This is a genomic window from Egicoccus sp. AB-alg2, assembly GCF_041821065.1.
Taxonomy (GTDB): Bacteria; Actinomycetota; Nitriliruptoria; order Nitriliruptorales; family Nitriliruptoraceae; genus Egicoccus.
The window spans coordinates 1-48,606 of the sequence record NZ_JBGUAX010000016.1; the positions used below are offsets into that span (position 1 = coordinate 1).

Here is a 48,606-nt window from a genome sequence, read left to right on the forward strand (position 1 = left end):
GCGCGTCCAACCCCGCGACACCCTGTGGGGCATCGCCGAGACCGTCCTCGGCGACGGCCTGCGCTGGCGAGAGATCCACGACCTCAACATCGGCCGGCCGCAACCCGACGGCGGCACGCTGCGCCGCGACGACGACCTCATCCGCCCCGGCTGGCTCCTCGCCCTCCCACCAGACGCCATGACCTCAGAGACACCTGACGGCAGCCCGCCCACCGACCGGCCGGAAGCGACCAACCCGGGAACGTCAACGTCCACGATCACGGTAGAACCCGGCGACACCCTTTGGGACCTGGCCGCCGCCCACCTCGGCGACCCGCACCGCTGGCCCGAGCTCTACGAGGAGAACCGACACCGATCACAGCCCGACGGCAGACACCTCACCGACCCCGACCTCATCCACCCCGGCTGGCAGCTCACGGTCCCAGCTACCGGCGACCACCGACTCGAACCGCCGGACGACGCCGACACGGAGACCGCCCCAGCCCAGGACGACACCCCGGTTGCACCGGCGACACCAGCTCCGGCCGAGCAGCGTCCCACCCCTTGGGCGACGCTCGAACCTGGCCCCACCCCATCGCCCGAGCCGAGCGCCGAAGCCCGCGCGGCCGACGACGACACCACCGCCCCACCCGACGCGGCACCGTCGACCAACCGCAGCACCACCCCGAAGCCACCAGCCGACGGTCCTGCCGAGGATCCAGACGGGCTACACGAGAACGCGGACAACAACCTGGTGCTGGTGGTCGGCGCCGGCCTGCTCACCGCCGGCGCGATCGCGACCCTCGACCGCATCCGTCGAGGCAAGCTCCGCCGCCGCCAGCCAGGCCAGCGCATCGTGCTCCCGAAGGGAAGCCTCGCACGCACCGAACAGCGCGTCCGCGGCCTCGCCGACGCCGAGACCGCCGACATGCTCGACGTGGTCCTGCGGTCGCTCGTCGCCGTCTGCAACGACGGCGGCCGCGACGTGCCCCAGATCGCCCTCGTCTCGGTCGGCCCCCACGACGTCGCCATCCACCTCACCGACCCCGACACCGAAGCGCCGGACGGCTGGCACCTCGAGGACGCCGGCATGACCTGGGTCACGCCACGGCCCGCGGACCTCGACGAGCTCCGCGACCTCGCCGCCAGCGCCCTCGCACCCGTCCCGCTCCTCGTGACCATCGGCACCCGCGCTCACGGGCAGCGACGGGTGCTCCTCAACCTCGGACACGCGCGTCTGCTCGACCTGGACGCCGACGCCGAGACCGCCAGAACCGTCATCCTCGGCCAGGCGCTCGAACTAGCGACCTCGGCCCGAGCTGACGCGCTCAGCGTCCTTCTCGCCGGCGCGGGCGACGTGCTGGCGACTCTCGAACGGGTCCGGTGCCTCCCCGAGGACGCAGCAGTCGAGCTGCTGCGCCGCGCCGCTGAGGACGCTGAGGCCGACGACCCCGAGGCGACCGCCGCGCTCTTCGTCACCCCGCCCCCACCCGGCATCGAGGAAGCGTTCTCTACCCGAGTCGACGGGCGGACGAACACGGTCGCGGCCGTCGCCCCACAACTGCCGGGAGCGACCTGGCGGCTCACCATCGAACCCACGATCATCCGGGTCGCTCCCTACGGCCTCGAACTGCAGCCACTCGAGCTCACCGGCGACGACCTCGACGCCATCGCCGACCTGCTCGAGGACGCCGCCATCCCCACCTTCGTCGAGGCCACACCAGACGAGCCAGACGAGCCCGACGAGCCCGACGGAGCCGGCGGGGCAGATGTGGCTCAGGACGCTGGCGAGCTCCCACTGGTCGCCCACTCGACCAACGGTCAAGAGGCATCGGATCCCGCACCTCGAGCTGCCGGAGACCAGGAGTGGCATGTCGAGGTGCGCGTCCTCGGCCCCGTCGAGGTCGCCGGTGCGGACGAGTTCGAGTCGGCCAAAGCCGAGGAACTCGTGGTCTACTTGGCGCTGCACCGAGACCCCGTCGACGCCGACACGCTGCAGGAAGCCCTGTGGCCGGGGCAGCCCCCGAACGTAGGGCGTTTCCACACCACCGTTTGGCGCGCCCGCCAGGCGCTCGGCGACGATCCCGAGGGTAGGCCGTACCTCCCCAAGGCGCATCAGGGCCGCTACCGCCTCTCCCCCAGCGTGACGTCGGACCTCGACCGGTTCTATACACACACCCGGCGGGCACGATCTGATCCTGCAACCGCGGTCGACGAGCTTCATTCTGCCCTCGAACTCGTCCGCGGACGACCCCTGTCTGCCACCAGCGGCGAATACGTATGGGCAATCAACAACGTCCACGCGATAGAGCAACTCGTGAGTGACGCTGCACACCGGCTCGCGCAGCCCTACCTCCAGCAAGCCCAGCATCACGAGGCGCGGTGGGCCGCTGAGCGCGGGCTGCTCGCAGACCCATACTGCGAACTTCTCTACCGCGACCTGTTGCTCGCCGCGAAGGCAGCTGGCAACACCATGGAGCTCCACGCGATAATGCGCCGCCTCAGACAGGTGCTCGACCTCGACGCTGAGTCGAACGATGCTGACGACTTCATCGATCAGGCTACCGCACGGCTCTTCAAGGAACTCACCGCCGACCGAACGACACTTTCTGATCATGCAGATGATGTCGGCCCCACAACTCGCTGATAGACGAGTCGGCGCAACTTCGACAAGCCAGCCAGCCGTTTGGTTCATACCATCTGGCTTCAGCGGGTACTGTCAAGTCATGAGAGGTGGGCTCTAGTCGTGACATCCGCAAACCCCCTGACGAGGCAGCAGGAGCGCGTTCTCCGAGCGATCCACGAACATGTGGCGCTTCGTGGCTACCAGCCCTCCATTCGCGAGATCGCTGACGCCTTGGGGCTCCGTTCAGCGGGTTCCGTCCACTTCCACCTGCGAAACCTAGAGGCGCAGGGCTATCTGACGCGATCCGCTCCGAGGGGACTTGAGCTTCAGAGAGACGTTGAAACACACCTGCAGCAGCAGCTGCTACCGGTTCGTGCTGTGCCGCTGGTGGGAGACGTTTCCGCAGGATTACCAATCGTCGCCGAGGAGCGAGTCGAGGCGGTCTACTCGCTCCCGGTCGACCTTGTCGGCGACGGCCCGCACTTCATGTTGAGTGTGCGCGGGGAGTCAATGGTCGACGCCGGGGTTCTCCCTGGGGATTACGTCGTCGTTCGGCAACAACCAATGGTCGAAAGTGGAGAGATGTGTGTGGCCCTCCTGGAGGGGGACGCGACCGTCAAGTATTTCCGGAGAACGGGGCAGGGCAGCTGGGCTCTAGAGGCGGCTAACGACGCCTTTGCTCCGATAACTCTAGATGATTCATCGCCGATGTCCATCATAGGCAAGGTTGTAGCCATCATTCGAACGCTGCCGTGAACAGGCCGGAGCCGGACAGTGACGTGACTCGGCGCCGCATGGAGAGCCAGCGGCGACGTGATACGCAGCCCGAGCTCCGATTGCGTCGAGAACTCTTCCGACGTGGCTACCGGTACCTGGTCGATGCCCAGCCGATCCCAGGAATGAGACGCCGGGCTGACCTCGTTTTTCGCGGCCCCAAGGTCGCCGTGTTCGTCGACGGCTGCTTCTGGCATGGATGCCCCGAACACGGCACACAACCGAAGACCAACGCGAGCTGGTGGTACAACAAGCTCAAGACGAACCGCCAGCGCGACACTGACACCAACCAGCGCCTTCACGACGCGGGCTGGGAGGTCGTGCGGATTTGGGAACATGATCCGTTGGACAACGCTGTAGCGCGCGTGCAGGAGATCGTGGATGCTCGGTCTGAGCGGAAGCGAGTCACCGTTGAGGCCGCCGAAGGTCGAGCTAGAAGAGCTCGGTAGGTACCAAGGATGCCGTCCAGGCGCCGCGTCGGCGTGGCCTGGATGGAAGAGACTCGCGACGCGCCGTCGAATGGGCGCCAGGCACGGCACCAGCGCATCACCTACCGTCGCCAGAACCCGACCAGCAGGACCTGACCGTCGTAGGGGTTTCGCCGCCGAGATGCCGCAGCATTAGCCCAGACGCACCTCATGACGAGGGTAATAGTCCGTCCTTCATGTCCTGCCCGGAGGATCGCTCTGCAGGTCTGACTGGACGTGCCGAGTCCGCAGCCACTCAGGAAACTATGGATGAGATGGCGACCGATGAACCCGCCCCGGGGGCCAGCCCTGTTACTTCGATCCGCGAGAGCGTCTGATCGAACATCGGTCCCCCACCAGCGGGGGCTGCGACAACTACCCGGTCGACAGCAACCGTAGCCACCGCTCCAGGCGAACTGCGGCGAAGACCCCACACGTACTTGCTCGCAGCCTCGGCCACATCACCGGCGTCCATCGCTGCCTGCCGCTTCTTCGCGTCGACGGCAACCACTCGCGGCGCGATGCCATCCTCCTCGACCACGACCACGCAGTCCGGCCGCAGAACGCTTGAGATCGAGAAGATGCCGAGGTGGGCTAGAGGCGCGCACGCATCAGGATTGGCGGAGAACCTCGCCTGAGCCACGACGTGGTACGTCACGTGTCCGTTGGTAGCCGACGCAACCCATTCACACCCCTTCGCCGGACGGGGGGGGACAAGGGCCGTGCACCCATTGTCAAGCAACCAGGTCCAGATCGTGACTGCTACCCATGCCTCGTATAGACGCCACAAGTAGCACAGCGGCGCTTCGACCGAACCAATTCTTGCTGACTCAACGTCGGCAGCTACCGCCAGCAATAGGCGATGAGCGCGAGCCGCTTTGGGTGGCCACGAGGAGAGCGGTGGTTCGGCACGGTGCCGTGCCTCGGGCTTCGCCAAGCGGTGTACTGTCCAGAATGGCGCACTGATCGTGGAACGGTCGGTGAGCCCCGCTTCAAGGCCGTCGAGACCCTCAAGTGCATCGCGGACAGCCAAGGCGGATGCGGACAATCGCACGGAGCTCCATCGACGGGTCGCGGCGAAACGTCTGGCCGTTCGCTCAGGTAGGGTTCGCCCCTCTTTTTCGATAGACGGCCAACGACCAGCTGCTCTCTCGGTCCAGGCGACGTCCTCTCTTCCCCCGGCCAGTTCGACCCGGCGCCAGTAGGTAACGGTCGACTCTTCCTCGGGCCACCGTGCAATCAGGGCGCGCGTCGCGGCGTGAGCCCGAGCGAGGAGATCCAAGTCGAGCTCGGCGGATCTCGCGTTGAGTGCGCGCCCGCGAAACATGCGGCCTTGTCCCCGGATGCTGGAGGGTATAGGCACCTCCGCGGCGGATATGGCCTTCCACATAGCTGCTGTGGCGCCTACGTCAAAGGGGGCTGGAGCGGGCAAGTTCAAGTCGACGCGCCGCAACTGGGGGCCATCCAAGCAGTGGACGGGGAGACGCCCCACCAGAACATCTGGTCCGCTCGTGTCGTCCGTGACCGCGGGTTCAACGACTATGAGACTTTCGTCCTGCTTCACAACCCGAACGGACGGCGGCAGAACCGCCAACTTGCCCGGCAACTGGATACTGACGATGCGCGTTCCGTCGCGGAACTCCAAAGTTGTCACGAGAGGGCGGCCCAGAAGTCCAGCGCTTCAGGGAAGGGATCGTCCTCTGCGATGGCTACGAGGCGACCGATCCTCGGCGCAAGCAGGCCACCCAACTGCCCGATGGGTGCCTCTTCAGCTAGTTCTGCGCCGTTCAACCGGTTCAGTGCCTCCGAGAAGCTTGCCTCGGCGAGATTCGGAAGAATGAAGTGGAGGTACGCGTTCTCAGCCGCGAGCCGGCGAGCCTCACCGTTGTCGGGCACCAGCCGACGGTAGTAGGCCATGTAGTTGGTAACCCGCTCCACGTCGCGTCGGCTGACGGGTGACGGCTTAGCTTCAGCGAGCGCCTTCACATCCAGGAACGCCTGGATGTCTTGCGCAACATCAGTCACATCGAGTTGGTGTCTTGCGAAGTCCGGTGCACCAAGAAACGCCATGCCCTGAGATGGGACCGGTCCAGGGTTAGGCTCGGGATCCGCAACGAGGCGTTGGGCTTCAATATCGGCACTCTGGAGGAGTTCGGGCTCAAGCAGTATCACGCAGCTACGGCTCGTCACTTTCCGCGCCGGCGCCTTGGCCGTCTCGTCAATGTTGGTGGTACCGAGAACCCGCGGGTACGGGCCGAGGAGAAGCGTTGGGGGCACCGAAAGGGTCTGTTCCTCGTTCTCGACGGCCCCCTCCCACGCGTGGAGCGGCCATCGTAATAGCGGCGAGGAAGGTCGGGACATGCCATGGACAACAGGTGAGAGATAGCCATCGATTGCGGACAGGTTTGCTTCCTCGACGAGCAGCATCGGCGTCGGCGGGGAGCTGCCCTCCAGCTCCATCGAGTTGACGCTCACATCTTGGAGCGCGAGCAAGCTCGCCGTATCGATGGTGAAAGCGAACTCGCCAGTGATGGAGCTGTAGAACCCTGCGACGTCTTCGGGCCCGATCATCTGACGTCGAGCCTCGATGATGTCCCAGGCGTCGACGCTCGTGAAGAACTCCATCAGCAGACGCGCCACCGTCGACTTACCCGAGCCACTAGCGCCGGCGAAAAGCAACAGCTGGTTAGACAGGGTTGAGGCTAAGAGGTCGACGGCAACACTACGGCTGAGCGTGACTCCCGATGCAATTGCGAAATCTAAGAACTGATCCGGCAACGCTTCCAAGCCATCAAGAGTCGGCTCTGAGTCGCGGCAGAAGTCGAAAAAAACGTCCTCGTCGACGCTAGGTACGACGGGACCATCTTCCTCTTCTTCGAACTCGTCGTCGACCCTCTTAACCCACTCATTCTTGATGGCTGGGAAGGCGTCACGGATTGCATCCACGGACTCAAAACCGTCTCGATACACAAACCCCCGTACGCGCCAAGTCTCTTCCACGAGGTCCGCGATGATCACCGCCCGGACGTTCGGGAACCGACTTACGCGGTCCGCTGCGGCAGGGACGAACTGCTTGATGGTGTAGGGGGCAACACAGAACACGAGGTAGAGGTCGATGTCCTTATCGTTGCTCTCCGTCAAGACGTTGGCTGCCCGCCCCGATCCGGCGGCCTTCTTGCAGCGAGTGTTATTGACTGGCAGCGCCTCGATGAGAAGCTTGTCGACCGCATTCCAAGCGTAACCCGTCTTCCCAGCAGCTAGAATTGGGTTGGCCTTCGCCGTGATGGCGACTTCGAGATCCGTGGCCTCTGGGGGGTCGCCGGCGGCCGGTTCGATGGCAGTCATGCCGGTGAGCCTAGGCTCCGCTGGCTGTGGCAGCAACCAGCTATGCCCCCGCGATGAAGGCGATGTCGTCCAGGAACTCTGAAGGGAAGTTGAGCGTGGTCGACCGACCGGCGCGGGAATAGAAGCCCGCTGCCGCTCTCGTCGAAAGCGGCTTCAACGGCATCGACAGGAACTTCTTCAGGTCGATTGGGTCCGCGCGCGGGTACATGGAGACCTGAACGGCCGAGCGCTCCCCCCGCCGTCCTTGCGCCGCGGAGGGCCAGCGAGCGCCATCGCGCAGCGGTCGGACGTCGCCGGCGGGGTCCCCCGGGGCGCTCAGCCGCGAGCCGATCCACTCGGCCATGTCAACGCACACTGCGTTGCCCACCAACCGCCAGCGAGCTCCCCGCTTGAAGCTGGCCTGCTCGGCTGCGGCGGTCCAGTCCGCGGCGAAACCCTGCAGCCTCTCCGCGTCTTCGATCTCAGGCGTCCCGATTTCTCCCGTCGTCGGATCCCACACCGCAGGCGGCGAGGGGATTCCGAGGGCAGATCCTCCCTTGATCGTAGGAACTGCATTCCGTGTCCAGCCGAGGCCGCGGAGGCCTTCGGTCCAGTAGAAGCCATAGACAGCATCGCGGTCGACGTTCGTAGTCGTGTCGTCGAACGTCGCTGTCGGTGCATCGTCCGCGAAGAGCACGCGACCCGGATCCTCGTTCAATGAGGCCAGAAGGACGACGCGCTGCCTCCGCTGCGGGACCCCAAACGCCCGAGCATCCACCACCCGGTAAGCCCATCGGTACCCGAACGATTCAAGGCGGCTGACCAAGAAGTCCATCGCCTGTCCCTTATCGAGACGCAACATGTAGGAGACGTTCTCAAAGAGAAGATACTCAGGCCGGGTCGCTCGCTTACGGACGAGGCGAAAGACCTCACTTACTAGGCTCGATTGAGAGCCGCGGATCCCAGCCTTGCCACCCGCTTGACTGAGATCCTGGCAAGGGAAGCCAGCGGCGAGGAGGTCCGCCTCGGGAAGGGACCGTAGAGCCCGAACATCGTTCTCTACCTCGCTCTCGAAGTGCCGATCCAAGACGGCGCGCGCCGCCGGATCGATCTCACACAGCAGCGTCGATGCGTGGCCCGAGGCCTCCAGCCCCTTCTCGATACCGCCGATACCAGCGAACAGACCCACCACTCGGAGACTCGTCATGACAGCAGCAAAGTCATGAAGGCGGCATAGGCGAGACGGGATGGCACAGCGTTTCCGATCATGCTATGGAGGCTGACACGGCGATTGCAGGACGAGAAATCGAAGTAGTCGGGGAAGCCTTGGATCCTGGCAGCCTCATGAGGCGTCAGTGTGCGCCGCTCATGTGGGTGGACGAACCGTCCCTGCCCGGTTGAGCCAAATCCCCTGGTAATCGTCGGTGCGGGTTGGTCCCCGCGCATCCGGCCGTAGACAGCCTTGTACGAGTGCTTGCGGAGGCGGTGACAGTCAGGACGCTCAGCGTCGGGAAGATCCCACAGACCATGATCGAACAGATAGTTGATTCGCCGCCGGTTCTCGGCGGAATGGTTCGAAGACGTGTCGAAGATGCCTGTACTGGCAACGGGAACATCGTGGAGCGCTTGGTCGACGGTAAGGGCAGCTTCTGTGAACTGGCCAGACACCGCGTCGATATCAATCATTGAGTCGCGAGAGGCAAGGAGAAGGTGGCGCCTCCTCGTCTGCGCGGCGCCAACACGGTCCGCCCTGATTACACCGCTGGAGACGAAGTAGCCGGCCCGCGCTAGAGCCTGCGTCGCCGCAGGAACGACCCCCCGTCGGTCATGAGCTACTCCAGGAACGTTCTCGACCAGCACGAAACGGGGGCGGACGATCTCCGCGAACCGTGCGACTCGAAGGTAGAGAGCGTTCTTCGGATCACGCCTTCTCGTGTGGTTGTTCAGATCGGAGTGGCCCTGGCATGGAGGCCCACCGATTACGAAATCCACGCCATCGAACTCATCTCGCAGACGTCTCTCTGCGAATGACGGCGCCTCTCCGAGGCCGCCATCCACGAGACGCGTCACGTCGCCGTCGAAGAGGGCGGACGGCGAGAAGTTCCGTTCAAAGACGGTCAGCGCGTCGACATCCGTGTCGACCGCCAAGATCGATTCCAGTCGGCGCCCAATCGCCTCGGCAGCCGCCTCAAGTCCGAGACTCAAGCCGCCACAACCCGCGAAGAGGTCGACCGAGGTCAACGGTCGGGCCGTCTCATCTCGCGGAGGGCGCACCGCCCGGGCCAGCCAGCCCTGGGAGAAGGCCGTGAAGGGCGCCTCGCCGACACCCGGGGGGGCAAGCACTCGCGTTACATGCCTGTTCCCATCCCTGTCGACAATCGTCCTGCGGACGTGTGCACCGTCGAAGGCGTAGGCCTCAGCGGCCCCGGCGAGGGGGCGGGGATCTGTGGTGACATCCATTGATAATGACATGGGTGGAACTCTACCTAGGGGTGTGACACAGCGGCGGCAGGCCGGGGCGGGGGCGTCGGCCAAGACCAGAGCGCAGGCCCCACGACGCCCGCCGGTGGGCACGAAGCAGCCGCTAGTCGGCGGTCATCGTGCCGCCCCGCACGACTCTCCGCGGGCGCTCGTTCTCGAGGAGGGGGTGTCCCTGGAGGTGTTGTAGACGCGGTGGCCGGCATCGATTGTTCGAAGGTGAACCGGGCCACACGCGCTTCGTCCGCCCACGCTGACACCTCGCGCGTGTAGCCGGCTCTTCGGAAGGTCACGGGGCGGCCAGGGGTGATGGCGGCGAGTTTGGACCAGTCGGGACGGCCGGCGTAGAGCAGAACAAGGACTTGCCCGTGGGTCCAGTTCGTGATGCCGAGATTGGTTGGGTCGCTCCAGCCGAGGTGCAGGTGTCGGGTGTGGGCGTCATCGGAGAAGAAGCCTGGAAGTCGTGCAAGCTCGGGCCAGGGTGTCCCGATTTCGCTGGGTCGGAGTGGCGGCCGCAGAGCGTGGAGTCGTTCGGCGAGCGCGCGAGCCGTCGGGTTGGTCACGTCTACTCGTCGCCCGTCCACCCCGGCGATGTCGACGGCACGGCCGTGCCAGTGGTGAGAAACGCGGCAGCCGGGGTAGTCGCCGCCGCCGATGCAGCGGGAGTGACCGGTCTTGAGGCTGACGACCGTGAGCGTGTGGTCCTGGCTAAGGCGCTGGAGCACGGTGAGGACTCGTGCGTCGATGCGTCCGGCGGCGATGTCGTCGCGACCAGCGGGGTAGATGTCGAGGCGCGGATTGGCGAGCACCATCGCGATCAGCGTGGGCGAGGCCAAGGTCGACTCGGTGCCGGCGGCCGCGTAGCTCGTGGCGATCTCGAGGACGCGGTCGCGGTACGCGGTCGACCGGTTGTAGGCGAGGATCGCCTGCGGGATCCGTGCCGGATCGCTGGCTCCGACCGCGCAGAGGTAGTGGGCGGCGGAGTGAATGGCGTCGACGGCGTTGTGCGGGTCGGCGCCCCCGCTGCCGGTCGCGTCGATTCCGTAGGCGGACCAGGTGCTCGGGATGAACTGCATCGGCCCGACGGCGCGGTCGTAGGTGGTGTCGCCGTCGTAGCGACCGCGGTCCGTGTCGAGGATCCGCGCGATGCCGGGTGAGCCGTCGAGGGCCACGCCGATGATGGGCGGCGCCACGGTTCCGTCTGGCTGGAGCCGTGCGCCGCCGAGGCGGCCGTGATCGGACTCGACCTTGCCGACGGCGGCGAGTACGGACCAAGGGAGGGTCGGGCAGCGGCGGTTGGTCGCGTCCTGGTAGAGCGCCAGATAGGCAGAAGGGATGTCAGCCCTCGCGCTATCGATCGGGGTGAGCCCGGCGCCGCCGGCGGCCGCGGCCAGGACGAGCACCGGGAGCGAGAGAACCGCGAGCAGGCCCAGGACCGCGACCACGCCCAAGGCCCGCAGCATCCTCTCCCCCCTCACTCCCAGGACCACGCCCGGGTGGTCTCACCGGCGGCTTGTCCACAGCCTCGACGAGGTCTCTCGTTGACCGGTTCCGGCTGCTGCCCACGATGGGGCTCGGACTGTCTGGATCGCATCGTCCGACGACGGCAGCAGCTGTCGAGGACGTCACCGCCGGGGGTTGTGGATGAACGAGGGCCTTGAGCGGGACGCACATGACGAGCCGGTGCCGCTCACGCTGGTCGAGCAGTCACTCGGCACGGCAGGCGCGCGGCCCGGGCCGACGGCGGCTTCGGGGCCGTGGCCGTTCATCGCGACGGTCGGGCTGCCGCCCGGTTCAGAGGGCAACGGACAGGTCGCGGTCGTGGATGACCGTCGCCGCTCGGATATGGAGGTGGATGGATGATGCTCGTGAGCGTGAAGCTGTTGGGGGCGGTCGGGGGGCGCCCCGATCCGAGCCAGCTCCCTGGGGGTCAGGTGCTGCAGAACTTGACGAACGGGGTGATGGGCTGGGCGCTGGTCCTGGCGCTGGTCGCGATGATCGTGTCGGCCGTGGCGTGGGCGCTCGGATCGAACTCGAACAACTACCAGTACTCGGTCGCCGGTCGGCGAGGTGTGGTGATCTCCGGGCTGGCGGCGCTACTGATCGGTGCCGCGCCCGCGATCATCAACTTCTTCTTCGACACCGGGACCACGGTGAGCTGACGTGGACCGCCGTCGCCTCCTGCGCATGACCGGTCTCGTCGTCGGTGTTGCGCTTCTCGTCCTGGCGGTCGGCCGGCTCGCCTCGTCGCCGGCCCGAGACACCGAGGAGATTGCTGCCGGTCCGGCCGACGGCATGAATACGGCGACGGACACACCTGCCGAGCCATCAGGTGGCGCTGACGCTGGCGAGTACCCGCGGTCGCGCGAGGGCGCGGTCGCGGCGGCGACGGCGTTCGCGCTGGCGCTCGACAACCGGGACGTCTTCGACGCGGGCTACCGGCGAGCGGTCCTCGAGGAGGTCGCCGCCGAGGCGGCGTGGGCCGAGCTCGTCGCGGCGTTCGACGAGGGGCTGGCGCTGATCGGCTCGCAGCTCCACCTCGACGCGGAGGTCGCGTCCGATCCGGGCTTCGTGTGGCGCGCGGTCCCGGGCGGGTGGCAGGTGTCTGAGTACGACCGCACCGACGCGACAGTGGAGCTGTGGACGGCGGTCATGGCCATCGCAGACGGGCGTCTGTTGGTGCAGCCGAGCTGGCGCACCACCGAGGTGACGCTGACGTGGGAACGCGGCGGGTGGCGGTTGGTCGGCTTCCACACGGGCGCGGGACCTGATCCGGCGGCAACACCCGGCGAAGCCGGGGTGTTGGCAAGGCAGATCAACGCCTTCGAGCCCTACTGGCACTGGCCGGACACCTCGGCGAGCGAGGTCGGGCGATGAGACGTCTGCTTCTCCTCGTTCCCATCATCGGGCTCTGGCTGGTGAGCACGGCAACCGCCGCGTCGGCGCAGGAGACCACGCTGCCTTCGGAGCCCGAGGCGGACACCGGGGTCACCGCGGAGGAGCCAGGCGGTGCTTGCCAGCGGTTGCCGGGGCTCATCGAGTCGGTGTGCAACGGCGTCGGCGGTGCGCTGGCTTGGGGAGTGCAGCCGGTCGTGGCCGGTGGCGCGCAGGCAGTTCTGCACGAGATGGTGTCGTTCGTGGTGGAGGGCGCAGGGTGGCTGCTGGAGCAGGTCGCGTCGTTCCTCGACACCTCGACACGACCGCAGCTGACCTCGTCGTGGTTCGAGCGGGCCTACCAGGACATGGCCGTGGTCGCCGTGTTCGGGCTGCTGCCGTTCCTGCTGCTGGCAATCGTCCAGGGCGTGGTCCGACAGGATCCTGGGATGCTGCTGCGGGCGACGTTCGGGTACGTGCCGCTGGCGGCGATCGGGACGGCGGCCGGCGTTGTGGTCGTCGATCTGCTGGTGCAGCTCACCGACGAGCTGACCGCGTGGGTGGGACGTTCGCTCGGATCCGACCTGGCCGGGTTCTCGACCGGGATGGGCGAGTCGTTGGCGTCGCTGCCCGCGGGGATGGGTGGGCCGGTGGCAGGGCTCGCGGCGCTGCTCGCGGCGGGGGTGGTGGCGTTCGCGGCGTTCGCCATCTGGCTCGAGCTGTTGTTGCGGCAGGCGGCGATCTACGTGGCCGTGCTGTTCCTGCCGCTGGGGTTCATGGCGATGGTGTGGCCGGCGACCGCGCACTGGCTACGGCGGCTGGTCCAGGGGCTGGTGGCGATCATCCTGTCGAAGTTCGTCATCGTCGCGGCGATGGCGCTCGCCGCGGTGGCGCTCGGTGAGCCCGCGTCGGAGGTGGCGGCCGACGGCGACAGCGGCGGGTTCGGAGTGGTGCTCGCCGGCGCGTCAATGCTCGCTCTGGCAGCTCTGGCGCCGTACGTGTTGCTGCGCCTCATTCCGGTGTTCGAGGCAGGTCTGTCGGGTGACCTCGAGGGGACCTACCGGCGTCCGACCGCGGCGGTTGCTTCCCCGACCGCTGGGCATCATGTGCTCCAGAGCGTGCGTGCCCATGCTGGAACGAGCCGTGCCAACGGCCACGGAGTGCCCGGTGCCGGCGGGCATGCCGGTGCTGCTGCTGGCGCGGTTACGCCGGAGACGGGTGGTGCTTCCACCCGACCGGGGACGGGATCGACGGGGTCCGGCTCGACGGGGCCCGGCGCGGGATCGCCAGCGGCGGGGTCGGGCGCGGGCGGAGCGCCCGCCGGCAGGACGGTCTCGTCCGGTGCTGCGGTCGGGACCGGCGTGGTCGCGGCAGGCGTCGGGACGGTGGCTGCCGGCGCGGCTGGCGCGAAGAAAGCCGGGCAGGCCTTGCAAGCGCATGGTGACGAGCAGCACGCGGCCGTGGGTGGGGTTCGGTCTGCGGACGGAGCGGGGACGGCTCACTCGGCTCCCGCACCTGCGCCATCGTCGCCCCGTCGAACACTCGGTCCGGCTGGGTCAACGTCGCCGCGCTCTGAACCGACGCCGCGCCGGCAGTCGCGGGAGGAGGGGTAATGGACGGGTCGGTTCGCCGCTACGAGTTCGGTGCTGCCGGTGAGGATCACACGGTGGTGCTCGGCCTGCGGGCCGGTCAGCTCGGGGTGCTGGCGGTGGCGCTGCTGATGGCGGTCGCGACGGTGCGAGTCGATGGCAGCGCGGTCGGGTTCAGTCTCGCGATCGGCGTCGTCGTGATCGCTGGGGTGGTGGCGTTCTGGCCGGTCGCCGGCCGAACGCTCGAGCAGTGGGTCCCGACCGTCGCGCGCTGGGCGACAGTCCGCGCCCTGCGTCGTGACCGCTACCTCTCCCCCATGCCGCTGCTCGGCCACGGCCCAGACGGCTCAGCCGTGCAGCATCCGCCACCGACGCTGACCGACGTGCGGCTGCTCGCCGCCCCGCTCGCCACGGGAGGACGGGAGGTCGGAGTCATCCACGACCGCCGGAGCGGGACGTACGCGGCGGCGCTCGTGGTGCGCGGGCGCTCGTTCCAGCTCGCCGACACGCCGGAGAAGCAGCGCCGGCTGGCCGCCTGGGGCGGGGTGCTGGCTGGGCTCGCCCGTGCCTCCTCGCCGGTGCACCGGCTGCAGTGGATCGAGCGCACCGTGCCGGAGGATGCAGACGTGATGGGCCGCTACCTCGCCGAATCGGTTCGGGTCCCTCGGCAGCATCCGACGCTCGCGTCCTACCTCGAACTGGTCGACCGTGGAGGGCCGACCGCACCGCAGCACGAGACGCTGCTGGTCGTCGCGATCTCGAGCGTCCGGGCCCGCCGGGCGATCAGGCTGGCCGGCGGCGGCGATGCCGGCGCCGCCGAGGTGGTGCTCCGCGAGGTGGTGTCGGTCCAGCGCACGCTGCAATCGGCGGACATCGTGGTCGACGGGATCCTGACGCCGAGGTTGCTGGCAGGGGCGCTTCGGACCGCGTTCGACCCCTCGGCCCGCGTCGGGTTCGCCCGCCGGGCCGCAACCGCCGGCGACGAGGCTGGGACCGACCCGGCCAACGCGTGGCCGCTCGCCACGGCGACGTCGTGGGCCAGCTACCGCACCGGGGACGTGTGGCATGCGACCTACTGGGTGGCGCAATGGCCCCGAAGCCCGGTCGGGCCGGACTTCCTGACGCCGCTGCTGGTCGGGGTCACCGGGATGCGGTCGATTGCGGTCTCGATGGAGCCCGTCTCCCCTCTGCGGGCTCACCGGGAGGTCGAGCACGCGGTCCTCAAGGGGCTGGCCGACGAAGAGCTCCGTGCCCGAGCCGGGTTCACCTCGACCGCCCGCCGTCGGCGTGCCCAGGAGACCGCCGCCCGCCGCGAGCAGGAGCTCGCCGACGGGCACGCCGACTACCGACTCGCCGGCTACGCGACCGTGACGGCCGGTTCGCTGGAGGAACTCGAGGCCGCCTGCGGTGAGGTGGAGCAGGCGGCCCAGCAGTGCTCACTCGAGCTGCGCCGGCTCGACGGCGAGCAGGACGTGGCGTTCACCTGGACGCTGCCGCTCGGGAGGGGGCTGCAGTGAGCCCCCGGGCCGGGGCCGGCGCGCATCGGGTGTCGACCGCGCACCTGCAGGCTGCCTACCCGTTCGTGTCAGAGGGCGGACTCGGCGGCCGTGGCGTCTACATCGGGCGGGAGCTGCTCGGCGGGGCGTTCTGCTACGACCCCTGGGACCTGTACGCCCAGGGGGTGCTAACCAACCCGAACATGCTCGTCGCCGGGCAGGTCGGTCGCGGCAAGTCGTCGTTCATCAAGACCTACCTGTGGCGCCAGCAGGTGTTCGGCCGGCAAGCCTGGATCATCGACCCCAAGGGCGAGTACGGGCCGCTCGCCGACGCCTGCGGCGTCCAGCCGGTCCGGCTCGGCCCGGGGCTGCCGGTTCGGCTCAACCCGCTCGACGCCACGGCGTGGGGCAGCTCGCTCGATGAGGGCGAGGTGACCCGCCGGCACCTGAGCCTGCTGACCTCGCTCGCCGCCGCCTCGCTCGGACGAGGGCTGACTCCCGACGAGCAAGCCGCCTGCGAGGCCGCCATCGTCACCGCCTCGGCGCGAGCCGCCGGTGGGGTACTGACCTTGCCGGCCGTGGTCGAGGCGCTGCTGTGGCCCGACGACGATGCCGCCTCACGGATCGCCGCCGATGCCGCCGAGCTGGCGGCAGCCGGCCGACAGGTCGCGCTCGAGCTACGTCGGTTGTGCCAGGGCGACCTCGCCGGGATGTTCGACGGCCGCACCACCCCCGGCCTGGCCTTGGACGGGCCGCTGGTCGTGCTCGACCTCTCCGCGCTGTACGGCTCCCCGGCCCTCGGCCTGCTCATGCTGTGCGCGACCGCCTGGCTCCAGGCGTCGCTGCATGCGCACGCCGACCGGCGGCTGATCCTGGTGATCGACGAGGCCTGGGCGATCCTGCGCCACCTCGAGATCGCACGGTGGCTGCAGGCCTCGTGGAAGCTCTCCCGCCAGTACGGCGTGTCCAACATCGCGGTCATCCATCGGCTTTCCGACCTGCGTGCCGCCGGGGCGGACGGATCCGAACAGGCCGTCCTCGCTCAAGGGCTGCTCGCCGACTCCGAGACCCGGGTCATCTACGGCCAGTCCCCCGCCGAGACCGCCCAAGCCCGCGAGCTGCTCGGCCTCACCGACGTCGAAGCAGAGGTCCTGCCTGAGCTCGGCCGCGGAGTCGCGCTATGGCGGGTCGGGAACCGCTCCTTCCTCGTCGAGCACCACCTCGGCGCGCACGAACGCTCGCTGGTGGACACCGACGCGAGGATGACATGAATACCGGCCCGCGAGTCCAGCGTCCAAGCCCCGACCGGGTGGGGCACGGCGGGTCGTCCTTATCGCCGCTGGAGCTCATCGCCGCGTTCGCGCTCGTGGTCGTCGCGACGGCCGCTGGTCTGCTGTGGGCGACGGCACAGCTCAGCGGCCGCGCCACGTCCGGAGGGTGGCTCGACCTCCCTGCCAGTTCGATGCTCCGTGCGACCGCCCGCGTCGTCGCTGAACCAGGCGACCCGGCGGCGGCGTTTGGGCCCGAGCTCGCCTCACTACTTCCGGGGCCGGTCGCCTTCTGGAGCGTGTTCACCGTCCTGGGCGGTGTGTTGCTCACGGTGGTCGCAAGGGTCGCCATGTGGCGCTGGTCACACCGACGTGCCGCGGAGCCAGGAACGGCCCGGTGGGCAACCAAGCGCGACGTCCGGATGCTGCTCGTGCGTCGTCCGGTCCCCGGCCGTCTCACCCTCGGACACGGGCCGGGTGGGAGGCTGCTCGCGACCGAACCTGGCCACTCGCTGCTCGTGCTGGGGCCGACCCAGTCCGGGAAAACCTCCGGGCTCGCGATCCCGGCGATCCTCGAGTGGCCCGGCCCGGTCGTCGCCACCTCGGTCAAGACCGACCTGCTCGCCGACACCCTCGCCGACCGCAGCGAACGCGGCACCGTGTGGACCTACGACCCCACCGGCAGCGTCACCGGCATCCCCCGCGCTGGCTGGACCCCGCTCGCGAACTGCGGTACCTGGTCCGGGGCGCTGCGGACCGCATCGTGGCTCACCTCCGCCGCCCGCGACGCGCAACTCCAGGAAGCGGACTTCTGGTACGCGAACGCCGCCAAGCTCCTCGCACCGATGCTCTACGCCGCAGCCACGGCAGGTCTGACGATGACCGACGTCGTGCGGTGGATCGACCTCCAAGAGGACACTGAGGTCCGGATGCTTCTTCAAGCCACGGGCAACGAGGCCGCGATCGCCGCCGCCGAAGCATCCTGGCGACGGGAGGAACGTACGCGCTCGTCGGTGTTCACCACCGCCGAGACCATCCTCGCCGCGTTCTCCGATCCAGCCGTCGCCACGTCCACCGAGCAAGCCGACATCGACCCGGAGCAGCTGCTCGACGGCGGCGCGCACACGCTCTACATCTGCGCTCCGCTGCACGAGCAGGATCGGCTCCGCCCCCTGTTCACAGCCCTCGCCCAGCACGTGCTGGTCACAGCCTACGAGCGGGCCGCCGTCCGCGGCCGGCTCGACCCGCCGCTACTGCTGGTCCTCGACGAAGCCGCCAACATCGCACCGCTACGCGACCTCGCTCAGGTCGCGTCTACGGCCGCCGGGCTCGGCATCCAGCTCGTGACCATCTGGCAGGACCGAGCCCAGATCACTGCTCGTTACGGCCATCACGCGGGCACGGTGTTCAACAATCACCGCGCGAAGCTGGTGCTGTCGGGGATTACCGACGCCAACACCACGAGCGACCTCGCCCAGGTCATTGGTGACACCGAGGTCATGCGCCAGTCGACGACCATCGACGCCGAAGGCCGAACCAGCGCTACCCGCGCCAGCCAGACCCAACTCCTCGCCAGCGCCGCCGCCCTCCGCCAGCTCCGGCCCTTCGAAGGCGTCCTCGTCTACGGCCATCTGCCCCCGGTGGCCGTCAAGCTCCGACGCCCTGACCGTCCGGGCTCTATGGGTCGAGAGGGCCGATCGTCGCGCGCGCGAGTGGGGTGACAGCAGGCCGCGAAGCCCTCGACCGCACCGAAGTCCCCGATGCGAGCGCTTCCGCTGCGATGATCCGCACACATGTCCTGCAGTTGGTTCTCATGGACTTCAGCGGCAGGATCGCAGCTCCCGGTCCGGGTCTGACTTGCGCTTCCGCTCGGCCCTGTCGGTGCCTTGCTTCCGAAGTGTCGACCCGGCCTGGGGTGCTGCGCGACGGTGCGGCGTGACCTCATAGGAACGTGCGATGTTGGCCCATCGCAGTGCTGTCCACCGCACCGCCGGCAGCGTCACTTCGCTGACCAAAGGAAGCGACATGGACAACATGCCACACGTCTCGGACTACGTCATCGTCGGGTCGACACCCACGCCGACGAGCACGTTGCTGTGGTCCTCAACCTGCTCGGCAAGGTCCTTGGTGGCCGCGCGTTCCCCACCACCCGGGCCGGCTATGCCCGGCTGCTCGAGTGGGCCTCGAGCTTCGGGGTGATCGACCGGATCGGGATCGAGGGCACCGGCAGCTGGGGCCGCGGCCTCACCCTGTTCTGCCTCTCACGCGGGCTCGCGGTCCGCGACGTGGACCGTCCCGATCGCCGTGCGCGACGCAGCCGCGGTAAGACCGACCTGCTCGATGCCGAAGCGGCCGCCCGGGCAGTACTGGCCGGGACGGCCGCGACCCTGCCCAAGACCGGTGACGGGCCGGTGGAGATGATCCGGGTGCTGCACATCACCCGTGAAACGGCCGTCAAGGCCCGCACCCAGGCGATCAACCAGCTCCGGGCCCTGGCCGTGACCGCGCCGCTCGAGCTCGCCGAGCAGCTGCGTGGACTGTCCCGCCGCCAGCTCGTGGCCACCGCGACCTGCTTCGAAGCCGCCGCGCCCGTCACCGACCCCACCGGCGCGACCAGGCTCGCGATGCGAACGCTGGCCCGCCGCATCGAAGCGCTCACCGACGAGATCGCACGGCTCGAGACCGAACGCGACCGGATCATCGACGCCGCCGCGCCGGCACTGCTCGAGATCAAAGGCATGGGCTACCACGCAGCCGCAAGCCTGCTCGTCGCCGCGGGCGACAACCCCGACCGGCTCCGCTCCGAGGCCGCGTTCGCCAAGCTGTGCGCGGTCGCGCCCATGCCCGTCAAGTCTGGCCGAACCGAACGTCACCGGCTCAACCACGGCGGGGACCGGCAAGCCAACCGGGCCTTGCACACCATCGTGGTGTCACGGATCCGCTGGCCCGATGAACGCACCCGCGACTACGTCACCCGCCGCAACCGCAACGGCCAGTACAAAGCCGACCTCGACACCATCCGCCGTCTCAAGCGCTACATCGCCCGAGAGGTCTACCCGATCCTCATCGACGCGCTCAGCACACCACCCGAGAAGAGCGTCACAGCGGCTTGACATCCATAGGAACTTCGGAAGCACCGAGTTACGCCGAACCGCCCATAGTTGACGCTCGAGGCGGCGGAAGCCATCGTCGCCGCCGACCCGCTCGCGAGTCCCCGCTACGCGCGGGGCCGGGTGCTCACTCGGAAGCGCGGAACCGCACATAGTCGACGGTCATCCGCACACAGGGCGAGACCCGCGGGCTACTCCCCGCTCTGCGCGTGTGTGTGCTTCCGCGGATTGCGTCGATCCGCAAGACGGACAAGTGTCGTTGTCGCCACTGCGCACCGCCGGTCTGCTCGTCGACGACGAACCGACCGAATGTTGCTCGGCCCGGTTTCCCGACCGGTGACGTCACAGCTTCGAGGCGGAGTCCTTCTGTCGGGCGTCAACCCACACGACGCTGACGTCGAGACCTGCGGTGTCGGCGAGCATCTCGCGCGCTTCCTCGATGCGTTCGACCTTGTCGTCCGACTTGTCGTTGTCGTGGAACCGCATGATGAGCAGCACCCCGGCCTGCACTTCCTCGGCGTCCTGGTAGGCGGGTAGCTGCTTGGCGATCCCGCTAACGAGCTTCGAGTTGTTCGCCTTCTTCATCTCCACCAGTGCGCGCCGCGTCCATCCGGCGCTGAACTTGAAGTCGACTGGCCCGCGGCCCGCGTTGGACTCGGGTGACAGGTCGATGTCGTGCGCCTTGCAGTAGTGACGAACGATTGAACTGAAGAGCCGCTGGCACTTCATTTCGGACACATCCCGATTGCCGTTCCAGAGAATGTCCCAGTCGCCCTGTTTCTCGACGCTGTGGCGGAACACCTCGACTAGCTCGCGGACCCACCCGACGAAGTCGTCGTCGGGGTCGGCGGACAGGGCGCCGATTCGGTCAGCGATGTGCCGCCCGTCCTCCCACCAGTGCAGCTCGTACCTGGGGTCGTTCTCAACGTCGTACGGATCCACTGAACTGTGCCGCAGACTCTCGATGTAGCCCTTCACTGAGTCTGGGTGGCGGCGCGCCACTCGTGCGATCTCGTCGGGATCGACCTTGGCACCCAACTCGTAGTTGAGGTCGCCGCGGAGTGCCTCATTCTCGTCGTGGGCGTAGACCCAGAACTCCTCAGGGTCGACCGTGGGCAGATCACGCAGGAACCGCCTAGGCGATAGCAGGACGCCCTTGCCGTTGAACGGGTTCATCGGCAGTTCTAAAACTCCATCACGCCATCGGAGGCGCTTCTCGTCCCACGCCGCGTGGCGCACTGGGAGCGGCTGAACGGGCACCCCGTGAGCTGCGGCCACCTGCGAGGTGTAGGTGACAAATCGGTGCTTGAGGATGTTGCACACGATGTCGCTGATGCGGTCGGCGCCGACGCCCCCCTTGATGAGCACCAGCTCCTCAAACGCCTCCACCCGCTGGAGGCCTGCCTCGATGGCGTCCTCCGCGGCGGCGGCCATCTCTTTCGCGATGCCCGCGCCGCTTCCTGCACCGGCAGTGCTGCCAACCGCGTAGCCGAGGCAGAACTCCTCAGGCTCGGGGAAGTCCAGCAGTCGTGTGGCCTTGCCGTGGTGCTGGGAGGTGGTGTCCTTGCCGGCCTTCAGTAGCAGCGTGAGGACGTGGTTGAAGAATCGGACCACCTCGTCGTGGGCACCTGCCCACACGCCGGTCGTGCCGTTGTCGTCGGCGACGAGGAACGGGTCAACGAACAGCCTGGTGTCCTCACGCAATAGGGCGTCGAACCAGTCGTCGTCATGCGTGGGTGTGAGGCGGAAGTGCTCAGTGAAGCGAGCCATCGCCACCTCCTCTACTCGCGCGTCGATCAGCGTACGCCGCACGCCGGGCGCCACCTCGTAGGCCAGCGCCCTCCAATCCGCGGAGAACGGGGTCAACACCCGACGCTTCCGACGAACACTGATCCCCGACTGATGATGCGCCGGAGTCCGTCGTCCGAGGGATGGGCGGTCGGGAAAGCTGGTGCGGCCGAACGGCTGCGCGTGTCGGTATTGCTATGCGCGTCTGCAGCTTCGCTCCCAACTGCCCGTAGTAACGGTCGTTTGCTTGCCGGCAAGAACCGACTAACGACGCCGGAAGCTGCTCGCCCCGATCGTGGTCTCGCCCCACAGTCGAAGGAGCGACTCGTAGACGGCTGAACCGTGCCAGCGTCTCTGTGCTTTCCACTGCGCGACTGCTTCGGATTTGGTGGAATCAGCCTCTAGGAGACGACTCATGATCTCTCCGACCACTGTCAGGTTGAGGCCAGTGGGGGCTGCTACGACGTCGGCTCCATGGTCGCCCGTGTCGACCTTGGCTCGAATCACGCGCCAACCGCTCTGGCGCAGGGCCTCGTCCTTGTTTTGGTCAAGCCCTGGGTCCTTGCGATGTCCGCCGCCGTCCCACTCCACGGCGACCTGGAGGTCGGTGATCAGAATGTCGGGCGTCACGAACGGCTGGTCCATGACGTATCCGCGAATCCGGACGGCGTCATGATCGAGGTCTACGGGGAACACCTGGGCCAACTCAGCGGCGAGGCGAAGCTCTTCCTTCGATCGCTGACGCGCACGATCGAGCCGGAAGACCCCGCCGCTTTTCGCTCGTTGGGAGACCCGGCTGTCGTGCTGCCTCCGCACCCAGCACCTCGGGCATGCATAGCCCTTCTCGATCTCGGTCGGCCTTCGGACGAACACGTGCGCCTCGCTGCACTCCCATAGCCAGGTAAGGCGTTCGTCGCCTGATGCTTCCGCCAAGGGGACAGGGTTTCGGTCCGAGAACCTCACTCCGTAGTGGCGGGCTCGCTCCACAAGGGTCCCGCCGGTGCTTTCACGCCGGCGAGCGAGTTGAGTGTCAATCTCGCACCAGGGACATCGCCGCCCCCGCTCGCTCTTCGCCCGTTGGACGACGGGTTGCTGCCAGCGATGGCGGACACCTTGAGGGCAAGTCCACCAAGCGGCGTACGTACTTGATGCGCCGATCGTCGCCGGGGTGACCTCGCCGTTCCGCTCGTCGTCCCACTCGCTTACGAGCCACGGCGCCTTCTCAGCGAGTGACTGACCAGGGCGAGCGCGACGTGTACTGGCTGGGGGTCGGACGCGACTGACGGACTGCCAGTCCGGCTCCCACTGGGCCAGCCACCTAGCAACTTCGGGGTCACGGTATTGATTGGACATGGATCGAACCCTACTTGGGCCCTGCGACAGCGCTCAGGCCGCACTGACGACGCCCGTAGCTTCGCGCGGGTGTCCGCACACGCGCAGCCGCACGCAGAAGCATGGCAGTCACGGTTCCCGAGCGCTCAGACCGCTCCGCGAGCCACGAAGACGGGTCCCCGCAGTAGAACTCGCTGGTCGACACCGCCAGCTCCGAGGCCGGCAATCACAGCGCGCAGGTCGGAGTCGGCGCAGGCGACTGCGGGCTAGCCTTCCATGGGGACACTAAGGTCGCTGACGCCGCGTGGCCGGACGAGAGCGGGGCCGTGCGAATCGCGGCAGGGGCTGCAGAGGTCGGTGGCAAGCGGCCACCGGAGTGCAGCTCGGCTTGTGCACCGGCGGACTGATGAGCCCATTGGGTAGATGCCGCCTAGAGGGGAGTCGGGTAGGCATGACAGTAGTGTGGTATGAGGAATTCCGCCGTCACGATGAGCGTCGAATTGCCGCAAACGACTCCATGATGGCGCTGCTAGCGGGGTCGAAACTGGCCGCACATACATTGCAGCTAAACCAGGGTTCGAACCATCGATTGTCGGAGCTGTTTCCTAGTGTTCCCCACATCCGCAGGCTCGACATTACTACGGAATCAGCTCAAGAAATTCTGGAGGACGCGGAGGGTCAGTTGGGCGCCATGGCCGTTCCTTATGTCCTGGCGCTGCACGAAGACCTAGTCGTAGGCATGGGATCCCTACTGCTCGGCGAGGGGCTCATTTCAAAGCAGCGGCTGGCAGGTTTGAAGTCAGCAAATATGCATGCTTGCCTCGAAGAAGCTTCGAAACAGCACTTCTCGGTAGTGCTGCTTGACCTATTCCACCTGGTTCGGCTCTCAAGAAACGCACACATCCACTCGGGAGGACGAGCCGAGTCCCCGCTGGTCAACCGGATCACGAAGGTAGCTGAGAGTTCGTTTTCTAGCTGGGAAGCCTTTACAGGAGACACCTTTCCTCGCTATAGCATTGGCGACAAGGTGCGACTTGGGCTCCCCGAGTTGATTGGTTGCTTGGCGGTTACGAAGCGACTCGCTGAGGAAGCCAACCAATTCCTTCAGTCGGCGATCTCGAGAGCAACGTGGGCAGATATGGTGGTTGCAGAGTGGAGACGGGAGCCCTCGCCCGGCAATCCTGCGCAGACTCTGCGCAAAGTCCGTGGGCTTGCACGGCACCGGTTTGCGGCGCTTTCTCTATCGGAGGATGAGTTGAAACAAGCTTTGGGGAGGGCCCAATGAAGTAGGGCCGGTCCGATTGGACCGGCCCTACTGACGAAGCGGGGGCTCTACCGTTGAGCTACGTCTCAGCGAACTGAGCCGCCAGGAGTCGAACCTGGATCTCCCTTTCGTTCTGTCGGATTCCCCAGTTGTGAACTGGTAGGCCCGGAGCCGAATCCGTGCGGAGCTACCGCGCAGACATGTTACCAGGCGGCGCGCCCGTCGGGCGAGGAGGTCCCTGCGCCACCCGGGGGCCGGCGTCCGGCCGGCGACGTTGGGACGCACACGTCAAGCATCGCGGCGCGCTGCGCGCCACGCACCGGAGCCCGCCCGCCGCTATGTGCGGCAGCCGTGTCGCCGGCCCGCACACAGTCACGGCGATGATCGCGGTCGGAGTTCAAGGCTGGTGCGACCCAGCAGGAGGCCAGCTGCCGCGCGGAGCGTCCCGGGCAGTTGGAAACCTGCCGTGTCGGCGTGTCGCGTTCCAAGGGTCAAGTGTGCTCCGTGTCGCACACGTGGCTGGATATGGTTCTCCAATGAGACTCCCGCGCCCAACCGGTCGACCGAAGGACGATGCGGTCGCCTGCCCTGAGTGCAACCGCGAGCTGCCCTTCAACTGGGACGTCGTACCACCCTCAGACGTCAAACTCGAAGGTCGCTTCGATTACGGCGAAGCGCTCCACCCTCCAGACGAGGGCTGCGCGGTCGCCCGCGTCGCCATCTCGCGGTCCGACGTGAACACGGTGATTCCCGTGGAGTGGCATTGGCGTGACGGCACCGCGGTCAACCGCACGTGGGATGCGCCAGACCGATAACACCCGCGGTGCTGACTCGCGCCACGAGCGACGCTTTCCGCCCGGCCTCAGTCGGCGCGAGTGCATATAGGTGCCCGTCGCGGTCGTCTGCCATCGGTGCCACGTGCACGCGCCCACGCCGCGCCGTTGTGTGCGCTAGTGCCATGGCGGGTGGTGCGCAGAATCACGGCGATGGACGCAGGCGGATCATCCCTACGGACGGGAGGCCCGGGCTTCCAGAGGAGGGCGCTGCTTCCGATAGGAGTCCTTCTTGATGATCTTCCCGCGGTGCACCGTGAGGAAGTCACACCCGTTGACTTCGATTCGGCGCCCATCGATCAGAGTCCCGGTGAGCGTCCACTCGGAGACGCCGTAGTCGGGAGCGAGCGCGTGGTGACGTCCACCCGCCCACTCGGCGTCGGGCATCGACTCAAGGACCTTCGCGAAGGCTCTGCGCACCTCGCCCTTGCCCGTGTACCGCGTACCGCAGATCTCGTCACCACCCGAGGCTTCGAAGACGCAGTCCTCGGCGAAGAGGCTCATCAGGGCATCGAGGTCGTGACCGTTCCACGCCTTGGTGTGGTTCTCAAGGAGGGCCAACAGATCGGATTCACGTTCAGACACGCTAGATGCCTCCGTGGGCGGAAACTGAAGCATCTCAGAGAAAGGGATTTGCGGTCCGTTGTGCGCGGCGGCTGCAGAAGCCCCGTCCGCCCATGATCACGGCAATGTCACCCCCGGGCCATCATGGTGCGGTGCCCTCACTGTAGGCGACCGAGGTCCTCGACCTGCTCGCCGAGATGATCTAGCTACCTGACAGTCGCGTTCGCGGCCCGGACGATGTCGGCGACGACGGTGGGTAGATCCCCGCGAGGTGACAACCCGAGCTCCTTCATGGCTGCCACCGTTCGCTTGGCGAAGTGCATACCGAGGCGCATCTCATGCATCCGCTCAGTCACCTCCTTCAAGGTCTCATGGCCTCGACGGGCCCCACGGAGTCCCTCCCAGCTGCTGAACTCTGGGTAGACCGCCCGCACGGCCTCGTCCTCGATGTAGACGAGGATGTCCTCCCCGCGGAGACCGAAGAGATCCATGCGGCGACCCCGTCCCCTCAGGCGGCGCCGAAGGTCAATTAGGGCCCGCTCCTCCTTGGTACGGGGCTTTCCTCCTGCTTCTAGCCTGCCGGCATCGGCGTGGTCCAGCATCACGCCCATGCCGACATCTAGCACTAGCTCGAGGAGCTCCATCTGGGCGAGGGAAACAACCTCATTGGCTCCACGCATAGGCACGACGACAACGCCCGCCTCGAACAACAACTCCCGATAGAAGGCGCCGAGGACCAACGCATCAACGGGCCCCTCAACGAAGAGCACATAGCGGGTCAGCGCGAGGAGCTCACCGTGCGTCAGACCCAGTTGGGCGGACAGCGGCGAATCTATATCGATGGCCGCCGGTTCGAAGGCCGTCACCACAGCGCCTTCAGGCGTCGGACTCAGATGCAAGTGGCGCCACCCCGACCGGCCCAGGAACAAATGCGAGTGGGTCGCGATCGCCACGCCGTGGGGGCGAGGGTGGGTGAAGGAGTCGATGATCCGCCGCTGAGCGCCCGGGTGCAGGTGCCGTTCAGGTTCGTCGTAGAAGTGCAACACCGCTGGTGGTGTGATCACATCCCTCCAGTCAGGAAGGCCTTCGAGAAGGAGTTGCACGAGCACGTCCCGCTTCTCTGGTGGCGCGTTCGACGATCCGCCCAGAACGTCGTATGCATCACCAACGGATCTGCGGATCTGGGAGAGCGCGGCGTCGAGATCCGCGACCAGCCAGGAGGCCTCGCCCCCTTCGCCGGACAGCTGCTCCTCGAGCTGGACGCCAATCGCGAGCTGCTGATCGCTGGTAAGGCGGTGAAGGCTCGACGCCAGCCAACCCATGTCGGTCTGTAGTTGCTCGAGTTCTGCAGCGCCCTGCGCAAGACCGATGTCCAACCAGGTCCTCTGCCCCGAGGACAAGCTCTCGAAATCGCCTCTTCTGGTGAGACGGAGGGCCGGCGCAGGCTCAGACCCGCGTGTGTCGAGCATCAGGCCTGTCGGGTACTCGCCGTCCGGGTAGAGCTCCAGATGCGGCGCGACCAGCTGTAACGCCTCGGTGGCCACACGACACGCCCGAACGAGCAGCCAGAAGCGAACGTCGCTTTCGAGTCTAGGACGCTCCTCTGAGGTGTCTGGAGGGTCGCGGAGCAGGACGCCCTCGAAGGCCTCGGCAAGGGCGACCGCTGGAAGAACGGCATCCTCGAAGACGTCCACGAGGTCGAAGACTGCTTCATCTGCCGTGCGCTCCGACGCGAGCCATACCACATGGATCGGCGCCCGATCCCGCGGCGGCAGAGATAGGAGATCCACGTATCGACCCCGCCGCGGTTCCGACTCCTCCAACCAACGTCTCAGCGGGGCGAAAGCATCGGGCAGATCGGGAGCGAGGTCAACGAGCCAACCGGGGGGAGGACCTTCCAAGACGAGGGTTCTTGAATAACTGCGCCGGAACTCCACCTCGCTGGCAGCCTGCCACAGGTCGTCGTCGAACCAGCCCCGGCTCAGCCCCCGGGCCTCCTCGACGCCCTCCAGCTCAGAAAGGCGATACCGCACGAGCGGGCGGTCGGCGAAGGACCTGAACAGGTCGGCCAGCGCAGCCGGCTCGATCCCCGAGACCGCTTCTCTCCATGACGTTCCCGCCTCCACGCCGAGCATGTTCCAGAACGCGGTAGCGCGCCGAAATGACTCGGGTGTTCCGCCAGATACGAACGAAGGGGGCAAGGGCAGCTCGGACGCGTCACCGCGGACAACCACGGAGATCTCTGCATGCAGCGGGACTGCCGCTCGTCGCGCCAGTTGCCACAGACTCGCCTTGGATCCGAAAGCGAGCGCGATGGCCTCAAGGAAGTTTGTCTTTCCGCTGCCGTTCTGACCGTAGAGCACGACTTGACGGTCCCACTCGACCCGCACTTCTTGAAGGTTCTTGTAGCGGTGGACCTCGAATTCGAGGACTTCAACGGAGGGGCGCATCACACCATTCTGACAGACGGAGGGCGGTGGATCACCGTCCTGGTCACCCCTTCGGGCGAGTCGGCCCCTCCTCCTCGTCCAGCGAGGCGCCCGTCGGCCGTACGCCCGCCTTCCTAGAATCAAGCCGGCTCGTCCTAACCCTCCGGAAAGAGGGGGGAGGCTTATGTGCGGGTGACGGTGACTCGGCATGGCGCGCAGAGTCACGGTGATGGATGGTCACCAAGTGGCCTAGTAACAGCCTGAGTGCTCTCCTGTTCGGTGCGCGAGGGATCCAGGCGGTACTCGGCCGGAACCTGCGCAGCGGGTGTCTGGGATCGAGCTGGCTCAAGATGAGCAGACTGGTCATCGAAGAAGATGTGCGGTCGGAGTACCCGTAATACGCCGGCCTTCTCCAGCCCGCCGAGGTAGAACGTCTCGTTCAGGTGGATGCCCCAGGAGCGCAGGGTCCGGATGACCCGCTTGTGAGCAGGTGCGTTGCGTGCCGTCACCAGGGACATTCGAAGAGGGTTGTCAGCCTCCGGAAACCGCTGCTGGATGCGCGAGAGCGCCCTGAGGAATGGCTGCAGCGGGCCAGGACTGAGTGGTTGATCGGCGTGAGCTTCTTCATGTTGCAAGAAGGCATCCAGACCACCGGCCCGGTAGATCGCTTCTGATTCTGCACTGAACAGAACAGCGTCGCCATCGAACGCAATCCTCACCTCCGATGGAATTTCATCCGTCGCCTCGTCGGGGACGCGAAGGATGCGTGCCGCCGCCACACCGTGTTGCATGGCTCCGGCTACGTCCTCCTCGTTTGCTGAGAGGAAGAGGTCGCAGCTGAATTCACGTAGGTAAGGGCCCGCGCTGGTCCCGTCAGTGAAGGCCCACCGGGGCACTTCGAGGCCATGGTGTTCTACGGAGTTCATGACGCGCAGGCCGGTGTCGGCATTGTTCCGGGAGATGATCAAGACTTCGACGAGCGCCTCATCGGCTAGTTCGTTGATGCGCAAGAGTCCGCGCACGAGTGGAAGGGCTGTCCCTGCCGCTAGTGGCTCGTCCTCGTTGGCTGTCTGGTGCTCCCGGTAGGCCGCTAGCCCCTCTGTCTCAAAGATGCGGTGAGCTTCATCGAGGTCAAAGAGCGCGCGAGACGAAATGCCAACGACGAGTTTGTCCGCTAGATCGTAGGGCAAGAGTGACTCCTAGCTCACGGGAAGCGTAGTCCCTGACGTGACCGAGAACCTCGCCAGCCGTCCACGCACGCCCGCGCGGATGGAAAGTGGTGCTGAACCGTCGGAGCGAGCGATTGGCGCAGCAACCACGGTCAACCTCCGTGCGATCATCAGGGCCGCTCAGTCGGTCGCGCACATCATCACGGTTTCGGAGAGCCCCTTCGTCATCGGGCGGCGCCGCACACGGCGAACACGGCTGCGGTCAACGCGCCCACCGTGAAGGCCGCGTAGATGGCACGGAAGGCCGTGCTGTACGTCAGTCCGGCGGGGGCACGGTCGTCAGCGATTGCCGTGAGGTGCGCAGCCTCAAGGCCGGTCGTTTCAGCCAACCTGCCCTCGACGGCCTTCATGGCCGCTTCGCCCACATGCACGAGTTGACGGGTTCGGGACTCGAGCGTCCAGAAGGCGCCGGTAGCCACCAAGCCGAGGACAGCTACCAAGGCCGCGACGACATGACGTTCGTCGTCTAGGGCTCCGATGTAGCTGACGGTGAGGAACGCGGCTGCGACGAGGAAGAAGTTCATGGCCCTCATTCGCTGGTCGGCGTGGAGGCTGAACCACCGCCATCCGTGGTCGAAGACCCGGGCCTCGTCCGCGCTCAACCTCGAATCGTCTGACATCTTTCGAGTCCTTCTCCATGTCCGTCTGCCTCTGCGTACGTGGACAACGGAGGGTACGAGGAGGATGTGACTCGGAAGCGTAGGCAGTTATGCGCGAATCGGTACGCCGTGGACACACGCATCGTCACGGCTTCTGTGCTCACGTGGCCTGAGACTATTCACCAGATGGTCTCATGTGACTGGAATTCGGTTAGTCGGGCAGAGATACCGCGACCCTGTAAGCGCCGAGTCAGCCCGCTCGAGACCGTGATGTTGGGCGACGGCTTCGATGGGCTCCCCGCGCATAGTTCGCCGTCGCTCCTAGCGCCACGAGAGGTGGAGCCCGCCGATCCCCCACGCATCGGGACAGGTGAGCCTAGGGTTGATGGCCCCACCCGTTGTGTGAGGCACTGATGCGGCTTTCCGAGAAGACGATCGAACTGAACTTCTGCCATCAGATGTCGCTCGTTCTGGGCCAACCCAGTTGGTGGTTCGGTACTACGCAACGGCAGGAGCGCGACCTCGGCTGGGACGTAGCGGGTCACGTTGCGGGTCGGTGGGTGAAGTTTCAACTGAAAGCATCCAACGAGGTGTTGACCAACGGTCGACGTCGCTTCCGCGGGCACCACGAGCAACTGGTTGAACTGCAGGCGCAGGCAGCAGCGCCTGGGGAACCGCATGCCCCGGAACAACGTGGCTGCCGCCGTGGCGCGGCTCGCCGGGGAGGCTGGCATCGCCCGGCGGATGACCCCACACACGTTGCGGCACGCGGCGATCACCGCTGCACTGAACACCGCGCGCACCTACGTGATGTGCAGGACTTCGCCCGCCACGCCGACCCGAAGACCACCATGCGCTACGACCGCAACCGTCACAGCCTCGACCGTCACGCCACCTACGCCATCGCCCAGTACATCGCCGGCTCCGAATAGAAGTCCGGCGTTTCCGCAAGGTCGGGGATGCCCTGTGCTCGTGAGCGTCGGCCAACCTGGGCCCGTCTACTCCCGATCCTCGACGGAGGCTTTCGAGGTCCTCTGTCGCCCGTTGGACCTGGCGCTGCGTCGCCGCAGCCTCCCGGGCGTAGCTGCTCGTGCCCGCAAGACGCCCGTCCACGAAAGGACGGGCGTCTTCGCGCATGGACGGCTGCCTCAGCCGAGCTGCTCGAGGATGTGCTGGCGGGCCGGGCCGTACATGACCTGCCGGCCGTCTGGGGTGTCGTCGATGAGCTGGCGGGCGAACCGCAGCCCGCCGTTGGAGCGCCAGCCTTTCTCGATGCTCGAGTGCGTGCCGCCGTAGCGCTGCGGGCTGCGACCGAAGTGGGTGTCGCGGAGTTCGGCGATGCTCACCCCCTCGTCACCGGCTGCGGCTACCAGGCGCAGGTAGTCCAGCCGGTTCTGCCCGTACCCGGGACCGGCGACGACGCGCAGGATGTCGGCGAGCTCGGGCCCCGCCTCGCCCGGACCGGCGGTGCGGGATGCCAGCGGGCTCGTCGCCGGGCTGGCCGTGTTGGCGATGTGCTCGAGCAGCGCGATTGCGCGCGCGATTTCCGCGGCATCGTCGGTGTCGATTGTCAGTTCGATGTGCATCGGCGTCCTCTAACTGGCGCAGCAGCAGCGTTGCACTCTAGTTCTCTAGTGAAGCACACTGCATGCACTACTACAACTGCGTTCGCTCCGGCTCGTATGCGTTGCGTCCGGCGCGGTAGCGGCCACGGTCTGTAGCCCCTCGCGTCCGGGAGTCGCGGTACGCAGCGCTTGCGACGCCGACCGGCTTAACCAGGTGGGTACGCCGGCCGATGACCTGACGGGGAAGGCGACGAAGGGGACAATGTGGAAGCGCCCGTGGAACCGCTGTCGTGGCGGACTCGCGTCGTGGAGGCCGGGCTGGGGCTGTGCGCCGTGGTCGGCACTATCGCGCTGGTCAGCACCCGCTGGCTGGTCGTGTTCGCGATGCTGCCGCTACTGGTCGGCGGGCTGCTCCTGCGCGAGCGCACTTTGAGCCCGGAGCAGTTTGCGAGGGAGCAGCGGGTCTGCGAGGAAGCACGCGCGGCCAAGGCTGTGCGGGTCGACCAGCGGCGGGTCGAGGCTTACCGCGCCCAGGAGCTCGCTCGCCTGGCCCGCGAGGCGCAGCTGCCGCCGCTGCTGCGCGAGGTGGCGCTCGACACCGACGCAGGCCCGGCCTGCCCTGCGTGCAACTCGACGCAGTTCGTGCTGCGCCGGGCTGACAGCGCCCGTCGCCGTGTCGGTGTCGCGGCCGTGCTCGGCGGTGTGGTCGGTGGGGCGGCGCTGCTCGCTCTAAACCCGCGCGACTGGATCGAGTGCGCCGTGTGCGCCAGCGTCTACCGGCGCGGCTGACCCGAAGGCGATCAGGCGACGGCGCCGGGGAAGTGGCCACGCAGGATCTGCCCGTCTGACGGTGCGGGCGACCCGTGGCATGACGCGGCCGTCAGCGCCTCCCTCCGACAGCGCCTCAGCCCGCCGGGTCTCCGGCCACAGCTCCTCCGAGCATCCCGACCACCGTCTCCACCAGCACCCGGTGTAGACGTCACGGACCGCCTCGGTGATCACGCTGCGGGCCGCCCAAATCGTCCGTTTACCGCGCCTGCCGATATACCCGGCACGTCGGAGCTCAGCTGCCCGCCGGCCCCCCGTGTGATCGCGTTGGTAGGTTGCCGCACCATCAGCGTGGTGCGAGTACCAGCACGCCTCGCCGGCCGCGTGACCGTCAGGGGGCGGCGTGGCCGGTCCGTTCCGGCCACACCGCCCCCGTCGAAGGTGTCAGCGGGGTAGCCGCAGGATGCCTTCGGGGTCTGCCGCGTAGACGTGCCCGTCGAGCCCGGAGCCGAGCCGGTAGACCTTCTCGGTCCCGGCAATCGACTGCCACGTGCCGTCGCGGTAGGCGACCACGCCACCGTCGAGCACCGCCCAGGGGCTCCCGTCGGTCGCGACCGTAAGGTCGCGGACGGAGCGGGTGGCAGGCAGCCCGGTACCGAGCGTGTGGTGGGCCCAGCCGGTCTCCGGGTCGTAGCGGTGGATGCCGTCCTCGGTGCGGGCCCAGACACGCCCTTGCTGGTCGACCTGCAGGTCGCGGCACTCAGTGGGCAGGTCGTCGTGGTCGCCGACGCGGTGGTTGTACCCACCGATCGGATGCCGGTTGAGGCCGTCCCAAGCGACCCACACCACCTCGCCGTCCACGGCGAGCGGCTCGTTGCCGTCCTCAGCCGCGAACACCTGCGTGTCGACCCAACCCGACGCCTCGAGCCGAAACACGCGTCCGTCGCGCGGCGCGAGCAGCCGTGCGTGCTCATCGACCGTGACACGGAGGATGGCCAGCGGCATCGGACCGCCGGATGGCAGTTCGCGCACCGATAGCCCTGCGGCGAGCGTGAAGGTCCACAGGCGGCCCGCATCAGGCCGCCACTCCCCGGGCTGGTCCACCCGGGTGTAGACCACCACCGTGCCGGCCACTGTGGACCCGGCCCAGAGGACGCCTCCTTCGGTGCGGTGCAGGTGCCAGCGGTCACCGTGATGGACCGCGATCCCGGTCGGCGTCACGGCCACGAGCGTGCCGTCGCGCATCGCGGTGAGATGCCACACGAACGCCGGCGGCAGCCCATCAGCGAGGATCTGCGGGCCGGTCGATCCCGGGCCGAAGCGGGTGACGCCGCGGTCGTGCGCGACCCACAGGGACCCGTCGTCGCTCACCGCTGATGCGCGGATCTTGGTCGTTTCACCGGGAACGGGATCGATCGGGTGGTCGCGCTCGCCGTCGTTGAGCGGCACGACGGATCGGCGCGTGACGAGCCGCAGCCGGTCTCCGCCGGCGTGCAGCGCGACCCAGGGCCGATTCAGGTCTCCCTGCGGTAAGTGGCGCCGCGTCGCGTGCCAGCCGTCTGAACGCTTGATCGCGAGCCGACCGCTTGCGGTGAGGCACCAGATGCCGTCGAAGCTGTCGATGACGGCATCGACCTCCTCGCCAGCGAGCAGGTCCGTGGTGTGGAAGTGGAGGAAAGCGCCACCTGCCTCTGTCGTCGCGAACCCGCCTTGGATACCGATCCGCAGGCTTCCGTTGACGGACACCGCGATCGCAGACGAGGGCAGATCACTGATCCGTGGCAGGCCGCGCCAGGTGAGCTTGTGCCATCGGTCGCCGTCCCAGTGGCTCGCGTGAAGGTCGCACCCCTCATCGTGCCACCGGCCGGCCGAATCGGTCAGCGACCAGAGCTGTCCAGCCGCATTGGTTACACCTCCCGCCCTGGCCACCTCGATGGGAACGCTGACAACACCGGCCTGCGCCTGCGGCTGCGCCGGCCGCTGAAACTCCGGGATGCCGGCGACCGCGCCGACGGAGGCGTCGCGAGGCGTCGGGTACAGCCGGTAGTCCATGAAGCTCACGAACGTGCGGTCCTCGCCGACGAGTTCCCAGCCACCGTCGATGAACCTGAAGTAGCCGTTCGCGTCGCCCCACAGGACGCCGTCAGCCGCGACCGCCACGTCGAAGAGCGGCCGGTCGCTACCGAGCTCGGGCGTGTGGCGGTGCCAGCGACCGTGCTGCAGCTGATACAGGCGCGAGAGCGCTATCGCCCAGACCTCGCCGTCGGGCCCAGCGGCAAGAGCGGTTGCAGCTGCGTAGGGGAAGCCGGCCATCGGCACTCGGCCCGGGCCTGTGGTGATGGGGGCGGCGGCGAGCCGCTCCAGCCCATGGCGGGCGAGGTCCTCCCAGACGGTGGGCAAGGACAGCGAGCGAGGGACCGGCAGCTCGCCGGTCACAGGGTTGCCATCAACAGTAGCTCGTCCTGCAGTTCGTCTCGCTCGCGGGTCAGCTCCTCAGCGAGGTCGGCGAGCACATCGCGACCTGCAGCTTCAGCGGTCTCGACCTCGACCATCAGGGCCCACATCGCCCGGGCGCGGATCTCGTCGTGCTCTTGATCGAGTTGCACCAGCCGCCGCTCGAGCCGCGCGATCTCCGCGCACAGCTGCCCTCGGTCGCTGGTGGTCGCCGCGGGTGCTGCTGCTCCGGCTCGCCAGTCCGCGACGACGCGGGCCAGCAGGTCCTCGTCGCGGGCGGCGTACGCCCCGTTGAGGCGTGCCATGTGCTCGGTCCGGCGGGCCCGGTCGTCCTCGTCTTGCGCGAGATCGGGATGCATTGCCCGGGCAGCCTGGCGGTACGCCCGCTTGAGGTCTTCGCTCGCGGGCGGTGGCGACCCGCCTTCTGAGGTCTGCCGGCAGGCGTCCTGGTGCTGTCGGGCCTGCTCACGCGCGGCGCGGGCCTGTTGCTGGAGCAGTTCGTCGTGGGGCGCGTTCGCGGCCCGCGCCTCCACGAGCCGTGCCCGCAGGTCCGCGACGGCGGACAGCAATCCGCCGACGCGGGCGAGGTAGCGCCGAGCGAAGGTTTCGAGCCGGCTGACGTCCTCCGCCAGCTGCCGTTCTCGCTCCACCACCTGCTCAGTGAGAAGGTCATGTCGTGCCTGAGCTGCAGCCAGCTGCTCGGCTGCGACGGAGACGACCTGCGAGCCGGCAGACGCGGAAGGGCCGCTGTCGAGAACAGGATGGTCGGGATCGAGCCGACCGATCGCGCGCCGGCAGGCATCCGCCAGATCATCGCGGCCAGCTCGACGTGCGAGGTCGAGCCGGCAGGTTAAGGCGGCCACCCTGACCGAAGCAGCGGTCTCGCCAGCCGCGAGAACTTGCCGCAGCCGCTCGTCGGCGGCGTGCAACTCTCCGGTCGCCGTCGCAGCGACCGCGAGGTAGACATCCAGGAGCCTGCCGGTGTCGCCTTCCAGCCGCGGCAACCCGTCGAGTTCCTCCAACAGTTGTGCGAATCGACCGAGTTCGCACAACAGCTCAGCGACCGACAGGGCGGCCGCGTCGGTGGGATGCAGCTGCTCAGCGACCTCGAGGGCGCGCTCGAGCCTGCCGCCGGCCTGCAACGTCTCCACGAGCATGTGCATGGCCGCATCCGTGCCAGCTGGCAGGTCCACCTCCACACCAGGGGCGACCGTGACGGTCACCGAGCGCTCTTGAGAAGACCAGCGGGTCTCGACCAGCGGCCGGAGCAGACGTTCGGCGCTCATGAGGTCATCGTTCGCCAAGGCGTCGAGCGCCACGTGAAGAGCTGTGACGCGGTCTTCGTTCTCCCGCTCCTCATGTGCTGACACCACCCCGCCTGCAGCAGCACGTCGATGCTCGGCTGCCGGCCGCGCCGCTCGCGCCGCACCGTCGCCCGTGGCCGCTGCGGCAGAGGCGCTCGCCTCCCCACGCCCGTCGGCTGGCCGCCAGCGGAAGTCCTCGCGCCAATACATCCCGGTGCCGGGCAGCCCGACCGAACGGGTCCCTCGACCTGAAGAATGGAACGAGACGCCGGCACCGCGCGGGCCAAGCCGCACACCGACCCCCCGGTGGGTGACGTTCAATCGAACACCGGGCAACATCTTCATCGATCGCCGGAACCGGAACCCCATAGCCCGCCCTCGTACGCCAGCCGTAGCTACGCCAGCCGTAGCATGCCGTGCACCGCACCCGGCCGCGCCCTCCCCTGACTGCACGCCGCGCCGGATCGCTGGTCCGCCGCGGGCGAGTGTCACCCCCCTTCGATGAGAGTGGTTCTCGATCCCGGCGCAAACCGCCGGTATCGCTATGTGCGGCTCGGTGTCGACGTCGACGCGCACGAAGTCACGGCGATGGCGCCGGACGCCGGAGCGCCCCTGGGGTCAACGACTTGGCGGCCTGCCCCAAGCACTGCGATGCGCGGCAATCTCCTACTGGCGCCGCGGCCGAGCCGGCAGCGGATTGCGCCAGCGCCGACGTTCGCCCTCGCCCTCCTCGCTCCACGTCACGGTAACCGTGCGGTCCCGGGTTGCCATCGAGGGGGCGGCAATGAAGCTCAATGCCTCACCGGAGCCCACCTCGGCGGTATCGCCCTCGAAGCCGACTAGAGGCAACGTCTCGTCTGTGGCAACATCAACGGATCGCGCGGCGAGGTCCCCTTCGTTGGTCAATCGATATCGGTCCCCTTGCTCGTGCTGAAGCCCCCACTTCACCCGCGCCGGCGGCGCCACGAGACCGCCGCCGACGCCCTTGGTGGCGATCTTCTCCAGGGCATCCACGATGCGACTGGAGTGCTCTTCAGCCACTTCGGCAGCCGCTTCAGAGCGGGCAGCCGTCGCTTCAGCCACAGTTTGGTCTTGCTCCATACGTTCCCGAGCCAAGGTGCGGTCCTGCTCCAGTCCCTCGCGGGTCAGCCGGTTGGACCTCATGTTCAGCACGAAGGTCACAACCACACCGATGAGCGCGACGATTGTCGCGATCGCTTCCCAGTCCACGGTCGACCTCCTCAGAGGGAAGCCTACGGCCATCGGGTGACAAGACATTGGAGCTCTGGCGACCCAGGGGCAGGATTGTGTGCGGGTCGGCCAGCTGGACCGCCGCCCATCATCACGGTAGTGAGTACCCAGAGCCTCGCGGAGCCGAGAGCGCTTCGAGTGTCGCCTGGCCGAGTTCATGGCGACAGGCATCTCGCATCCGCTCGATGGCGAACCCGATGCGTCTTGCACGGTCATCAGGCAAGCCCGCTGTCCCCTGTGCCCGCCCATGTCGCGTCACCGAAGAGAGCTCCTGCTCAATGGTGGCAAGGGTCTCCTCGGCTGCCGCCACGACGTCGCTGGTCCCGAGCAGCCGGATCTCGGCCTGTGATTTCGTCAGGGAGGCCCACGCACCGTGAAGTCGGGGGATGTGCCGAGTGAGCCACATCCCAACGAGGGGCTCCCAGGGGCGGAGCCGCGAACCGGACGCCAAGAGGTTGGCGTGGTTGCCTATCAGCGCGGAGAGTTCGGTTGCCGTCGCCAGGAATTCAACGTACGCAGGGAACCGACGATCGGCGTGCCACTGCGCCTTTGCTCCACGCTGGTCTCGATGATGCAGTGCCCATTGCGCCGCCGTAGTGATGATCGCCACGGCTACTGCGCCCAGCAGGGCGATCACTGGATCCTGCAACGGTTCTCCTCAGATCGGCGAAGGGCGTGGATCACGAGCTCCGCCAGTCTGCCAAGCCACTGCGACATGCAGTCGGCGCTTTGCGCGGTGTTGCTAACCGAGCCATCAGCCCATCGTCACGGATGTGATGACACTCGGTCCGTCGGGTCGGGCCTCGCATGCAACGCCGTCAACAGCGTCGCTCAGCGAGGGATTGGCATCGGTGCCGGCCGGGTGTATGCCCTGGTGGATGTATGGGAGGGCGGTGTGACCGGTGACCCGCTGTTCGAGGTGTCTGCTGACCGATACCGGGAGGAGTTCCTGGTGGCGCTGGAGGCCGCACGCGCGTTGCACGACCCGGCAACCGAGTGGGAACTGTTCCGCGACACCTTGTGGGACCACCTGTCGCGGGTGTTCGGTGTCGAGATCCAGGAGGGCTGGCCCGAGGGGCTGCCCGACCACGAGCACGTACCAGTCGGTGATGCGCGTGCCGTGGCGGGGTGGCTTCGACAGCGTGACGAGGACTTTCAGCGTTCGGCGGCGATCCCCCGGGGTTGCATCTGACGTCGTTGCCGAGGGCGTGGATCGGGCTCACGCGCCGTGCCGTTGCGGTTGGTCCCGAGAGCGCGGGCGGCGGCTCGGAGGGTTCGGGCGAGCTCGTCGCGGTCGTGCTGGTGGTCGGGATCGTCGGGGGCGGAGCCGAGGACGCTGCGGGGGTCGGTGACGTTCCAGCGTCGGCGGTAGGCGTGGATCTCCTCGATCACCCCATCGCGCAGGCCGCGGCGCCACTCGTGGTCGGGGCTGGGGCCGAGGAGTGCGTCGAGCTGCCGGTCGTCGAGTTCGGTGGGATGCCGATCACGTCGCAGGTCGACGTCCGCGAGGGTGTCGCGCAGCTCACGTGTGTGGCGCAGGGTCGCGAGTTCGGTGTCGAGCTCGCTTCGGAGCCGCTTCCAGGCCTTCTGCTGCGTGCGCAGCTCGCGGGTCTGGTCGCGGTCGGCTCCGGCTGCGCGGAGCTCTCGGACCCGGGTCGTGGTAGCGCGGTGGGCGGCGTCGACGAGCCGGCGCTCCTCCTCGATCACCCGCACCCGGGTGTCCAGGTCCTTGGTTTCCGGCGGGGTATTGGGGGTGTCGCGAGCGACGGTGGGTCGGGTGAGCCGTTCGAACTGGTCGATGCGCCAGCGGCCAGCATGGTTGCGGGCGAAGTGCAGGACCAGCGCGCCCCAGTGCTCGCCGGTCTCACGGGTGGGGATGGCCGCGGTGATCTGACCGGGAAGGTGCCGATCGAGGTGGATGCGCCCGACATCGGTGGGCCGGACCGGCTCACGGGCGCGGGCAGCAGGATGCTGAGGGCGGCTGCGGTGGCGGCGGTACTCAGCCGGGGTGAGGAACTTCTCGAGCTGCTCAGGAGGCCGCAGGCCACGTTCGACCTCGAGATAGACGCGGGTGATGCGGTAGACGTCGGCGCGGACCTGCCGATCGGTCGGTTCGAAGGACGGCACGGTTCACGACCTCCCGCTCAAGCGACGTCGCGGCCGACGTCACGCCGCGGCGTCAGCGGCAACTCGGCTGGCGGGAGACGAAGGGCGCGGCGCGCCGCGAGCAGCCCACGGACCGCCTGCTGGTAGACGTCGCGCGCGGCCTCGTCGGCGGGAACGGCTCCGAGCGGGAGCCGTGCGTCGTGGATGGCGTGCTGCTTGCGGTAGGTGTCGATCGCGGCGGCGGCCGTGTCCCAGACCTGTTGTCGGTCGGGGTCGGCGGGGCGGGGGCCAAGCGCCCGCGTCAGGTGCCCGCCCGAGGCGGCAACGACCTCGGGTGTCGTCTTCGCCGGGGCGTCGTTGTCGGGCTGGTGGTCGAGCGCGAGGGTCTGTTGGTGGCTGCGGTGCAGGTCGGCGGTGAGCCGCTCGGCCGGGCTGCGGGGGTCGTGCTGGTGGACCTCGGGATGGGTGGGGTCGTCGATCGGGTCATGGTCGTGGTCGTGGCCGACGAGGTAGAGGCGGTTGTCGGTACGGCCACGGGAGAGGGCGACGTAGCCCCATTCGCGGTAGATCTCGTCGCTGCCGAGCACGAAGGTCGCGTCGCAGCTGAGCCCTTGGGCCTTGTGGGCGGTGAGTGCGTAGCCGTGGGTGAGGTGGCCGGCGTCGAGGTAGTCGGCCGGCAGATCCACCAGGTCGTGCGTGTCGTCGCGGCGGACGGTGAGCTGACGGGTTCGGTGGTCGATGGCGGTGACGGTGGCGCGGGTGCCGTTGAGGACGCCCAGGTGGCGGTGGTTGCGCAGGCACAGCACCCGGTCGCCGACCTGGAACTGGTGACCGGCGGCGGTGAGCGGCCGGCCGGTGAGCTGCCCGTCGGCGGCCATCCGGGTGCGGGCACGGGCGTTGAGGTCGTCGATGTCGATGCGGCGGGCAGCGACCATGACCGCATCGCGACCGTGCTCGGCGCTGGCTTGCCACCAGTCCCCCACGAGCTGTTCACGCACCGTGTCGATGGTCTCGGCGACCACGAGCCGGCCGTGCTCGGCGTAGGCGTCGACGGCGGCGGGCAGGTCGCCGTCGCGGAGCTCGTCGAGCGCGGCGATCTCCCACTGGTGGTGCTGCCGGCGGTTGTCGGTCAGCTCGACGGCGGGCAGCCGGGCGGTGAGGCCAGCGAACGCGCCGCCGGCGTCGATCTCGGGCAGCTGGTGGTGGTCGCCGACCAGGACCAGCTTGGTGCCCGTCTGCTGGATGGCGTCTAGGAGCCGGGCGAGGGTGCGGGTGCCGACCATGCCGGCCTCGTCGACCACCAGTACCCCGCCGGGCGGGAGCGCTGCGCCCGGGCGGGCGAGCTCGGCGAGCAGCCGATCGATCGTCGAAGCCGGGATGCCCGAGCCGGTCTGCAGCTCGAGGGCGGCGCGGGCCGCGAGCGCGCAGCCGACCACGTCGATGCCGGCTTCGCGCCAGGCGTCGTAGGCGGCGCCGAGGGTGTAGGTCTTGCCCGTGCCCGCCCGGCCCACCAGCACCTCGACGCCCTGCCCGGAGCGGGTCAGCTGCTCGACGGCGCGGCGCTGCTCGCCGGTCAGCGTCGCCCGCTGCGCCAGGACCCTGTCGACGGTCTGCTCGTCGACGACGGCCCGGCCAGCGCCAGTGAGCCGGGTGGCGGTGTCGACCAACTGCTGTTCGAGGGCGAGCAGCTCGGGCGTGGTGTAGCGGGGCTCCCCGGCGCCGAGGTGGACGAGCCGGCCGTCGGCAAGGCGGATGCCAGCGGCGTCCGCGAGCCGGGTCACGGGCGCGTTGGTGCCTGTGAGCCGGATCGTGCCGGGCTCGGCCGGATCGAGCAGCCGGTCGGCGAGCCGTTCGACCGCGATGACGTCCGCACCGTGGCGGAGCTGTTCGCACCAGCCCCGCAGCGCATCCCGGCGGGTGAACGTCGAGGCCTTGGCGGTCAGCCCGGCGGGGCCGAGCAGCCAGCCGACCTGCCGCACCCAATCCGGATCGCCGACCGTCTCGCGGGCCGCGCGGGGGTCGGTGACCGCGGCGACCTCCCGGCCGCGAAACCCCAGGGCGGCGGCCCGTTCCCGCCAGCCGGCCCGTAGGCGGTCGGCGTCGGCGTGGGACTTGGCGGCACGGGTCGCCAGCGTGGCGACCTGCGCCGCCCGGGCGGAGGTGTGCCCGTGGCGGTGGAGGGCGGCGAGGATGTCGGCACGGCGGCGGGAGAACGCCTCGATCAGCGGCCGCGGGATGCCCTCGAGGTCGGCGTAGCCGTTGGTGACCGGCCCGAAGGCCACGTCAAGGCGGCGGGTGAGCTCGGCGCGGAGCTGGGCCTGGTAGAGGTAGCCAGCGGTCTTGCCGTGCAGGTACAGATGCCGGGCATCGAGCGACCGCCACCGGCCGTCGTCGGTCGTGTGGGCGAGGTTGGCGACCAGGACGTGGGTGTGCAGCAGCGGGTCGTCCGCACGGGAGGTGCGGTGCCGGAACGCGGCGGCGACGAACCCGTCAGCCTGAACCTGTTCGTGGCCGCCCTTGCCCCGCCGGGCGTGGGCGGCATGCCGTTCGAGGTAGTCCAGCGCCGCGACCACGGCGGCATCGTGGGCCTGGCGCACCTGCCGGGAGACGTCCGGGTCGGCAAGCGCCCACAGCAGCGATACCGACTTCGGCGCCCGGAAGGTGAGATCGAACCCGGGGACGGTGCGGGCATGTCCCACCAACGGCTGCCCGTCGACCGGCGACGCACCGGCCAGCACCGTCCGGAGCGTTTCGGCGGTGACCAGCCCGGACAACCCGAGTCGGGTCGAGGCGGTGCCGAGCCACCGGCCGGGGGCTTCGCCGACGCCGGTGTAGTAGGCCTCGACCGAGGTGGCGACCGTGGTCAGGTAGTACTCGGCGCCGCCGTGGGCGAGCTTGCCGATGTTCAGCATCCCCCGCCCCCTCCCCCGTCGCCGTCGCAGCGGTCGGCGGGCGGGTTGTCGGCGCGCTCCGCGGGCGGGTCGGTGGGGTCCGGGCGGGGTGGCTCGCACTGGGGTGCAAGTCTGTGTCGGGGCTTGTGAGGGTCGCGGGCGGGGCGGACAGGGACGGGAGGTCGGTTGGCGGGACCAGCGGGTCCGGTCTCGCAGCGAGGTCCGGGAGCGGCGCTCATCGCAGCGACGTTTCGGGGCCGGGCAGCTCTCGGGTCAGCTGCCGGACGGGCGGACGGCCGGCTTGTCGGTCGACGGTGCGGTCGGCGTCGCGAGCGGCGCGGCGAGCGGCGACGAGCCGGTCGGCGACCTCGACCGTGCTGCTGCCCGTGGTCTCGGCGAGCAGGTCGATCAGCACGCCGGGGGTGAGCCGCCCGTCGCGGCGACGTTCGATCGCCTCGGCGAGAAGCCGGTCCAGGCTGGAGGTCGCGATCTGCCGGACCGGGCGGCCACCGTCGACGGTGTAGGTGCCGTCGAACCAGACCACCGCGGCCCGCTCGGGGTCGGGGCGGGCGGCGGTGTGGCCGAGCTGGCCGAGTAGCTCGGCGAGCCGGTCGATGTCGGCGCGGTACTCGGCAGCGGAGGAGGGTCCGAGGTCAACGTCCCGGTCGGCCGCGACGATCGCGCGGGCCTCGAGGTCGTCGATGGTGCGCTGCAGTGCGAACGTGACGGCCGGCAGCGCGTCGGGGTCGATGTCGAGACGGATCGGTGGTTCGGCGGGCATGGTGTCTCCTTCCGGGTGGCGGCAGGCGGTGAAGGGCCGCGTCAGCGGCCGGGCGGTGGCAGACCGGGCTCGTCGCGACCGGGCGGCGGCGACGTGCGGTCGGTCGTGTGGGCGCGGGCGATCACGGCGGCGAGGCGGGCGAGCTCAGGCGGGTCGCCGTCGAGGACCACCAGCTGCTGGCCGCGGTGGGGGCGGCACCCGAACGCCGGCGGGTTCGATAGGCGGCCGCACAGGCAGCGGCCACCGCCTGCCCACGTCTCCCGCGTCTCGCCGCGGACCTCGAGGTGCTCCTGGGGACGGCAGTACGCGCAACGGCAGGGGCGGGCGATGCCTGGGCCGAGCCCGGCCGGGTTGGAACACCCGATCGCCTGACGGCGGTCGAAGTCGGCCTGCCGCCGGGCCCGAGCTGCCGCGTTCGCCTCGGCGAGCGAGGCCAGCGCGCGCTCGCGGTCCGGGTCGAGGTAGCGATTGAGCTTGGCCGGGTCGACGCCGGTGCCGTGCCCCGAGTTGGCCGCTCCGAAGCACACCCGCTCGGGTGTCAGCACCTGCCCGTCGTGCGACGCCCCGGCGACCGCGCGGACGTCCACCACGTCCTTCGCTCGGGCGGCGGCGTTGGCGAGTCGCTCGGCGACCCGGCGTGCCCGGGCGTACGCGGTCCGCCAGCGGGCGCCGCCGGCGACCACGGAGGTGAGCTGGACCGTGTACTCGACCGCGTTGATGAACTCACGGGTCTCGTGCGGGCTCACGGTTCGCTCACGGGCCGGGTCTCGGGTCGGGTCAGCGGCCATGCCCGACCCCCTCACCGAGCGCACGAGCCCGGGCGTCGCCCGCCCGCTCGTGAGTCGGCGTCCCGGGCCGGGCGAGGTCCGGCCGGCGGGCCAGCAGCCGCGTGAGCCGCTCTGTGAGGTCGTCCTCCGGCTCACGAGCGGTGCCGGGAACCGGCGGCAGCGGCCCCTCGAACGCCGGTGCTGCGACCGTGCGGCGGGGTCCGACGAGGTCGTCGGCCAGTACCTCCGACAGGCGGCGGTCCGGAGCTGCGAGGTGCCTCGTAACAGCCCACGCGAGCAGCTGTGCACGCACGACCGGAAGCGACCGACGACCCAGCCCGGCGACCGGGGTCGTCACCCGGTCGACCGCGACGGCGAGCTGGTGGTCGTCAAGCGCCCCCGACAGCGCCGCCCGCCAGCCCGCCGCGCAGGACTCGCGGGCACGCCACCGGGCAGCAGCACGGTCGCGGTCGGCCCGTTCACGTTCCCAGCGGGCGTAGCGGGCTTCGAGCTGTCGCCGCTCGGCGAGCAGCCCCTCGAGATCCCACCCCTGCCGGATCGCCGAGACCACCCACCCCGCCCGGCGGCGGACCTCCCCATCCCCCAGCGTGTCGACCGCATCGAGCGCATCGACCACCCGCGCCTGACCGTGCTGCTCGATCAGCGCCCGCGCGGTCGGCTCCGCGACCCCGAGCGCCACCAGCCGCTGCTGCGGCGACGGTGACTTCGCTGGTGGTGGGAGTCCGGTCGGTCTCGCACTCGCCGGCTCCGCCCGCACCGACTCCGGCGGCCGCGGCGCCGGCGCGGGCGACCGCGCGGGACGCAGCGCGTATGAGGAAGAAGGTCGCGCAGCCTCGGACATCGCACAGCTCCTCGTGGGCTTCGACGAGGACGCTGCGGACGGCGACTCACGAACGGCTCACACTGCATGTGGACCGGCAAGGCACCGGAGATGTCTCATCCGGCAGCAATGCTGGTCCGCGGCATCGACATACACCGAGAGGGACGTCACATGGACTTGCTGCACTCGCTAGGTGCCTACGGCGATGACGGCGGCCTTCTTGCAGCTGCGATGGCTGCCTCGGGGTACGGCGCGACTTCCGAGGCCGCACGCGTGCAGGTGCCGACCGGGTTCGATGACGTCGACCGGGTGACCGGCGGCGGGCTACCCGCGGGGGTCCACTTGTTGTCCGGTGAGATGGCGTGTGGGAAGACCGGGCTTGTTGCCAGACTCGCCGTGCACTGCGCAGACAGCGAGACGCCGGTGCTGTTCGTCTGCAAGATGGACGACACCGTCGCGATCGCCCAGCGGATGGTCGCCGCCCACGCTCGCATCGACCGAAGCGAACTCCTCACGAGCACCGGGCAAAGCGCCGATCGGGTCCAAGCGGCGTATCGACGACTCAGCGACCAGCCGCTGGCCGTCGTGCCCGCTGAACGTCTCGAGTTGTGGTCGGTGGGCTGGGCGCTTCGCGAACTCGCCTCCAGGGTCGTAGACCAGCCTCGGCTCCTGGTAATCGATGATCTCGATGACCTGGCTGGCGGCGCCGGCCAGGGCGATCTAGGCCTTGTACCGAGATCGCTCGCGGACATGGCACGGCGGCTCGGCATTGCCATCGTCGTCACCACGACCGCGACGCTGATCGGCGAACGACGCGACCGAAGACCCGAGCTCCGCGACGTCCATGGGTGGCCGCAGATCGCACCCCATCTACGCAGCGCCTGGTTGCTCTACCGAGCCGATCAGCACGATGCGGACTCGCCGGATCGGGGCATTGGGGAGGTGATCCTGGCATGGCAAGCGAACGGACCGACGGGGACTGTCAGGCTCGCGCACCTGCCGCATCTGGGCACCTGGGCCAATCTCCACCACAGGACTGGGTCTGGCCCCTACGGTGCTGCGTCGGTTCGTGAAGGAGGCGAGTGAGTGGCTTCACTCGAGGGCATCAAGGACGACGACCTCCAGCGGTTGCCACGGGCGAGCGAGCAGCGCATCCCTCGCCGCGTGGATGGTTGGCGGGCACACCTCGCCGAAGCTGGTGCCAGCCCACCCGTCCATCGAGCGGTCGACCAGTACGCCGAACTCACGGACCGATCGCGAAGGCGCGTGCGTGAGTTGCTCCTCGAGTACCAAGGTGCTCCACAGGCGCGGACCGCCATCGTCTTCCTGTGGGGCGGCGCCCGCGGCAAGAACCCCTCCCTTGCCGTGATCGGCAACCCGCGTGTACGCAGTGGGAGCGGCGCCCCATGGCTTCGGGCCGCAGATGACCACCGAGACGCCGCACACACATTCCTCTGGAACCCGCGCATCGCGTCGGACGGCATCGAGCAAGACAGCCTCGTCGCACCCAGAGCCGCATTCGAAAAGCTGTGGTCACACCCCAACCTCTCGCAGGGGTTGCTGCCGGGCTGCGGAACCGCCTTCGGGACCAAACTCCTGTACTGGGCTGCACGGTGCGAGCTGGGGTTCGACGTCCCCCCCGAACACCCGATCCCGCTCATCTACGATCTCCGCGTCTTCGAAAGCCTCCGTGCGCTGGGCCTCGCCTACCCGTCCGATGAGGGTCACCCGACCGCATTCACGAACCCTCAGCGGAAGATGCCGTTCGCCACCTACGAGGCCTACTGCAGGATCGCCTACGAGTGGTCGAACCGATTGAACGAGCGAGTCGCCAACATCAACCACGAGGGACTGGACGCCTTCGTGCCCGACGACGTTGAAGTGATGCTGTTCGCCGTCAACGGCGTGGGCCTGCGAACCTCGCAGTGCACCGACGAGCCTGCCACCGAGGGCAGTGACGGAGGTGGACCGGAGATCGATGAGCCACAGGTCGATCCCTCATCTACAGGCGACTTGGACCTTGCAGCCGCAGCACGCGTGCTCAATGCGTTAGCAGCAGCAGCCTAAGATCCGCCGCCATGCCTGTAGCGGGGCACCGGTGGAGCAGTTGTGTACGCCGCGAGCAGACTCGTGTCGCAGACCGCGCATAGCCTCGGGACTCGGTATGGCTCGAGGTGATGGAGTGCTCGGTGTCGTGAGGTGGATCGAACTCGAGCGTCTCTATCCCGGCGATGCGTGGCGCGTCTGGCTGCTGCATGAGCTGCTCCAGGTTGCCGCACGAGAGCCGAGGTCTATTACGGGCATCGCCGTAATCCGCCAGACGACGGTCGAGGAGTTCCCGTACGCGGCCCGGACTCGGCCACCGCAGCCAGCCTTTCTCGCCGTGGCAGAGATCTCCGATGGGGGCTGAGGTGAGGCCGGCGGTCCGTTGCTGACACAAGCAGAGGCGTGCGGGACGTTCGGCTGCGACACCGAGATCTCCTGCACGCACCTACTCGCTGTTGACAACGGGGTATTCGCTGCGGTGCCCCTCCCATGCGGGAGGCTCCGGTACGTGCGATAGCTGGCTCAAGGGACGCGGTTCGACGAGCTCGTGATCCATCGCCTCCCGCCACTATTCGGGCGATCTGAACCGCCCCGGGTTCATGCACCGTCTCCCGGTCGAGTCAGCCTGCGTCCTCGATGCGGGCCAGGACCGCGCCGGTCTCCACGACGTCGCCGGCGGCGAAGCCGACGGTGCTGACCACGCCGTCGCGGTGGGCGGTGATGTTGTTCTCCATCTTCATCGCCTCGAGCACCGCGACCAGGTCACCGGCGGCGACGGTGTCGCCCTCCGCGACGGCGTACTTGACGACGGTGCCCTGCATGGGGGCGACGAGGTCCTCGGACGACGCGGTGGCCGTGCTGCCGCCGCCGCTTCCGGCCCGGGCACGTCGCTTGGCCGGCGCCGCGCCGTTGCCGCCTCCGCCGCCGGCTGGCGCCGCGGCCAGCTCGCCGTACACGCGCACGCCGATCCGCTTGCCGGCCACCTCGACGGTGACCTCCCGGGATGGCCCGTCCTGGCCGTCGCCCGGCGTGGCCGGCGCCTGCGGGGCGAGCCCGCCGAGGTCCCATTCGGTTTCGACGGACACGGTGGCGTGTTCGCCGGCGGCGAACTGCTCGTTGGTCATGGCCAGCCGGTGGAACGGCACGGTGGTCGGGATCCCGTCGATGACCAGCTCGTCCAGCGCGCGGGCCATGCGGGCGCGGGCGGCGTCGCGGTCGGCGCCCCACACGATCAGCTTCGCGATCATGGAGTCGTAGTCGCGCGGCACCTCGTAGCCGGACTCCGCGCCGGTGTCGAAGCGCACCCACGGGCCCAGCGGCGGCCGCAGCTCGGTGATCAGGCCCGGCGTGGGCATGAAGTTGGTGGCCGGGTCCTCGGCGTTGATCCGGGCCTCGATCGCGTGGCCGGTCAGCACCACGTCGTCCTGGCTCAGACCCATCCCGTCACCGGCGGCGATCCGCAGCTGCGCCTGGGCGAGGTCGACCCCGGTGACCAGTTCCGTGACGGGGTGCTCGACCTGCAGACGCGTGTTCATCTCCAGGAAGTAGAACGTCTCGTTGTCGCTGTCGAGCAGGAACTCGCACGTACCGGCGTTGAAGTAGCCCATCTCGCGGGCGACCTCGATCGCGGCCTGCCCGATCCGGTCGCGCAGCGCCTGCGAGATCCCGGCGGCCGGGGCCTCCTCGACCAGCTTCTGGTGGCGGCGCTGCAGCGAGCAGTCACGCTCGCCGAGGTGGATGATCGTCCCGTCCAGGTCGCCCAGCACCTGGATCTCGATGTGGCGCGGCCGCTCCAGGTAGCGCTCGAGA

40 protein-coding genes and 2 pseudogenes are annotated in these 48,606 nt (G+C 68.4%); 19 read left to right on the forward strand and 23 right to left on the reverse strand.

Annotated features, from left to right (window positions below):
- Nucleotides 1–178: 178 nt before the first annotated feature.
- The 4 genes and pseudogenes from ACERM0_RS21615 to ACERM0_RS21630 all read left to right on the forward strand — a co-directional run.
- Nucleotides 179–412: pseudogene (locus ACERM0_RS21615) on the forward strand (LysM peptidoglycan-binding domain-containing protein); the annotation flags it as partial.
- A 327-nt stretch (nucleotides 413–739) separates the two neighbouring features.
- Nucleotides 740–2,626 (forward strand): BTAD domain-containing putative transcriptional regulator, encoded by a 1,887-nt coding sequence (locus tag ACERM0_RS21620; protein WP_373680753.1) that lies wholly within the window; start codon nucleotides 740–742, stop codon nucleotides 2,624–2,626.
- Between the two features lie 99 nt (nucleotides 2,627–2,725).
- Nucleotides 2,726–3,361 (forward strand): transcriptional repressor LexA, encoded by a 636-nt coding sequence (gene lexA, locus ACERM0_RS21625; RefSeq protein WP_373680715.1) that lies wholly within the window; start codon nucleotides 2,726–2,728, stop codon nucleotides 3,359–3,361.
- A complete protein-coding gene (locus ACERM0_RS21630; protein ID WP_373680716.1) occupies nucleotides 3,358–3,828 on the forward strand; it encodes a very short patch repair endonuclease in 471 nt (156 codons plus the stop codon). The genes lexA and ACERM0_RS21630 overlap by 4 nt, the downstream gene beginning before the upstream one ends.
- A 274-nt stretch (nucleotides 3,829–4,102) precedes the next feature.
- On the opposite strand, the gene ACERM0_RS21635 is transcribed toward ACERM0_RS21630, so the two are convergent.
- The 5 genes from ACERM0_RS21635 to ACERM0_RS21655 all read right to left on the reverse strand — a co-directional run bounded on the left by ACERM0_RS21635 (nucleotide 4,103) and on the right by ACERM0_RS21655 (nucleotide 11,111).
- Nucleotides 4,103–4,504, reverse strand: a complete 402-nt coding sequence (locus tag ACERM0_RS21635) for a hypothetical protein (protein WP_373680717.1) — start codon at nucleotides 4,502–4,504, stop codon at nucleotides 4,103–4,105.
- Nucleotides 4,505–5,496: 992 nt separating this feature from the next.
- On the reverse strand, nucleotides 5,497–7,191 hold the full coding sequence (locus tag ACERM0_RS21640; RefSeq protein ID WP_373680718.1) for a hypothetical protein: 1,695 nt from the start codon (nucleotides 7,189–7,191) through the stop codon (nucleotides 5,497–5,499).
- A gap of 40 nt (nucleotides 7,192–7,231) precedes the next feature.
- On the reverse strand, nucleotides 7,232–8,377 hold the full coding sequence (locus ACERM0_RS21645) for a DNA cytosine methyltransferase (protein WP_373680719.1): 1,146 nt from the start codon (nucleotides 8,375–8,377) through the stop codon (nucleotides 7,232–7,234).
- On the reverse strand, nucleotides 8,374–9,642 hold the full coding sequence (locus ACERM0_RS21650; protein ID WP_373680720.1) for a DNA cytosine methyltransferase: 1,269 nt from the start codon (nucleotides 9,640–9,642) through the stop codon (nucleotides 8,374–8,376). The genes ACERM0_RS21645 and ACERM0_RS21650 overlap by 4 nt, the downstream gene beginning before the upstream one ends.
- Before the next feature lie 14 nt (nucleotides 9,643–9,656).
- Complete coding sequence (locus ACERM0_RS21655; RefSeq protein WP_373680721.1) at nucleotides 9,657–11,111, reverse strand: lytic murein transglycosylase; 1,455 nt, start codon at nucleotides 11,109–11,111, stop codon at nucleotides 9,657–9,659.
- A gap of 181 nt (nucleotides 11,112–11,292) precedes the next feature.
- Between ACERM0_RS21655 and ACERM0_RS21660 the strand changes: the two genes are divergently transcribed.
- The 8 genes from ACERM0_RS21660 (at nucleotide 11,293) to ACERM0_RS21695 (ending at nucleotide 19,988) form a co-directional block, all read left to right on the forward strand.
- The gene (locus ACERM0_RS21660; RefSeq protein ID WP_373680722.1) at nucleotides 11,293–11,511 is read left to right on the forward strand and encodes a hypothetical protein; all 219 of its coding nucleotides are present in this window, start codon (nucleotides 11,293–11,295) and stop codon (nucleotides 11,509–11,511) included.
- Nucleotides 11,508–11,810: a DUF6112 family protein gene (locus ACERM0_RS21665; protein WP_373680723.1), complete on the forward strand. Its 303-nt coding sequence runs from the start codon at nucleotides 11,508–11,510 to the stop codon at nucleotides 11,808–11,810. Before ACERM0_RS21660 ends, ACERM0_RS21665 begins: the two co-directional genes overlap by 4 nt.
- Before the next feature lie 25 nt (nucleotides 11,811–11,835).
- Nucleotides 11,836–12,525, forward strand: a complete 690-nt coding sequence (locus ACERM0_RS21670; RefSeq protein ID WP_373680724.1) for a hypothetical protein — start codon at nucleotides 11,836–11,838, stop codon at nucleotides 12,523–12,525.
- A 167-nt stretch (nucleotides 12,526–12,692) separates the two neighbouring features.
- Complete coding sequence (locus ACERM0_RS21675; protein WP_373680725.1) at nucleotides 12,693–14,135, forward strand: hypothetical protein; 1,443 nt, start codon at nucleotides 12,693–12,695, stop codon at nucleotides 14,133–14,135.
- The gene (locus ACERM0_RS21680; protein WP_373680726.1) at nucleotides 14,135–15,628 is read left to right on the forward strand and encodes an SCO6880 family protein; all 1,494 of its coding nucleotides are present in this window, start codon (nucleotides 14,135–14,137) and stop codon (nucleotides 15,626–15,628) included. Before ACERM0_RS21675 ends, ACERM0_RS21680 begins: the two co-directional genes overlap by 1 nt.
- Nucleotides 15,625–16,878 carry a VirB4 family type IV secretion system protein gene (locus tag ACERM0_RS21685; RefSeq protein ID WP_373680727.1) on the forward strand — a complete coding sequence of 418 codons (1,254 nt, stop codon included), beginning with the start codon at nucleotides 15,625–15,627 and terminating at the stop codon, nucleotides 16,876–16,878. The genes ACERM0_RS21680 and ACERM0_RS21685 overlap by 4 nt, the downstream gene beginning before the upstream one ends.
- Before the next feature lie 419 nt (nucleotides 16,879–17,297).
- Nucleotides 17,298–18,596, forward strand: coding sequence for a type IV secretory system conjugative DNA transfer family protein (locus tag ACERM0_RS21690; protein ID WP_373680728.1), 1,299 nt, complete (start codon nucleotides 17,298–17,300; stop codon nucleotides 18,594–18,596).
- Between the two features lie 207 nt (nucleotides 18,597–18,803).
- Entirely contained in the window at nucleotides 18,804–19,988 is a 1,185-nt protein-coding gene (locus ACERM0_RS21695) for an IS110 family transposase (RefSeq protein ID WP_373680729.1), read from the forward strand.
- 339 nt (nucleotides 19,989–20,327) lie between these two features.
- Here the strand turns inward: ACERM0_RS21695 and ACERM0_RS21700 are convergent, their stop codons facing one another.
- The 3 genes and pseudogenes from ACERM0_RS21700 to ACERM0_RS21710 form a co-directional block, all read right to left on the reverse strand.
- Nucleotides 20,328–21,851: a hypothetical protein gene (locus ACERM0_RS21700; protein WP_373680730.1), complete on the reverse strand. Its 1,524-nt coding sequence runs from the start codon at nucleotides 21,849–21,851 to the stop codon at nucleotides 20,328–20,330.
- A gap of 186 nt (nucleotides 21,852–22,037) precedes the next feature.
- Nucleotides 22,038–22,706 (reverse strand): DUF559 domain-containing protein, encoded by a 669-nt coding sequence (locus tag ACERM0_RS21705; RefSeq protein ID WP_373680754.1) that lies wholly within the window; start codon nucleotides 22,704–22,706, stop codon nucleotides 22,038–22,040.
- Nucleotides 22,707–22,823: 117 nt separating this feature from the next.
- Nucleotides 22,824–23,126 (reverse strand): annotated as a pseudogene (locus ACERM0_RS21710) (zinc-ribbon domain-containing protein); the annotation flags it as partial.
- Nucleotides 23,127–23,556: 430 nt separating this feature from the next.
- Here ACERM0_RS21710 and ACERM0_RS21715 point away from each other — a divergent pair.
- Entirely contained in the window at nucleotides 23,557–24,390 is an 834-nt protein-coding gene (locus ACERM0_RS21715; protein ID WP_373680731.1) for a hypothetical protein, read from the forward strand.
- Between the two features lie 986 nt (nucleotides 24,391–25,376).
- On the opposite strand, the gene ACERM0_RS21720 is transcribed toward ACERM0_RS21715, so the two are convergent.
- The 4 genes from ACERM0_RS21720 to ACERM0_RS21735 all read right to left on the reverse strand — a co-directional run bounded on the left by ACERM0_RS21720 (nucleotide 25,377) and on the right by ACERM0_RS21735 (nucleotide 30,044).
- Nucleotides 25,377–25,787 carry a nuclear transport factor 2 family protein gene (locus ACERM0_RS21720; RefSeq protein WP_373680732.1) on the reverse strand — a complete coding sequence of 137 codons (411 nt, stop codon included), beginning with the start codon at nucleotides 25,785–25,787 and terminating at the stop codon, nucleotides 25,377–25,379.
- Between the two features lie 185 nt (nucleotides 25,788–25,972).
- A complete protein-coding gene (locus ACERM0_RS21725; RefSeq protein ID WP_373680733.1) occupies nucleotides 25,973–28,216 on the reverse strand; it encodes a hypothetical protein in 2,244 nt (747 codons plus the stop codon).
- 200 nt (nucleotides 28,217–28,416) lie between these two features.
- Nucleotides 28,417–29,385 carry a 5'-nucleotidase gene (locus tag ACERM0_RS21730; protein WP_373680734.1) on the reverse strand — a complete coding sequence of 323 codons (969 nt, stop codon included), beginning with the start codon at nucleotides 29,383–29,385 and terminating at the stop codon, nucleotides 28,417–28,419.
- Nucleotides 29,386–29,588: 203 nt separating this feature from the next.
- Complete coding sequence (locus ACERM0_RS21735; RefSeq protein WP_373680735.1) at nucleotides 29,589–30,044, reverse strand: hypothetical protein; 456 nt, start codon at nucleotides 30,042–30,044, stop codon at nucleotides 29,589–29,591.
- Nucleotides 30,045–30,436: 392 nt separating this feature from the next.
- On the opposite strand from ACERM0_RS21735, the gene ACERM0_RS21740 reads away from it, so the two are divergent.
- Nucleotides 30,437–30,955, forward strand: coding sequence for a hypothetical protein (locus tag ACERM0_RS21740; RefSeq protein WP_373680736.1), 519 nt, complete (start codon nucleotides 30,437–30,439; stop codon nucleotides 30,953–30,955).
- 216 nt (nucleotides 30,956–31,171) lie between these two features.
- Here the strand turns inward: ACERM0_RS21740 and ACERM0_RS21745 are convergent, their stop codons facing one another.
- Nucleotides 31,172–31,609, reverse strand: coding sequence for a hypothetical protein (locus ACERM0_RS21745; RefSeq protein ID WP_373680737.1), 438 nt, complete (start codon nucleotides 31,607–31,609; stop codon nucleotides 31,172–31,174).
- A 255-nt stretch (nucleotides 31,610–31,864) separates the two neighbouring features.
- Here ACERM0_RS21745 and ACERM0_RS21750 point away from each other — a divergent pair, with 255 nt between their 5' ends.
- On the forward strand, nucleotides 31,865–32,377 hold the full coding sequence (locus ACERM0_RS21750; protein WP_373680738.1) for a hypothetical protein: 513 nt from the start codon (nucleotides 31,865–31,867) through the stop codon (nucleotides 32,375–32,377).
- 423 nt (nucleotides 32,378–32,800) lie between these two features.
- On the opposite strand, the gene ACERM0_RS21755 is transcribed toward ACERM0_RS21750, so the two are convergent.
- The 4 genes from ACERM0_RS21755 to ACERM0_RS21770 all read right to left on the reverse strand — a co-directional run bounded on the left by ACERM0_RS21755 (nucleotide 32,801) and on the right by ACERM0_RS21770 (nucleotide 38,014).
- A complete protein-coding gene (locus ACERM0_RS21755; protein WP_373680739.1) occupies nucleotides 32,801–34,756 on the reverse strand; it encodes a hypothetical protein in 1,956 nt (651 codons plus the stop codon).
- A gap of 32 nt (nucleotides 34,757–34,788) precedes the next feature.
- Nucleotides 34,789–36,483, reverse strand: coding sequence for a DUF4236 domain-containing protein (locus ACERM0_RS21760; RefSeq protein WP_373680740.1), 1,695 nt, complete (start codon nucleotides 36,481–36,483; stop codon nucleotides 34,789–34,791).
- 297 nt (nucleotides 36,484–36,780) lie between these two features.
- A complete protein-coding gene (locus tag ACERM0_RS21765; RefSeq protein ID WP_373680741.1) occupies nucleotides 36,781–37,344 on the reverse strand; it encodes a hypothetical protein in 564 nt (187 codons plus the stop codon).
- Nucleotides 37,345–37,456: 112 nt separating this feature from the next.
- Nucleotides 37,457–38,014: a hypothetical protein gene (locus ACERM0_RS21770; protein ID WP_373680742.1), complete on the reverse strand. Its 558-nt coding sequence runs from the start codon at nucleotides 38,012–38,014 to the stop codon at nucleotides 37,457–37,459.
- A 213-nt stretch (nucleotides 38,015–38,227) separates the two neighbouring features.
- On the opposite strand from ACERM0_RS21770, the gene ACERM0_RS21775 reads away from it, so the two are divergent.
- The gene (locus ACERM0_RS21775) at nucleotides 38,228–38,557 is read left to right on the forward strand and encodes a hypothetical protein (protein ID WP_373680743.1); all 330 of its coding nucleotides are present in this window, start codon (nucleotides 38,228–38,230) and stop codon (nucleotides 38,555–38,557) included.
- Here the strand turns inward: ACERM0_RS21775 and ACERM0_RS21780 are convergent.
- The 5 genes from ACERM0_RS21780 to ACERM0_RS21800 form a co-directional block, all read right to left on the reverse strand.
- A complete protein-coding gene (locus ACERM0_RS21780) occupies nucleotides 38,521–39,492 on the reverse strand; it encodes an Rv3235 family protein (protein WP_373680744.1) in 972 nt (323 codons plus the stop codon). The genes ACERM0_RS21775 and ACERM0_RS21780 overlap by 37 nt on opposite strands.
- A gap of 17 nt (nucleotides 39,493–39,509) precedes the next feature.
- Entirely contained in the window at nucleotides 39,510–42,383 is a 2,874-nt protein-coding gene (gene mobF, locus ACERM0_RS21785; protein WP_373680745.1) for a MobF family relaxase, read from the reverse strand.
- Nucleotides 42,384–42,597: 214 nt separating this feature from the next.
- Nucleotides 42,598–43,143 (reverse strand): hypothetical protein, encoded by a 546-nt coding sequence (locus ACERM0_RS21790; protein ID WP_373680746.1) that lies wholly within the window; start codon nucleotides 43,141–43,143, stop codon nucleotides 42,598–42,600.
- 41 nt (nucleotides 43,144–43,184) lie between these two features.
- The gene (locus ACERM0_RS21795; RefSeq protein ID WP_373680747.1) at nucleotides 43,185–43,889 is read right to left on the reverse strand and encodes a hypothetical protein; all 705 of its coding nucleotides are present in this window, start codon (nucleotides 43,887–43,889) and stop codon (nucleotides 43,185–43,187) included.
- 31 nt (nucleotides 43,890–43,920) lie between these two features.
- Entirely contained in the window at nucleotides 43,921–44,610 is a 690-nt protein-coding gene (locus tag ACERM0_RS21800) for a hypothetical protein (protein ID WP_373680748.1), read from the reverse strand.
- Nucleotides 44,611–44,922: 312 nt separating this feature from the next.
- Between ACERM0_RS21800 and ACERM0_RS21805 the strand changes: the two genes are divergently transcribed.
- The 3 genes from ACERM0_RS21805 (at nucleotide 44,923) to ACERM0_RS21815 (ending at nucleotide 47,161) form a co-directional block, all read left to right on the forward strand.
- A complete protein-coding gene (locus ACERM0_RS21805; protein WP_373680749.1) occupies nucleotides 44,923–45,837 on the forward strand; it encodes a DnaB-like helicase C-terminal domain-containing protein in 915 nt (304 codons plus the stop codon).
- Nucleotides 45,838–46,818: a hypothetical protein gene (locus tag ACERM0_RS21810; RefSeq protein ID WP_373680750.1), complete on the forward strand. Its 981-nt coding sequence runs from the start codon at nucleotides 45,838–45,840 to the stop codon at nucleotides 46,816–46,818.
- Between the two features lie 127 nt (nucleotides 46,819–46,945).
- Nucleotides 46,946–47,161 carry a hypothetical protein gene (locus tag ACERM0_RS21815; protein WP_373680751.1) on the forward strand — a complete coding sequence of 72 codons (216 nt, stop codon included), beginning with the start codon at nucleotides 46,946–46,948 and terminating at the stop codon, nucleotides 47,159–47,161.
- Between the two features lie 256 nt (nucleotides 47,162–47,417).
- Here ACERM0_RS21815 and ACERM0_RS21820 read toward each other — a convergent pair.
- The coding region (locus tag ACERM0_RS21820; protein WP_373680752.1) for a biotin/lipoyl-containing protein at nucleotides 47,418–48,606 on the reverse strand (1,189 nt) is incomplete at its 5' end.

Excerpts from the sequence above, each read along its gene's own strand:
- ACERM0_RS21640 (WP_373680718.1), bottom strand. The coding sequence starts at position 7,191 with ATGACTGCCATCGAACCGGCCGCCGGCGACCCCCCAGAGGCCACGGAT.
- ACERM0_RS21645 (WP_373680719.1), bottom strand. The coding sequence starts at position 8,377 with ATGACGAGTCTCCGAGTGGTGGGTCTGTTCGCTGGTATCGGCGGTATC.
- ACERM0_RS21650 (WP_373680720.1), bottom strand. The coding sequence starts at position 9,642 with ATGTCATTATCAATGGATGTCACCACAGATCCCCGCCCCCTCGCCGGG.
- ACERM0_RS21655 (WP_373680721.1), bottom strand. The coding sequence starts at position 11,111 with ATGCTGCGGGCCTTGGGCGTGGTCGCGGTCCTGGGCCTGCTCGCGGTT.
- ACERM0_RS21660 (WP_373680722.1), top strand. The coding sequence starts at position 11,293 with ATGAACGAGGGCCTTGAGCGGGACGCACATGACGAGCCGGTGCCGCTC.
- ACERM0_RS21665 (WP_373680723.1), top strand. The coding sequence starts at position 11,508 with ATGATGCTCGTGAGCGTGAAGCTGTTGGGGGCGGTCGGGGGGCGCCCC.
- ACERM0_RS21670 (WP_373680724.1), top strand. The coding sequence starts at position 11,836 with ATGACCGGTCTCGTCGTCGGTGTTGCGCTTCTCGTCCTGGCGGTCGGC.
- ACERM0_RS21680 (WP_373680726.1), top strand. The coding sequence starts at position 14,135 with ATGGACGGGTCGGTTCGCCGCTACGAGTTCGGTGCTGCCGGTGAGGAT.
- ACERM0_RS21690 (WP_373680728.1), top strand. The coding sequence starts at position 17,298 with ATGCTGCTCGTGCGTCGTCCGGTCCCCGGCCGTCTCACCCTCGGACAC.
- ACERM0_RS21715 (WP_373680731.1), top strand. The coding sequence starts at position 23,557 with ATGACAGTAGTGTGGTATGAGGAATTCCGCCGTCACGATGAGCGTCGA.
- ACERM0_RS21725 (WP_373680733.1), bottom strand. The coding sequence starts at position 28,216 with ATGCGCCCCTCCGTTGAAGTCCTCGAATTCGAGGTCCACCGCTACAAG.
- ACERM0_RS21735 (WP_373680735.1), bottom strand. The coding sequence starts at position 30,044 with ATGTCAGACGATTCGAGGTTGAGCGCGGACGAGGCCCGGGTCTTCGAC.
- ACERM0_RS21740 (WP_373680736.1), top strand. The coding sequence starts at position 30,437 with ATGCGGCTTTCCGAGAAGACGATCGAACTGAACTTCTGCCATCAGATG.
- ACERM0_RS21745 (WP_373680737.1), bottom strand. The coding sequence starts at position 31,609 with ATGCACATCGAACTGACAATCGACACCGACGATGCCGCGGAAATCGCG.
- ACERM0_RS21760 (WP_373680740.1), bottom strand. The coding sequence starts at position 36,483 with ATGGGGTTCCGGTTCCGGCGATCGATGAAGATGTTGCCCGGTGTTCGA.
- mobF (WP_373680745.1), bottom strand. The coding sequence starts at position 42,383 with ATGCTGAACATCGGCAAGCTCGCCCACGGCGGCGCCGAGTACTACCTG.
- ACERM0_RS21790 (WP_373680746.1), bottom strand. The coding sequence starts at position 43,143 with ATGCCCGCCGAACCACCGATCCGTCTCGACATCGACCCCGACGCGCTG.
- ACERM0_RS21805 (WP_373680749.1), top strand. The coding sequence starts at position 44,923 with ATGGACTTGCTGCACTCGCTAGGTGCCTACGGCGATGACGGCGGCCTT.